General features: G+C 38.7%; 33 protein-coding genes and 3 pseudogenes (1 of these 36 running past the window's edge). 9 read left to right on the plus strand and 27 right to left on the minus strand.

Translation table 11 applies throughout. From position 1 onward, the window contains the following. The 11 genes from nagA to A8805_RS17710 all read right to left on the minus strand — a co-directional run. Positions 1-1,087: the 5' portion of an N-acetylglucosamine-6-phosphate deacetylase gene (gene nagA / locus A8805_RS17655; protein WP_207657724.1), read on the minus strand. Its footprint begins 41 nt before the window's first position; only the first 1,087 of its 1,128 coding nucleotides appear in the window; it begins with the start codon at positions 1,085-1,087; the stop codon falls past the left edge of the window. Between the two features lie 179 nt (positions 1,088-1,266). Next, complete coding sequence (locus tag A8805_RS17660; protein WP_109713617.1) at positions 1,267-3,720, minus strand: transglutaminase domain-containing protein; 2,454 nt, start codon at positions 3,718-3,720, stop codon at positions 1,267-1,269. Continuing rightward, positions 3,717-4,466: a copper homeostasis protein CutC gene (locus tag A8805_RS17665; protein ID WP_109713619.1), complete on the minus strand. Its 750-nt coding sequence runs from the start codon at positions 4,464-4,466 to the stop codon at positions 3,717-3,719. The genes A8805_RS17660 and A8805_RS17665 overlap by 4 nt, the downstream gene beginning before the upstream one ends. Further along, positions 4,466-5,890 carry a leucyl aminopeptidase family protein gene (locus A8805_RS17670; RefSeq protein WP_109713621.1) on the minus strand — a complete coding sequence of 475 codons (1,425 nt, stop codon included), beginning with the start codon at positions 5,888-5,890 and terminating at the stop codon, positions 4,466-4,468. The genes A8805_RS17665 and A8805_RS17670 overlap by 1 nt, the downstream gene beginning before the upstream one ends. A gap of 13 nt (positions 5,891-5,903) precedes the next feature. After that, positions 5,904-6,665, minus strand: a complete 762-nt coding sequence (locus tag A8805_RS17675; RefSeq protein WP_109713623.1) for a DeoR/GlpR family DNA-binding transcription regulator — start codon at positions 6,663-6,665, stop codon at positions 5,904-5,906. 12 nt (positions 6,666-6,677) lie between these two features. Continuing rightward, positions 6,678-7,982 carry an alpha-L-fucosidase gene (locus A8805_RS17680; protein ID WP_109713625.1) on the minus strand — a complete coding sequence of 435 codons (1,305 nt, stop codon included), beginning with the start codon at positions 7,980-7,982 and terminating at the stop codon, positions 6,678-6,680. 226 nt (positions 7,983-8,208) lie between these two features. Next, the gene (locus tag A8805_RS17685) at positions 8,209-9,189 is read right to left on the minus strand and encodes an ABC transporter ATP-binding protein (protein ID WP_109713627.1); all 981 of its coding nucleotides are present in this window, start codon (positions 9,187-9,189) and stop codon (positions 8,209-8,211) included. Next, positions 9,186-10,187 carry an ABC transporter ATP-binding protein gene (locus A8805_RS17690; protein WP_109713629.1) on the minus strand — a complete coding sequence of 334 codons (1,002 nt, stop codon included), beginning with the start codon at positions 10,185-10,187 and terminating at the stop codon, positions 9,186-9,188. The genes A8805_RS17685 and A8805_RS17690 overlap by 4 nt, the downstream gene beginning before the upstream one ends. Positions 10,188-10,198: 11 nt before the next feature. Next, positions 10,199-11,101 (minus strand): ABC transporter permease, encoded by a 903-nt coding sequence (locus A8805_RS17695; protein WP_109713631.1) that lies wholly within the window; start codon positions 11,099-11,101, stop codon positions 10,199-10,201. A 16-nt stretch (positions 11,102-11,117) separates the two neighbouring features. Further along, positions 11,118-12,038: an ABC transporter permease gene (locus A8805_RS17700; protein ID WP_109713632.1), complete on the minus strand. Its 921-nt coding sequence runs from the start codon at positions 12,036-12,038 to the stop codon at positions 11,118-11,120. Between the two features lie 368 nt (positions 12,039-12,406). Further along, positions 12,407-14,089 (minus strand): glutathione ABC transporter substrate-binding protein, encoded by a 1,683-nt coding sequence (locus tag A8805_RS17710; protein WP_109713636.1) that lies wholly within the window; start codon positions 14,087-14,089, stop codon positions 12,407-12,409. A 370-nt stretch (positions 14,090-14,459) separates the two neighbouring features. Here A8805_RS17710 and A8805_RS17715 point away from each other — a divergent pair. Next, positions 14,460-15,074 (plus strand): annotated as a pseudogene (locus tag A8805_RS17715) (ABC transporter substrate-binding protein); the annotation flags it as partial. A 103-nt stretch (positions 15,075-15,177) separates the two neighbouring features. On the opposite strand, the gene A8805_RS17720 reads toward A8805_RS17715, so the two are convergent. The 10 genes from A8805_RS17720 to A8805_RS17765 form a co-directional block, all read right to left on the minus strand. Beyond that, on the minus strand, positions 15,178-16,884 hold the full coding sequence (locus A8805_RS17720; RefSeq protein WP_109713640.1) for a DUF2326 domain-containing protein: 1,707 nt from the start codon (positions 16,882-16,884) through the stop codon (positions 15,178-15,180). Beyond that, complete coding sequence (locus A8805_RS17725; protein ID WP_109713642.1) at positions 16,874-17,104, minus strand: ABC-three component system middle component 6; 231 nt, start codon at positions 17,102-17,104, stop codon at positions 16,874-16,876. Before A8805_RS17725 ends, A8805_RS17720 begins: the two co-directional genes overlap by 11 nt. After that, positions 17,101-17,694 (minus strand): hypothetical protein, encoded by a 594-nt coding sequence (locus A8805_RS17730; RefSeq protein ID WP_109713644.1) that lies wholly within the window; start codon positions 17,692-17,694, stop codon positions 17,101-17,103. The genes A8805_RS17725 and A8805_RS17730 overlap by 4 nt, the downstream gene beginning before the upstream one ends. Continuing rightward, entirely contained in the window at positions 17,681-17,911 is a 231-nt protein-coding gene (locus A8805_RS17735) for a hypothetical protein (RefSeq protein ID WP_109713646.1), read from the minus strand. Before A8805_RS17735 ends, A8805_RS17730 begins: the two co-directional genes overlap by 14 nt. Before the next feature lie 227 nt (positions 17,912-18,138). After that, positions 18,139-19,671 (minus strand): recombinase family protein, encoded by a 1,533-nt coding sequence (locus A8805_RS17740; protein ID WP_109713648.1) that lies wholly within the window; start codon positions 19,669-19,671, stop codon positions 18,139-18,141. Continuing rightward, positions 19,665-21,362 carry a recombinase family protein gene (locus A8805_RS17745; protein ID WP_109713649.1) on the minus strand — a complete coding sequence of 566 codons (1,698 nt, stop codon included), beginning with the start codon at positions 21,360-21,362 and terminating at the stop codon, positions 19,665-19,667. The genes A8805_RS17740 and A8805_RS17745 overlap by 7 nt, the downstream gene beginning before the upstream one ends. Continuing rightward, positions 21,355-22,995 carry a recombinase family protein gene (locus A8805_RS17750; RefSeq protein ID WP_109713651.1) on the minus strand — a complete coding sequence of 547 codons (1,641 nt, stop codon included), beginning with the start codon at positions 22,993-22,995 and terminating at the stop codon, positions 21,355-21,357. Before A8805_RS17750 ends, A8805_RS17745 begins: the two co-directional genes overlap by 8 nt. Before the next feature lie 125 nt (positions 22,996-23,120). After that, on the minus strand, positions 23,121-23,384 hold the full coding sequence (locus A8805_RS17755) for a DUF6870 family protein (protein WP_109713653.1): 264 nt from the start codon (positions 23,382-23,384) through the stop codon (positions 23,121-23,123). 115 nt (positions 23,385-23,499) lie between these two features. Beyond that, positions 23,500-23,856 carry a type II toxin-antitoxin system PemK/MazF family toxin gene (locus A8805_RS17760; protein ID WP_109713655.1) on the minus strand — a complete coding sequence of 119 codons (357 nt, stop codon included), beginning with the start codon at positions 23,854-23,856 and terminating at the stop codon, positions 23,500-23,502. Between the two features lie 523 nt (positions 23,857-24,379). Beyond that, positions 24,380-24,850, minus strand: a complete 471-nt coding sequence (locus A8805_RS17765; RefSeq protein WP_109713657.1) for an RNA polymerase sigma factor — start codon at positions 24,848-24,850, stop codon at positions 24,380-24,382. Between the two features lie 471 nt (positions 24,851-25,321). Here A8805_RS17765 and A8805_RS22640 point away from each other — a divergent pair, with 471 nt between their 5' ends. The 3 genes from A8805_RS22640 to A8805_RS22650 are packed head-to-tail and all read left to right on the plus strand — an operon-like array spanning position 25,322 to position 27,085. After that, the gene (locus A8805_RS22640; RefSeq protein ID WP_242992463.1) at positions 25,322-25,768 is read left to right on the plus strand and encodes a transposase family protein; all 447 of its coding nucleotides are present in this window, start codon (positions 25,322-25,324) and stop codon (positions 25,766-25,768) included. Further along, entirely contained in the window at positions 25,755-26,516 is a 762-nt protein-coding gene (locus tag A8805_RS22645; RefSeq protein WP_242992464.1) for a transposase, read from the plus strand. Before A8805_RS22640 ends, A8805_RS22645 begins: the two co-directional genes overlap by 14 nt. 5 nt (positions 26,517-26,521) lie before the next feature. Beyond that, positions 26,522-27,085: a transposase gene (locus A8805_RS22650; RefSeq protein WP_242992466.1), complete on the plus strand. Its 564-nt coding sequence runs from the start codon at positions 26,522-26,524 to the stop codon at positions 27,083-27,085. A gap of 60 nt (positions 27,086-27,145) precedes the next feature. Here the strand turns inward: A8805_RS22650 and A8805_RS17775 are convergent. Further along, positions 27,146-28,538: pseudogene (locus A8805_RS17775) on the minus strand (IS66 family transposase). Between the two features lie 12 nt (positions 28,539-28,550). On the opposite strand from A8805_RS17775, the gene tnpB reads away from it, so the two are divergent. Together tnpB and A8805_RS22655 are read left to right on the plus strand one after the other, a co-directional pair. Further along, positions 28,551-28,658, plus strand: coding sequence for an IS66 family insertion sequence element accessory protein TnpB (tnpB, locus tag A8805_RS23165; protein WP_109713678.1), 108 nt, complete (start codon positions 28,551-28,553; stop codon positions 28,656-28,658). A gap of 380 nt (positions 28,659-29,038) precedes the next feature. Next, a pseudogene (locus A8805_RS22655) lies at positions 29,039-29,295 on the plus strand (IS3 family transposase); the annotation flags it as partial. Positions 29,296-29,552: 257 nt separating this feature from the next. Here the strand turns inward: A8805_RS22655 and A8805_RS17790 are convergent. Further along, positions 29,553-31,325, minus strand: a complete 1,773-nt coding sequence (locus tag A8805_RS17790) for an ABC transporter ATP-binding protein (protein ID WP_109713660.1) — start codon at positions 31,323-31,325, stop codon at positions 29,553-29,555. A 1,641-nt stretch (positions 31,326-32,966) separates the two neighbouring features. Between A8805_RS17790 and A8805_RS17800 the strand changes: the two genes are divergently transcribed. After that, complete coding sequence (locus tag A8805_RS17800) at positions 32,967-34,172, plus strand: IS110 family transposase (RefSeq protein WP_181392900.1); 1,206 nt, start codon at positions 32,967-32,969, stop codon at positions 34,170-34,172. A 365-nt stretch (positions 34,173-34,537) separates the two neighbouring features. Here A8805_RS17800 and A8805_RS17805 read toward each other — a convergent pair whose 3' ends face one another. From A8805_RS17805 to ccpM, 3 genes are read right to left on the minus strand one after another with little or no spacing between them, the layout of a single operon-like run. Beyond that, the gene (locus tag A8805_RS17805; RefSeq protein ID WP_207657725.1) at positions 34,538-34,765 is read right to left on the minus strand and encodes a hypothetical protein; all 228 of its coding nucleotides are present in this window, start codon (positions 34,763-34,765) and stop codon (positions 34,538-34,540) included. A 34-nt stretch (positions 34,766-34,799) separates the two neighbouring features. Continuing rightward, entirely contained in the window at positions 34,800-35,852 is a 1,053-nt protein-coding gene (locus A8805_RS17810) for a hypothetical protein (RefSeq protein WP_109713666.1), read from the minus strand. Beyond that, positions 35,853-37,265, minus strand: a complete 1,413-nt coding sequence (gene ccpM, locus A8805_RS17815) for a Cys-rich peptide radical SAM maturase CcpM (protein WP_181392897.1) — start codon at positions 37,263-37,265, stop codon at positions 35,853-35,855. It abuts the gene before it with no gap. 1,973 nt (positions 37,266-39,238) lie between these two features. Between ccpM and A8805_RS17820 the strand changes: the two genes are divergently transcribed. Both A8805_RS17820 and A8805_RS17825 read left to right on the plus strand, forming a co-directional pair. Continuing rightward, the gene (locus A8805_RS17820; protein ID WP_109713670.1) at positions 39,239-41,848 is read left to right on the plus strand and encodes an FtsX-like permease family protein; all 2,610 of its coding nucleotides are present in this window, start codon (positions 39,239-39,241) and stop codon (positions 41,846-41,848) included. After that, entirely contained in the window at positions 41,836-42,597 is a 762-nt protein-coding gene (locus A8805_RS17825; protein ID WP_109713672.1) for an ABC transporter ATP-binding protein, read from the plus strand. Before A8805_RS17820 ends, A8805_RS17825 begins: the two co-directional genes overlap by 13 nt. 348 nt (positions 42,598-42,945) lie before the next feature. Here the strand turns inward: A8805_RS17825 and A8805_RS17830 are convergent. Then, positions 42,946-43,207, minus strand: a 262-nt coding sequence (locus A8805_RS17830) for a transposase (RefSeq protein ID WP_181392898.1), incomplete at its 5' end; no start/stop codon positions are given.

The following is a 43,207-nucleotide window of genomic DNA, read 5'->3' on the forward strand; positions in this document are numbered from 1 at the left end:
CACATTCTTCGCTCAGAACTAAAATATCTGCATCCTTTCCTGCTGCCAGCATCCCCTTTCTCTCCAGCCCAAATTCTTTAGCCTGATTCACAGAACTCATTTTTACAGCTTCCTCTATAGATGCCCCTGTAAATTTCATTACATTCTTGAATCCCTGGATAAAGGACAGCACACTTCCTGCTAAAGTACCGTCCTCCAGCCGGGCAGTGTTATCTTTCACGTAAACTTTCTGACCGCCAAGCTCACTCATTCCCTCCGGCATCCCTTTTGCTCTCATGGAGTCTGTAATCAGCTCAATCCCATCACATCCTTTGACCTGATAAGCCATCTTTACCATCTCTGGTACGATATGGATTCCGTCACAAATCAGTTCCACTTTCACTCCCGGGGTCAGCAATCCAAATCCGGTCACCCCCGGCTCCCGGTGCTTGAGCCCCCGCTGTGCATTATACAAATGTGTAACATGCCTGGCTTCACTTTTGATCAGCTGTTCATAGACCGCATTGGAATGTCCCACACTCAGCACAATCCTCTTCCCTTTACACCACTCTTCAAACTGCCTGTCTGCTTCCTCCGGCGCATATGTTACAATACGGATTAATCCCCCTGTAATTTCATTCCACTTTTCCAGTATCGCTTCATCCGGCTTTTTTATATAAGATGCATCCTGCGCCCCCTTAAACTCCTGGGAAACAAACGGCCCTTCTACATGAATCCCCTGGATAACCGGATTTTTTGCTGCGGCATCCGTGATATTTTTCAGAGCTGCCTCAATTTTGTCATATGTCTGGGACATGGTCGTGCAGAAATATGAAGTAATTCCCTCATATTTTGACATTTTACAAACCATCTCACTGATTTCACCTGGAGATGCATCCATATTATCCATTCCGTACCCGCCATGGCTGTGTACGTCGATAAAACCTGGAATCAGAATATCTCCTTTAACGACTGTCTCTATATCCTCCTTCTGTTCCGTGAAATCGGTCATGGTTCCTACTTCTGCTATTTGTCTGTCATACCGGATATATCCCTCGGAAATCACTTTTTGCCCGGTATAAATCCTTTTATTTTTTAATAGCTTCATCATCTTCTCCCATCTTTTATAATTTCCACATATTTCAGGCTTTCTCTCTGTCTATTATATTAACAGAAAAAGAGCCGTACGGACGACCCTTTTTCCTTTTGATGAACAACATTTATTGGAGCAAAAGCCCTTTTCTTTTCAATTTGGAATTTTCTTTTTATTATAATTCCATTCCTTCTTTACATCAGCCGCAGCAGCATGTTTCCCGTTCCCACATTATAACCGCTGGCAGCATAAATTCCGTTTTGCTCCTCATCCGTTACAATAATCATCGGGAGCTGTTCAAAATTAACGTACATCCGGCGTCCCAGTAATTCCAGGTTTTCCTCAAAACTGTCATAGCAGACCTGAATATTGCCAAACGTTTTTAATACCTTTGAAATAGTTGGATCCGCCAGTGCTTCAGAAGACCGTACCACAAAAACAATCCGGTGGCTGTATTCGGCAAATGCTTCTTTTAATTCCAACATTTCATTTAGGATATGTTCTGTCGGTTCCTCACTTTCTTCCAGAAACACCAGGATATGCTTTTGTTTTCCCATTAGCACTGCCTTGCTTACTTCACTGCCGTTTTCCCTGCTTAACGTAAACTCCGGCAGAGGAATATTCAGCAGCATATCCTTCAGACCTGCACTGCGCAGCCTAAGCTTCACTTCTGTCTTCCGGCCTGCTGTTATTTCAAATTTATATTGATTGGCAAAGATATTTCCGCTGGGCAAGCGGTTAGACGTCAAAATCCGGTAGCTGCCTGCTTCCAGTTCCTGTGTCAGTATACCGTTTTCCCACAATTCATCAGAAAGTCTTAATGATTCATATGTTCCTCCAACCAGACGGGCAATACTCCAGTTCTGAAAATAGTTCCAGGTAACTCCATTCCCGGCTTTCAATACCAGCGTACAACTGGGTCTGGTTTCCGGCAAAACCGGAACAAATTTATCCTCTTCAAAATATTCCATGGCCCGGTATGTCTGATTCAAACGCGCTGGAATTCCCAAGGTTCTGGCAATTGCAACAAAAAGAATTTCCCGCGACTTCCGGCTGGCAATGCCAAGCCGCATACAGGCTCCCGGCACTGTAACCAGCGCATCCTTCTCTCCTGACGGATAGGATTTAATCCGATGTTCGATTACGTCCCATATTTTCCGGGGATTCCGCCGCAGTTTTTCCTTTTCTGCCTCTGAAAATGCCTCATCGATTATCGTCCTGTATTCCTGAAGAACTTCATCCTCGATCCTGGGATTCAATATATACGGTACAAAAATCTCCTCCGGAAAGTGTTTCTCATAAAGAACCGCATATTTAAGATGTTCTTCCAGAACCTCGCTTTTTAAATCAGTCTGATCTTTTTCGGTAAGTACTTCCAACATTTTTTGACGGTATTCTGTATGGTCTTTTCCGGTCAGGAATTTTTGACGCTCGGGATTGTACCACCCTTCCGTCTTGACCTTACGCAGCGCTGCGGCCTCCAGAAGCCGTTCCCGGGCTATTGATTTTTGTTCCTTCGTTGGAGCCGTCGTGTTGACCGGGGCATCTGCCGGAGCAATCATATCATAAGATGCCCATTCTTCTTTAACAGCTGGTTCTTTCAATACCAATTCACATTTATCCAATCTTCGTGTATCGATCCAGCTATCAGCAAATCTTCCATCCCGGGCTGCATGAATATGCAGGCTGCCCAGACCAGTAGTCAAATACAGCCGGCCTTCCTCATTGGTTGTACACTTTGCGATAGAAGCATATTCGGAATAATTAATTACTTCAAAACATACCACTGCCCCTTGTACCGGCTGTCCGCTCTCATCCTGGACCACCACTGTAATCTCTTTGACTCTGGCATACCGGCCCAATTCATTGAGCATAGTTACCATTCCCTCGTTCCCGATTACTTCCTGCTGCTCTCCCGGCTCATCAAATAAACGGGAGTGTACCATCATTGCACGGGATGCTGCACGGGTAAACCACCCGGTGTTCAATATCTCCGCCGGCTCACAGGCGCCGAAAAAGTACCATTTCTCACCGTTTAAGATTTCCACCCAGGCATGGTTATCATCGCAGTGAGACCATTTGGGGGCATAAACCTGACGTGCCGGAATCCCGGCACTTCTCAGGACATTCACAGCAAAGGTGGATTCTTCCCCGCATCTTCCATTTCCACGTTTATAAACTGCCATTGCCGACAAGGTCCGGTCATCCGTAGACTGATAGGTCACTTCCTGGGCACACCAATAATTTATTTCCACAGCCTGTTTTTCCCTGTCCATTCCTGCAATCCGGCCCTTTATCTGCTCATAGAAAAAACTGCGGCATGGCGTAATCTCTTCTTCATTCACACGATGATACAGCACGTAGTTTAAAAATATTTCCTCAGGAAGTTTTCTCACCGCCTCGCAGGTATGCCACAGAAAGACTCCGTGGACCGCATAATCCAGGAATGTTTCAAAAGGATAATTTCCCATGTCACTGTATGGCATCACCGCATACAAATACCTGACCGCCAGTGCCGCATCTGCCTGGCATGCTGCAAGCTTTTGCTCTGTTTCACACCTGATGTCCGGTACATGTTTCATGTGTTTTTCATACATTTTTACAATCCGGAGCCGGTTTTTAACCAAAAATTCTCCTCTTTCTATCATTGTAATTCCTCCAGGACCTGCCTTGCTTCCCGTATCTTCATTTCATCAGTCTGCCAGATTTCATATTCACTGATGGACGGCAATCCCATGCTCACGCCGCCTTTCCGATATTCCATTGAACTATCAAGGGTCACTTTACCTGACATATGATATGCACTGGCACCGGTAACCTGATAGACTTCCCGGATTACTTCTGCATCCACACCACTCCCGACCTGAATCTCAATTCTTCCGGCACTTTGTTCAACCAGTTCTTTTAAAAGTCCGGTTCCCTGGATACAGGCATTTTTCTGCCCTGATGTAAGGATGGTTCTGATTCCCAGATCAACCGCCTGTTCCAGTGTTTTATACGGATCTATGCATACATCAAAGGCCCGGTGCAGAGTCACTGACATCTCTCCTGCCAGATCCATTAATTCTTTCAGTTGTTCCACATTCAGCGTCCCGTCCGGTTTGAGGATTCCCAATACCACCCCTTCAGCTCCCAGTTCACGGAACGCACGAATTTCACCTTTGATAATATTAAACTCAAAATCAGTATAACAGAAATCTCCATAACGCGGGCGGATCAAGACATTTATATGGATATCCGTATGTTTACGGATTTCATCAAACAATATTGTGCTGGGCGTTGTCCCACCAATCACCAGGTTACTGCACAGCTCCAGGCGGTCAGCCCCTCCCCGTGCCGCTGCCAGGGCAGATTCTACCGAATCCACACACGCTTCTAATACAAATCCCCGCATTATTGCTCCTCCTTGCTGCAAAGCTGATAAATCGAAGTCACCCCCGCTCCGGTAGCACCTTTGCTCTGAAACGCAAAGACCGGCGTATCTACCCAGGCAGTCCCGGCAATATCCAGATGCAGCCAGGGCTTTTCTTCTGCGAATGCCCGGATAAATAATCCCGCCGTAATCGTTCCGCAGAATTTCTCTCCCAGATTCCGGATATCGGCAACCGGGCTCTCAATCATTTTCTCATGCTCTTTGTAAAACGGCAGCCTTAGATAACGTTCCCCGCTGATTCTGCAGGCCACTTCAAATCTTTTATAAAATTCATTATCATCACATATTGCCCCTCCGATGCTGAACCCCAGCATGTTTACCACAGCACCGGTCAGCGTAGCAATATCCAGTACTTCCGTTACCCCTTCATCACGAACTGCATATGACACCGCATCTGCCAGAATCAGACGCCCTTCCGCATCGGTATTGGCAATCTCAATTGTCTTGCCGGAATAGGAATCAATTACATCACCAGGTAAAAGGCTGCCCGGTGATATCCGGTTTTCACACATGGGTATGACTGCAGTTACATTCGTCTTAATATGGTTTCTGGCCAGTGCGTAAACCACTCCGGCGACCGCCGCTCCACCGGCCATATCACCTTTGATGCCCAGCATGGAATCTCCGGGTTTCAGACAATAGCCTCCCGTATCACAAGTTACTCCCTTTCCAATCAAACCGCTGATCTTGCTGTCCTCCGGATTCCCGCAATAGCGGAGAATCATCATACAGGGCGGATATGCACTGCTTTCTCCAACCCCCAGGAGCGCGTTAAGACCCAATTTCCGCAGTTCTTCTGCACCGAGCACTGTTGTTTCCACACCGGTTCCCTCTACAAATTGTATCACTTTACCGGCAAAATCCTCGGGCCGCAATTTATTCCCGGGCAGATTTACCATATCCCGGGCAAAACAGATTCCTTCAGCAACTGCTTCCATTTCCCGGACAGCAGCAGTTATATCATCCATAACCTGCTTTGGCACTCCAGAAATTTCAAGTTGAACACGCTGTCTGCCGCTGTCCTTAAACTGCCCCGGCTCATATGTGCCTAAAATTGCTCCTTCTACAATATCATAAACAGATTCAGAGGCTCCTTCTGCCAGAAACGGCCCGATATCCATGGAAAACTCTGATATTTTTTTCTCTATGCATTGCTTCACCGCAGACGCGGCAAGTTCCTTTCGCTGTATTCTGTCATCTGTTACCTTCCCCATTCCGACCAGTAATTTGAGTCTGTCCTGGTCCTCCGGCATCCAGACTGACTGCAAATATGTCCCGTCAAACAGCAGCCGGATACTTTTGGGTAACGATAAAAGATTATCGTCGCCTTCCCGAAAGAAAGATATACTTACCTTTCTTGTACATTCAGATACAATCTGAATCATTCTATTGCCTCCTTTAAAACAGCCTGACACCGGCCCCTTCTAATACACTGACCGTCATACTGTCAGGGTATTCATCCGTAATAATTCCATTAATATCATCAAAATGTGCAAATTTATATGAATCGTTAAAATAAAACTTCTCCCGCTCCATAACGACATATTTATGCCGGCCGCTTTGAATTGCCGCTTTTTTGGTCAATCCGTCCTCGGCTCCCAGCGTCGTAATGGTACAGTCCACCATATCAACTCCACAGCTTCCCAGAAATGCCCGGTCGAAACTATACTGTTTGATGAATTCGATTGTTGCTGCCCCCATAAATCCATTTACGGTGCGGTACATCGTTCCACCTGTTCCAATGGCAGTAATATGAGCGCTTTTTGCCAGTATCTGCAGGATATCAATCATATTGCTTACCACAACTACCCGTTTCCTGGATTCTGTCAATAATTTTGCCAACTCAATATTGGTCGTTGAGATATCCAGAAAAATAGTCTCATTATCTTTAATCAAATCCATTGCCTTTCTGGCAATCTCTTTTTTCTTTTTTACATGATAATTCCTGCGGTCAACAACATCCCGCTCCAGTGGATAATCCTGTGACAAAATTGCGCCTCCGTAAGTCCTTTTAAGTCTGCCTGCATTTTCCAGTGCTTTCAAGTCTTTGCGGATGCAGTCCTCCGTTACCCCGAACATCTCACTGAGCTCTTTTACTTTCACTTTACCCTTTTCATGAAGGCCTTTTATAATTGCTTCCTGTCTTTCTTCCGTAAACATCGTCTACCCCTTTCATTTCAGTATTACTTCTAATACCGTATCATTTTCATCGGGCAGTATCGGATCAGGTCCCAGGTCCGCAAATACAATATCCGGATAATCACTATGTACCCAGCTGGTCGAAACAGGCACTTCCGCTCCTGTCGCCAGATAACGTATTCCCTTTAGCTCCTCTTTCCGGATTCCAATCAGCGGAACCGGGCCGATGGTATTCTCAAACAAATGAAAATAGACATGCCGTCCGCTTTTCGTCACCCGTCCGTAATCCGGCTTTGGTATATCCCCCTTGCCGCATCCGTAAATACTTTTTCCATTCTGCTTCATCCATGCTCCCATGACGGAAAGTGCCGTTAAGGATTCCTGTGGAATGTTCCCATTTGCATCCGGTCCTACGTTGAGCAGCAGATTTCCACCCTTTGATACACATTCTACCAGTTTTCTAATCAACATGGAAGCAGGTTTAAAATAATGGTCAGTGGCGTGGTACCCCCAGTTGCCGTTCATTGTCACGCATGCCTCCCATACCAAATCATTGCCATTCACATCCTGCAGCCCATTTGGCGGAATTATCTGTTCCGGGCTGACAAAGTCTCCGTGATACGGAGTCGGGTCCCCAGCCGCCAGAGATCCAAAACCTTCTCCACTGGCCTCCAGGCGATTGTCAATAATCACATCCGGCTGCAGCTTTCTTACCATATCCATCAATTCCGCAGCTTTCCACTTTTCCCCGCGCATATCGTCATAGGAAAAGTCAAACCAAAGCACATCCAACTTGCCGTAATTCGTACAGATTTCTCTAACCTGATTATGCATATAAGTAAGATAATTATCAAAATCACGGTGTTCATTCGGATATTGACGATTGTTACGCATGGGATGATTCTTATCCCCGAAATGAGGATAGTCATCATGGTACCAGTCTAACAGTGTAAAATAGAGTCCTACTTTTAATCCTTCAGCTCTCACCGCTTCAACAAACTCTGCAACCAGGTCCCTGCCACAGGGCGTATTTGTGGACTTGAAATCAGTATACTGGCTGTCATATAAGCAAAAACCGTCATGATGTTTTGCCGTTAAAACGACATATTTCATCCCGGCCTCTCTGGCTGTTTTAGCCCAGGCCCCAGGGTCATAACTGGCGGGGTCGAATTCTTCAAAATATTTCATATACTCTTCTTTGGGCATTTCTTCCGTACTTCGTATCCATTCTCCACGGGCTGGAATGGCATACAGTCCCCAGTGGATAAACATCCCGAACCGGGCTTCTTTATACCACTCCATACGCTTCTCATATTCTGCCTTGTCAAACTTATACATATTTGCTCCTCCATCCATATCTTGTTATTTATGATGAAATTCTTTTCGCTAAGCTCGTGGAATACACACCACAAGGGTGAACTTTCTCACTAGGCTCGTAAAAGACCTCGCCAAGTGTTCAATGTTTCGCTAATCACTATCTATAATGAAGTTCTTTTCGCTAAGCTCGTGAAATACCTCGCTAATCTCTAAGAACGACCTACGTGCTAAGCTCGAAACTACCTCGCTAATCACTATCGGTCATTTCCGGATAGTGGCATTTTACGATGTGTCCTTCCCCGATTGTCCGAGCCATTGGGCGTTCTTTCCTGCATTTGTCGGTACAGTAGGGACACCTTGTGTGAAACAGACAGCCATCTGGAAGATTTGTTGTACTTGGAAGATCCCCTTCCAGGATAATCCGCTTCTTTTTTCTCCCCGGATCCGGAACCGGCACTGCTGAAAGCAGGGCCCGCGTATACGGATGCCGCGGATTGCTGTAAAGCTCCCGTTTGGGCGCCGTCTCCACAATCGTACCCAGATACATTACGGCAATCCGGTCTGATATCATCTCTACAACGCTCAAATCATGTGAAATAAATAAATAGGTCAGGTCATAATCCTTCTGTAGTTTCTGCAGAAGATTCAGCACCTGTGCCTGAATTGATACATCCAGCGCCGAAACCGGTTCATCGGCAATTATCAGCTTGGGATTTACAGTCAGGGCTCTGGCAATTCCGATACGCTGCCGCTGGCCGCCGGAAAACTCGTGAGGATACCTTTCACCATGAGCGGGACTTAAGCCCACTACCTCCAGAAGGCCGTGCACTTTTTTCAGCCGTTCACCGCCGGACATGTTGGTATGAATCAGCAATGGTTCCCCAATCAGATCCTGGATCTTCATCCGCGGATTCAGAGAACCGTACGGGTCCTGGAAGATCATCTGGATATCTGATCTAAGGGGCCTCATTTCGTTCTGTGATATCCGGGAGATTTCTTTCCCCTCAAACCATATTTCACCTGCATCGGGCGTCAGCAAATGATCGATCAACCGGCCGGTTGTAGACTTGCCGCAGCCGGATTCTCCTACTAACGAGAAAGTCTCTCCCGGCATAATTTCAAATGAAACATCATTTACTGCATGAACAAATTTCTTTTTGGCAAACAACCCTTTATTTACAGGAAACGTTTTTACTACGTTTTTTACCGATACTAATGCTTCACTCATACGGATGTCACCTCCTGTCTGTCGGTATGCAGCAGATGGCATCTGCATCTGCGTGTTCCCGTCTCATCAGTTGCCTCCAGATCGGGTTCCTGCTCCCGGCAGATATCCATAGCAAACTTGCACCGTGGCGCAAACTTACACCCCTTTGGCATCACCGCCAAATCTGGTACACTTCCCGGTATAGACGGCAGGGAAGTCATATTGCTCCCCAGTTTCGGTACTGATTCAATCAGTCCCTGAGTATACGGATGCTGCGGACATTCGAATAATTCTTGAACCGGCTTTTCTTCAACGATTCGTCCGGCATACATGACTACCACCCGGCTGCACATCTCTGCAACCACACCCAGATCATGGGTAATTAACAGAATTCCAGTATTTCTCTTTTCCCGGATTTCTTCCATCAGCTCCAGTATCTGAGCCTGAATCGTTACATCCAGTGCAGTTGTCGGCTCATCTGCAATCAACAGTTCAGGCTCACACGACATTGCCATTGCAATCATAACACGCTGACACATCCCGCCTGATAATTGATGGGGATAACTCTTCAGCGTCATGTTCGGCTCCGGAATCCCTACCGCTTTCAGAACATCATAAGCCCGGCTGGCCGCAGCTTCCTTGCTGATTTCATTATGCAGAAGAATGGCCTCGGTTAACTGCCGTCCAATCCGCATACAGGGATTGAGAGAATTCATTGGTTCCTGAAAAATCATCGCAATCTCATGGCCCCGGACTTTGCACATCTCCTTTTTATTTATCTGCAGTAAATCCCGGCCGTTTATGAGCACCTCTCCTTCAGATATTTTACTGTTTCTGGCCGCCAGAAGCCGCATAATCGATAAGGATGTTACCGATTTCCCGCATCCGGACTCTCCAACCAGTCCCAGTATCTCTCCGCGGTTAATGGAAAAAGAAACATGATTCACCGCTGTCACCCAACTTTTATCCCGTTTGAACTCCGTCCGGAGGTTTTTTACTTCTAATAGCTTCTCTGACATGATTTTCCCTCCTAGTTCATTTTAGGATCCAGAGTATCCCGCAGTCCGTCACCGAGCAGATTGAACGCCAGTACCGTCAGCAGAATTAAAATCCCCGGAAATAATACGATATGGGGTGCCGTATTTAAATAGTTACGCCCCTGTGACAACATTGCTCCCCAGTCCGGTTCAGTCACATTTGCACCAAAACCGAGGAAACTTAAGGATGATGCCGCCAAGATTGCAGTACCGATACGCATCGTGAAATTCACAATCATCGATGGGATGGTTCCCGGTAATACATGTACAAATAGCAATCTGCTGTTAGTACACCCTAAGGACCGGGCTACTTCAATATATAACTCCTGTTTTACCGACAGCGTAGCGCTTCGGGTAATCCGCGCAAATGACGGTACTGTAAATACTGCCACCGCTATCATTACATTAATCATTCCGGGACCAATAATTGCCACAACCGCAATTGCCAGCAGAATATCCGGAAATGCAAACATAACATCACAGAACCGCATAATCAGAGAATCAAGAATCCCTCCGAAGAATCCGGCAAGCAGCCCCAGAAGCACTCCGCCGGCTGTTCCAATCACCGTTGCCGTCAGCGCACTAAAAAGTGAGGTCCTGGTTCCAACCATCAAACGGCTGAAGATATCCCGCCCGTACTCATCGGTTCCCCAGATATGTCCTTTGCCGGGTCCGGAAAGCAGATTGCTGTAATCTGCCTGTCCGGCATTGTATGGAACGATATACGGAGCAATGATTGCCATAATAATCATAAGAATGATAAAAACAAAGGCCACCACAGCGGTCCGGCGTTTCAAAAACTTTTTAATAAATTCTTTTGCCCTGCTCTTCGCTTTCGAGAGTTCTTCAGCAGCGGCAAATTGATCTGAATAACCATTTATTTTTGTCTGTGCCATTACTCTTCCCTCCTTCTTAATCGTATCGTACTTTCGGATTAATTACACCATACAGCAGGTCGACGATCAGATTGATTACGATATATTCCAAAGCAAAAAACAACAATAATGCCTGCACTACTTTATAATCTCTTAAATTAATGGAATCTACCAGCAGGCGGCCCAGTCCCGGGATGGAAAACACCGTTTCCGCCATGACCGATCCTGAAAGCAAACCACCAATCTGTAGTCCGGCTACAGTGACAATCTCAATCAGCGAATTTTTGAATCCATGCCGCACCACCACCAGTGATTCTATCAGTCCTTTGGCTCTGGCCGTCCGGACATAGTCAGCTCTCATTGTTTCCAGCATTGATGATCTGGTAAACCGTGCCATGATTGCCATAACTCCGGAACCCATGGTCAGAGACGGAAGCACATAACTCTGCCAGCTGTCCAGCCCACCGGTGGGCAGCCACCCCAGGGAAACCGAAAACATCTGAATCAGCTGCAGACCCAGCCAAAAACCGGGCACCGAGATTCCTACAATGGCAATCAGCATTCCCAGATAATCAGCCATCTTTCCGTGAAAAACTGCCGCCAGTACCCCGATAGCAATCCCAATCATAATTGCCCACATAGCCGACGAAAGGGTCAGCAAAATGGTCGGCTTCAAGCGCGGCAGGATTGTATCCTCCACGGTCTTTCCATTTCGGATCGACAGCCCCATGTCTCCGGTCACAAGTCCTTTCATATACTCCCCGTATTGCGTTAACAAGGGCTTATCAAGGCCCAGTTGTTCCCGCACCACTTTTACATCTGCTTTGGTTGCATCCTGGCCGGCAATCAGCCTGGCCGGGTCACCCGGTATCATGTGAATAAACATAAATATCAGAAATGAAATAACCAGCAGCAAGGGGATGGTACTTAGTAAACGTTTTACACAATAACGTCCCATTCAATTACCTCCTTAAAATAAAGAGTCTGGCAAGCCAGACTCGCGCGCCGAAGTGCGGTCGCTTTAGCGGCCATTTTCCTTATGCGCGTAGTGTGATCCCCCGGAGGGTTTTTATATAATAGGAAACTGCGTTTCCTATTATATAAATAAAGAGTTTGCTTGCAAACGCTTGCGCCTGCGGCGGGTTGCATAGCGGCATCTACCACTTACGCCACAGTGCGATCCCCCGGAGGTTTTTGTATGATAGGAAACTTCATTTCTTATCATACAAGAAAGGAACTGGCATTTTTCGCATCTGTGAAAAAATGACAGACATCGACAACGTCAGTTCCTTTCACGGACATTATTGTCCGCTTAAAAATCAATTATTACTGAGCTAAAACCGCATTTGCAAAATTGAATGCTCCGTCCGGTGATACATATACACCTGAAAGATAAGATTTTGTGGAGTAGATGATCTGGTCATTTCCAAGGAATAGCCATACAGCATCATCCCATGCCATCTTCTGTGCTTCGCTGTAATAAGATTTCTGTTCTGCTTCATCTGCCGTCTTCAGGCCTTTGTCCAGAAGCTCATCGAATTCCGGATTGTTGTAATATACTGTATTGGCACTGTTCGGTGGTGCCATTGTACTGTACAGTAAGGACCGGAGTGACCCATCCATGGTGAAGTCAGATGCTGACCAGTTTACATACCACATATTAATTTCAGCATCTTCTTTATCCACATAAATCTTTTCACTGACAGTTGCCGGTTCCATCGGTACTACTTCTACTTCAATGCCAATCTGCTCTAACTGCTGCTGGATAAAGGTCATACCTTTGATTTCCTGGGTGGTGTTGTCCCCCCACAGGGTAAGCTTAAATCCGTCTTCATAGCCGGCTTCTTTCATCAGCTCTTTAGCCTTTTCAACATCATATGTATATTCCTTCTGCTCCTCATATCCGCTAATAATGGACGGTACAACCGAAGTTGCCTTTTTGGCATATCCTGAATACATCAGCTGGACATAAGCGTCCTGATCAATTGCATAGTTCATTGCCTGACGTACTTTTATATCACTTAATTCTTTCAATCCAGTATTTAGAGTTACGTATCTCATAATGTTTGAATCTGCTGTCATAACGTTAATATCATCGGTTCCCTTAATTGCATTAATCTGGTCGGAAGGAGTCGGATAAATAAAATCTGCTTCCCCCGTCTGCAGCATCGCCGTACGGGAACCAGCTTCGGGCACTTCTTTAATCGTTATGGTATCAACGCCTGGTTTCTCACCCCAGTAATCATCATTGCGTTTCATCGCGGTGTGGTCGCCTTCCTCCCACTCCACAATTGTATACGGACCAGTGCCGCATGCATTGTACATAATATCATTTCCGTATTTTTCCAGTGCAGCCGGACTGATTATGCAGAACTGAGTCATTCGGTTGATAAACGGTGACCACTGCTCTGTTAAAGTAAATACCACAGTTTTTTCATCGGTTGCTTTTACACTTTCAATACGCATGGTTTCAGAACCGTCATCTTTAGCAACAACAAATCTTCTTCTCTGTGATAAATTGTTATCTGGATTCATTACCCTTTCATAGTTTGCTTCAACTGCAGCCGCATTAAAGTCGGTGCCGTCATGAAATTTTATTCCCTCCCGAAGATGGAATGTATAGACAAGGGAATCATCTGAAACTTCCCAGCTTTCCGCCAGTCCGCCAGTCAATTCATTCTTTTCATCAAATTTAACCAGAGTTTCATAAACACCGCGGGTTGCAGAGATTGCATTTGTATCCGGAATATTCATGGGATCCATCGAACTGACACTTCCTTCAATCGCAATTACTAAATCATTATCCGCTGACTTGGAGTCGGTATTCGTTGCTTTTACTATGTAACCATCGGCATCAGCACCGCCGGTTGCCTCGGAGCCCTCATTTGCACTGTTCTTTGCTGTCTCGTCTGATGCGTCCTTGTTGTCTGAACTGCTGCCGCAGGCTGCCATAGAAAATACCATCGCTCCTGCCAGAAGGACTCCAAGGATTTTTTGATACTTTTTCATAAATTTCCTCCTTTTTTTCAAAAAACATCATTAATAATAAACAACTCTGTACCTAAAATTAAGTACAAAAAAAGTATTTTCTATTTTTTGCTCCATCGCAATGTTCAAAATTTAAATATCACAAGGACTACTTACGTCCGCGGAAATGAATAATGAATGCCCCTTCGCATACTCATAAAAAATACTTTATTTCTATTGTTTCAGATTATATCAAGCAATTATCGACTTGTCAATTGTTTTTTATTATTTCGTATTGTTTGTTATCAATTTTTGTAAATATCAATTGTCCACCCTTTTTATTTCAAATATGAACCAATTTACAGATTCCTCATATATTATAAGAGATAAAATATCTTACGGGAGGAATTTTATGAAAAAACGGTTACTTGCTGTGCTGCTTACTGTTGTTATGGTTGTGGCACTGCTGTCTGCCTGTACTTCACCAAAAGACAAGAAAGAAGTTTCTGGGAACGCTGTGTCCGAAACACAGAAGGAAATGACAGATATCACATTAAATGAAGTTGCTCATTCGATTTTTTATGCGCCTATGTACGTTGCAATTGAAGAAGGATACTTTGCTGAAGAAGGAATCGAACTCACTCTGATTACTGGATTTGGTGCAGATAAGACAATGACCGCTGTTCTCTCCGGTGAAGCGGACATTGGATTTATGGGCTCTGAAGCGTCTATTTATACTTATAATGAAGGCGCAAATGACTACGTGGTTAACTTCGCCCAATTAACTCAGCGGGCAGGCAATTTCCTTGTTGCACGTGAGGAAATGCCGGACTTCTCATGGGATAATCTCAAGGGCAGTACTGTGCTTGGCGGAAGAAAAGGCGGAATGCCGGAGATGGTGTTTGAGTATATTCTAAAGCAAAACGGAATTGATCCTGCTGCAGATTTGGAAATTAATCAGAGTATTGATTTCGGTTCTACTGCTGCAGCATTTTCAGAAGGGCAGGGGGACTTTACAATAGAATTCCCTTGTGTCAAGTAAAGACTAACAATTTTCTAATTTTATTTATTTGTCTTCCCCACTGCAAAAGCAGGAACCACGCTCCTACGGTAGTTCCTGCTCTCTCTTTTTATAACTTGAAAAACTTATCGTCTTCTCTTAATTCTAATACTTTAGCCTTATCAATATAAACTTGATCTACTTTATCAATTCGCTCTCGCAAAATAGGAATAATATATTGTCCATCAATTCCCTGAGCTATTTCAAAAATAGTTTTCAATTGGTTTATGTGCGTATTTTCCATCTTGTCATGAATCACAAAATGAGGAGCTTTAATATTCATTAATATAGCGTACTGCATATAAGCCAAATCAAAAGCCACAATCACCGCTTTCTTTTTACCTGTCCCGATTTTTCCGCCTATAGAAGCTATGCTGATTGGAAATTTCTTTTCTTCCGCCCAATTCTGATTATAGGCTAATAGATACTTCTCACCATACAATTTTTCGCAATAGTCAGAAAATATTTGATTGAATTTTTTGATCTTCTCTTCTAGGTCTGAGCCGTCCATCTTTGCTTCAACATCTTTTAATTCCTTAAACAGACTGTCTTTATTAGCTTCTTGTTCCTCTAACAATGCTATAGATTGACTAACTTCTCCCTTTTGCTGTGATAATTCCTCGATTTTTTTATTAATAATGTTCAGTTCATCTAGTAACCCTTCGTCAAGTACCTCTAAAGTCACTTTTTCTTTTTCAGAAATCAAGCCATCTAACTGGTCTTTAAAAGTATTCAGTATTAGCTCTTTAGTGCCATACTGTTCTTTTATAAAATCAATCTTATTCTGAATCATTGTGTTGTGAAAATTTAGTAAATCTTCAAATTTTTTTTGTAATTCGGGAATATAAGATTGAGCTTCTAAATAGATATCTTTTAGTATACTTGTATCAATATTGCTCTTTTCTTCATTTAACTGATTAATACTATCTTCTATTGTCGACATTTCAAACTCTATTATCTGCATTTTCTCTTGCAAATCATTAATACGTAAAGTTATCTGCCGCTTAGTATCCAATTCTTCTCTATATTCGTCAATATAAGATAATTTCTTTCGCTTATTTCTATACTCTGTTAAGTCAGTATCTATCAATTCTAAACTCTGTTTTAAAACACTAAGCGAACCAATACTCTTACTTTTTTCCAATGTTGCTATCGCCTTTTGACAATCGCTTATTTTAGAACTTATTTCACTCTTTTGGCTTATAAGTTCTTTCCTATAAAGCTGGAATAGAACACAATATATACTATCATATGTCTCATGCGATGTATTTGGAAGATACTTTATCATACTTTCTTCAGATGATCCTGATAGTCTAATAAATTTAGTGAGTAGTTGGCGAAAAGTCGGATAGGGCTCTGCGATATTAAAAAGTACTTCTTTCAGCTTATCCCAAAATTCTTGTTCTGTCATTGATATTTCATTAATATACTTTTTACCTCTAAGAAACAAATCACGCTTTATAGAGTAACGAATTTCTGTCTTTTCATCCAATAGCAAAAGTTCTGCTTGAACCTTATTTGATGACAGAAATTCTTTCACTTCTTGGTTTTCGCTTCTTGTATCAGAGTCATAATAAAGCTCTCTGACAGATTTCGCTCCCAAACATAAATCGATTATTTTAATTGCCGTAGTTTTTCCGACACTATTGCCACTATCGTTTGCATCATCCGATGTGTTATCTACGATTAAACTTAGCCCTTTTAAATTGAATCGGATGTCTCTGACCACATCTTCTTGTGGCTTCGTTTTTCTTATTATCAATCTTTCAATCAGCATAAATGACCTTCCCTTCCTTCACTTCAATTAGTGACTGTATGTAAAGCCAATCTAATGCATAATAAAGAAAATCAATATGAATATTCTGGTTAGATTTTTCTTGTACTGCTATGTATAATTCATCTAATAGAATATTATTTTTTTTAGATAATATTGCAATAATGACACTTCCTAAATAATACAAAGATAATCCAGGTTCACGTTCAATATTAATAATCATACTGGCTTCTCCAAAATTTTACACTCCATGAAACTATAGCACACAAAACATGCTATTCCTAGTTCCAAATCTTCTACACTAATTTCTTGAACATCTGAGTTCATAACTGCTTCTTTGATTCTTTCTTTTACAGAGTCTATCAACTTGTCCGCATTTGCTCTAACCTTTTCAATATCTGTAGCTTTTTCGGATTTTAATTTAAGTAAAACTTCTCCTTTTTCTGTTAAATACCACGTCTTTATGCATCTCAATATCTTTTTTTTACTTCTTGAATTTGAGTTGTCATATACATTCAACCTATTATCACAAAGCGTATAGTATACTGAATATTCTTTGATAATCTCCTTATACTTTATTACACAATTATACTCTAGCTTTTCATCTGGCTTAAACGGATCAAAATCAAGCTCCGTTTCTGGAATATCAAAATCCGCACATTCCGTACCAAGGTTTTTTATAATAGTTGAAATTAGAGATGGTATTTTTTTTGTTTCATTTAACGTTAAATTAATTATTCCTTCATTCGTACCTACAACAACGCCTTTATTAGTTCCGCTATTATCAACTTCAATTTTATCATGCCTTGTCATTACTAATTTCTCCTGAGTTTAGACCACTGATAATTCCACTATTTGTTCCCGAATTTTGAATATCAATGTCTCCTTTATTGCTTATGTTTCGATTTTTTTCTTTTTTCACTTCCTTGAGAATCTCATTCGCTTCATTCTTTGCTCTAACAGCAATTATCGTTGAAATAACTGTAGCTATCGTTCCTATAATTGTCAACCCCAACATTATATACTCCATCTATATTCACCTCACATATCCTGATATGAAAATAATACCACACTATTATTCAACAGTCTATTATTTCCGACACCTTTCCCGCAAAAACAAAACATATGTTCCCGTTAAAATCAGGCTTTTTGAAAATATATCTTAATTCCTTTTTCATTGTTTAATTATATCAGATATCAAACTTAAAAGACAGTCATAGTATTAAACTCGCCAAAGTCTAGCCGCTTTATTTTGCACTATATGTCTTCAAAAGGATTCTTTAGCTTCCACGCAATCTTTATTTCATTTTTGCCATAGATAAGGAGCTTTTTGATGTACTTATTTACCACCTCTTCTGATAGTTCTGCAATCATTTCATATCGGAACTGTTTTCTTTGCACTTCTAATCCAATCACCTTATCCCCCTGCTCATGCAAAATAGCCAGTTCTTCTTCAACTTCCTGCTTCCGACTATTCATAGCATTCCGTTCCTCGATGAACTCTTCTTTACTCAATTCACCAACTTTGTATTGTTCGTATAAAGTCAAAAACTGTTCTTCTAACTTCTGGCTCTCCTTCTCTAACCTAGCCTTATTCTGTCCTGATGTTTTTTTGCCTTTCCAGTTATACTCTTTCACTTTATCTTCCCCTGTTTTCTTTAGTATTGAAAGATAATCTTGTATCGCCTTTAACACACAGTCCTTCAATTCCTGTTCAGAAAAATGCTCTTCCTGGCATCCCTTTGATAAATCAAATTTAGAATTTTTACAGTAATAATATCTATCTTGCTTCCCTCTGCTTAATGCCAAAGCATGATTGCAATGCCCGCATTTGATAATACCTTTAAATAGATTGTCAGAAGCTCCTGATTTATTTGGATACTTACGATTAATCATAACTTTTTGTGCATCATGAAATGTATCATAACTAACAATCTCTGGATACTTTCCCGGAATCCTGATACATTCCTTCCCATTTTCTCCCTCAACATATTCAATATATGTACCTGTATATCGTTCATCTCTTAGAATCTTTGCCACGCCGGATTGTGTCCAACTATTCTCCTCTTTCTTTGCCATATTCCATTTACATTTTCGATTATATTTATAACTGTACATGGCAGGCGTCATAATTCCTTCTTTGTTTAACCGAACTGCAATTTCTTTTGTCTTTATTCCATTCTCCGCCAATGTGAAAACATATCTAATAATCTGTGCGGCCTTCTCATCAATTTCTAATTCAACCTTACTACCCGCTTTTTTCACAAACCCAAAACGTACCGGCCCACAGGTAAAGCAACCTTCTCTCTTTCTTTGTTCAATTGACTTCCGAGCTTTTTTAGATAAATCTTTACTGTAATAAGTATAGAGCAAGTTCTTGAAGCCAACATCTACCGGATTAGGCTCTGTCTGTAACTTTGTGTCATAATGATCATTTACAGATATAAAGCGGATACCATACATTGGAAATATCTGTTCTAAATAATCTCCCAACTCAATGTAATCCCTACCAAACCGGGAAAAGTCCTTTACAATTATGCAATCAACCTTTTTCTCCAAAATCATCTTATGCAACTTAATAAAATCCGGTCTTTTAAAATTCCTGCCAGTGTACCCATCATCAACAAATACCAATATTTCCATATACTCATGTTCCGGCATTTCTGTAGTGTACTTTAAAAGCTGATCTATTTGATTCTTGATACTTTCGCTCTCATTCACGACTTGTCCAAACTCCGCATCCGCCCTTGAAAGTCTGCAATAAAGGGCTACTAAATATTTCTTTAGCATACGTTCTCTCCCCTTTCCTGCCCTGCAATTTCATACACCTCATCTAAGATGTTTGTAAATGAAAGCGTAATATACACTGTATTCTTCTCTCCAATTTCGATTTTCCCGATAAATAATTGAAGAATATCTCTTGTGAGATGCGGGTTCAGTGAAAACTTTTCCATATCTTGAATCAAATTTCTGGCTCTTTTTTCTATATTTTTATATGTCTCTAATTCTTCCTTCTTACATTGTAATTTAAAATCTATACTTTGCTCTTTTTTTATATATTGGTCCTTGATATATAAATATTCCTCTTTTTCAAGTATCCCCGATGCATAATCCTCATACAAATTATCTTGTTTCTGAATATTTCTAGTTCTATCCAGATCCAGGTTCCTTATATCCCTTTGAAACTCACTAATTGCACGATTATACTCTAAATTATTTGCTAGATTGATAAATAGTTCTTTGTCAGTCAATATGCAGGATATTTGTTTAACTAATATCTTTAAAACCGCTTCGCTCAAGGTTTTCATTCCAAAAGTGATATCCCGACAATAGTCCTTGCTTTCCAATTCCCTCCTTTTACAAACATAATGAATTCCACTACCGTTATACTTTGAAATCATCCTCTGTTTACAATTATGACAATAAAGCAGACCTGTAAAAACGTCCTCTACTTGTATCCTATCTGACCGCCTTTTCTTTGGTTCATCAGGAAAAGTTTTTTGGACCATTTCATAATCGCTCAGTGAGATAATTGCCGCATGAGTATTTTCTTTAACATACCATTGGGCTTCATCTACTCTTTTTATATTTTTCCCCCTACCTTTTATCTTACCCTGAATGAGAAACCCGCAATATACCTTATTAGAAAGTATCCTTCGGATTGTAACCGCAGACCATTTCATATCACTAGCAGCATCCTTTGTTTTTTTTAGTCCTTTTATATGTTGATACTGTTTCGGCGGCATAATCTCCATTTGATTCAGCCGGGTGGCAATCGCTAAGGTAGACAACTGCTCTTCTTTCCTCCATTGAAAAATAAGTTTAATAATCCATGCTACTTCATTGTCTATTAATAATGTATTGCTTTTATCCTTCGCCTTCAAATACCCGTATGGTGCAACTGCCCTCGTATATTCTCCGTCTTTCATCTTTCGTTCCCTTACCACTTTCCCCTTAGCACGAAGATCTTTAATATACATATCATTCATAAGATTTTTAAGTGGAATTAAAATACCATTTTCATCCCGAACAGGTGAATTGCTGTCGTAATTGTCCAGTATTGAAATAACTCTGACTCCCATTTCAGGAAATATCTGTTCCAGATATTCTGATGTTTCCAAAAAATTTCTCCCTAGCCTTGAAAAATCCTTAAAAACAATGCAATCAATCTTCTTAGCCCCCACTGCTTCCATAAGCTCTTTCCACTGTGGTCTCTGAAAATCACTACCTGTGAAGCCATTATCTGAATAGTTTCCCGCAAATTTCATATCACTCTGGGACTTTATATACTCTTCTATCGACTTCCACTGATTTTCAATCGTATCTTCACTGTCATTACCGCTATTCAGGCGAGAAAGACGTGAGTATCCAGCAGTTATATACACTTTATCGACTTTTCTTTCCAGGCTGATATTAACTTGATTCTCCTGCTTTATTAAAAAAGAGTTCTGTATTTTGTCACGCTTGCTTATTCTAGGCATAAACAACTTCCTCCTGCTCTTTACTCAACTTTGCAAAATTTCTCAGCTCTTGCAATTCATCTTTATATTTGAACACTACTTTTATACTCTTATCTTTATAGATATAAATCCAGTCTATTAAATACAACAATACCTTTCTGTCAAGTTCGGTAATATTCTGATATTCTGCAAGATGTTTAAGCCATTCATAAACCTCTTCCATATGTTCTGCATATCCTTTAATCAATTCCTGCATTTTTACTATTTCCATCTGATAACTTGTAATCTTAGATTCATAAACTCCACGTAAGCGGTTATATTCTTGCTGCGACAGTATTTCATCATCATAATCATCCCATAAGCTTTTTTTCCGATCCTTATAATGCTCAATTTCTTTTTCCAAATGTCGGATTTCTTTTTCAAGCCTACAAATAGAATACTCTGCCTTTGCCTCTTTTTCATAGTGTTTCAAAAATATGTTTTTTTCTACCAGTGCAATTACCGTTTTATTAATAATTTCTAATAGTGCTTCACGTAAAATATCTTCACTGATATTGTGAGTGCTACATACAGTTTTATCTGCCTTGTGTGCAGAACAAACATAATATGAATACTTTTTCCCCTGCTTCGGTACTAATTTCCGCACCATGCTCTGACCGCAATCCCCACAACGCAATATTCCGGAGAACAAATATGGTTCCGCCAGACCATTCCCATTCTTCAAATCTATCTCTTCAAACCGTTTAGCATCTCTATATTCCTGGCTGCTGATAATCGCTTCATGTGCTTTTTCAACTCGTGTTCTTTCTTCCTTCTTCTTGTTTAGCCTAATTTGCAGTTTATAGTTGGGAGAGTAGGTTTTCCCCTGTTCTAACACTCCTAAGTATGTTTCATCATCTAATATCCGTCTGACCGTTTTCGACCACCATTTTGGCAATCCAGTGGTCGAAAAGCCACTTTTATATTTAGAACCTTTCTTTTTCTTATAAGACATTGGGGATGGAATTGCCCTTTGATTTAAGATGTTTGCTATTGCATTATCAGAAAGGCCATCCCCTTTTAGTGAATATATCAAACGCACCACCGCCTTTGCCTCTTCATCTATTTCTAGCTTATGCCTATCCTCTTCTGATTTTGTATATCCGTAAGCGGTAAATGCACCAACAAATTCTCCATTTTCCTTTTTTACTCTTAAACTGCTCTTTACTTTCTTTGAAATGTCACCACTATAAGCGTCATTCATCAAATTTTTAAAGGGTACTATTAGTTCATCAGCAGCATCTTTATATTTGCTGTCAAAATCATCATTGATGGCAATGAAGCGTATTCCCATCAGGGGAAATACTCTTTCTATATACCGCCCTACTTCCACGTAATTCCTGCCAAACCTTGACAAGTCTTTTACGATTACACAATTAATTCTCTTAGTTTCAATATCCTTTAATAGACGCAAAAAATCCGGACGCTCAAAATTAGTACCTGTGCAGCCATCATCTACATAGGTATCAATAATTTCAAACTCCGGCTTATCCTTTAGATATTCCTGAATTAACTTTTTCTGATTAGCAATGCTATCGCTTTCTCCTTTGACACCATCATCATCGGATAGACGAGTATACAATGCTGTATAATAGATTTTATAATTATTGTCCATAATACCTGTCACTCCTAATTAAGATTATTAACCTTAACCAGTATGACGAGTTATATGGGGATTTAGTCTATATGCATTGTACCATACTCCACCTTGTTACGTCCACAGATAAGCCTAATAATCCACTAATTTTCATGATTTTTTATTGTTAAAAATTGCTCCATTTTCTCATTTAATGACTGCCCATCATCACTGAATTGCATCTGGATTTTTATGTTTTTATACCTCACACAATATGGATTTTTTACCTGTTGCAGATACATTTCAATTTTCTCCTTTTTATCAAGTTTAGTATCAATTTTAACATCCCTTATATCAACTAACGTATCTATATCAACTGATTGGATATTCATTTGTCTCATTTTTCCCAACTCAGCCCTATTTGCCATCACATCATCCGCCTTTCTCTATTTAATATATTAGCGGTAAATTGTCCACTATTCCAAACAAGGCGGCTGTATGCTCCAAATTATAAGAGATACAACCGCGCTTGAATGCAATGTCTTATATAATTCTCAATTCAAGGCTTATGGCAAGGCAACGATCTACCTGCAACATATCCACTTCATTGAGATGACCGATAAATTCTTTTAACCGTGTCTTATCAATCGTTCGTATCTGCTCTAGTAGAATAAGGGAGTCTTCTTCCAACCCGGCATATGCTTTTACCCTATAATGCGTAGGAAGTTTTGCTTTTAGATTTATCCTACAAGAAATTGCTGCCACAATTACTGTGGGACTATGAATGTTTCCGATGTTATTCTGAATAATGAGAACAGGGCGGATACCGCCTTGTTCTGACCCAATTACTGGATTTAAGTCTACATAATACATCTCGCCTCTGTATACTCTTCTTGCCATGTTTCTACGTCCTCCTTAATGGTTATTAAGTAAACGCCTATTCGTCCTCGACACCCCGGCTTTCATACCTGCCATCTAGCAAATAAAGGGAAATCACCAGACGGCTGACAGCGAATCAGCTCCACGGGAATCACACCCATCCGGGGATCTCCCGGAACTGCCCTCACTTGTTGCGACGCTCTTAACGCTCGACTTTATGACCGGACAGGAGTATCATTATGCCTGTTGTCTGTTATCGCCTTATCGGGTGCAATCCGATATTTATGGCCAGATAATCTCGCTCCTCAAATGAAGTGCTTCAGCCGCAAACCAATCTTCTCTTTTTAGTATTTCGCTGCCTGCATTTCATTCATCTCATGACGTATCTGCTAACGTGGCTTACGCTCATCACGATAACAACAGGAATGTGCCTGGTGAATTTGTATGAAATTTTCAAGGTGCACCCATTCCCCGCACAATGGAAAACAGGTGAGAGTTTGTTCCTCTCACCTGTTTCCTCACTCACAAGCAGTTTTTCAACCACCTATTTTAAAAATTGTTTTAATTTTTTCTCCGCTGCTGATACAGACTTTGCAATTGCCTGAAGAGAACAATGTTCCTTCTTAGCAATCTGTTCATATGTCATTTCTTCAAAGTAATACAAATACAATCTTCGCTGCTGTATTTCTGGCAATTTTTTAATTGCCTTATGTAATCTTGCTATTTGAAGCTTTTTTAGTACAATTTCCTCCACACTATCTGCCTCTTGAATTGCCCTTATATTTAATGTAGATTCCCATATTTCGGACTGCTCAATATGCCTATCTACTACATTGAGAAAGACTAAATCATCCAATTCAAAAGAATTGAAAGCCTTGTATAAATTACTGGTAATTTCCAACTGATGTTTAATACCTTGAGCATCTTCGAATGAAATATAGTAGTGCTCGTCCTTTTCATATATATTATAAGGATTATATTTGTCCTTTCTTCTTTTTGGGTGATTACCCTCCATTTTCTTTCCTCCAATCTGATTTTTTCTAAAAATCCAAATTGGTTGGTGGAGAACGCTCGCCCCTATATGACAAATATTTTATTTTAGTTACAGGAAGAATTTGTATCCGTATGTTTGATGATTTTACAAGGCCTATATATATTACAGGTGGAAATATGTAAAAGTTTGTCGAATAAAAAAATGCCGCAGTTCTCGTTAAAACTGCGGCAAATATATATGGACTCTTTTTCATTTTTATCTGATATGTACTTATTTTGTTTCCTATGTAAAACTACTCCTCCCGGCCAGAAGATTACATCTGCATAAAACTACAATATTCCTCTCTTAACGGTAGGGGAGATATACTATATTAATATTGGGATTTACCTAATATCTCATTTATTATTGGTAACCGTCAAATAGGTTCTTTCCGAACTTGGTTGATTTCATCAAGAGAAAGCGTTATAATTTAATTCAGGTGGTGATATTATTATGGAAAATGCGATGGTTAAATTATTAGACTCTGATCTTGAATGTATGGATTGTAAAATTAAAAAAGACCGAATAATTCTAGCGGTATCTTCTTCAAAAACAACTGTTCCCTGCCCATATTGTGGACAAGCTTCGTCCAAAATCCATTCCGTATATCAGCGTGAAATTCAAGATATACCTATGCATGATAAGCAAACTATTTTGCTGCTAAACACAAGAAAGATGTTCTGCACTAACTCTGATTGTGCTTATAAAACTTTCACAGAAAGATTTCGTTTTGTAGAATCCCATGGAAAGAAGACAAAACGGCTCATAGAAAAAGTGCTCATGACGTCCACAAAGTTAAGTTCTGTCACAGCATCCATTTTATTGAAAGCTGATTCTATAAAGGCATCTAAAAGCAGCATTTGTGATCTGCTTAAAAAAAATGCCGATGATTGTGGATAAAGCACTTATAACAAAGGTTTGTGTGGATGATTTTGCTTTTCGAAAACGATATTCCTATGGCTCTGTTATGGTTGATATTGAAACACATAGAATTCTTGATATTATTGATTCAAGAGAGACAAAGCAGGTAGAAAAATGGCTGGGTTCTTACCCTAATCTTCAAGTAGTATCACGGGATGGGGCCAGGACCTATTCTTCAGCAACTTCACACTCCCATCCGGACGCACTACAGGTAAGTGACCGCTTTCATCTGCTGAAAAATCTTTCCGAAGCTGCCGAGAAATACATGCGCCGGCTGTTCCCTTCGCGGTTAGTAATACCCGCAACCAGTAAATCACAAAGTGCAGAAATGCAGGCACTATATAATACCCGGAATCGCTCTGAAAGGATTCTATTTGCACAGCAAAAGCGCAAGGAAGGATATACCATAAATGACATTGCTTTGTTGTTACATTCGTCAGTTACCACAATCTCAAAATATCTTTCCATTCCAGAAGCTGAAATTCCCAAAGCAAAAGGAAATGCACGAGAAATCCAGCATATTCAGCAAATGGAGAAGAAGAAAATGGCAATTCAAGAGGTACGGACATGGTACCATCTTGGACATTCCGTTGATGAAATTACACGTTTAACTGGTCATACCTTGCTAACGGTAAACAATTATCTAAAAGATAACTGTTCCCTCAGTAATGGACATTATGATGACAAGTCCACCTTGGAAAGCTTGCTCCTTATGAGCAGGAAGTAGTTGAGATGCGATCCAATGGAATCACCTATGCAAAAATTCATGAGCATATCTGCCGGAAAGGATATACTGGTACCGTTGCTTCTCTTCGCGTATTTATGCAAAAGGAGCGGACACATAAACGCACAATTGCGAGTCAGGAGTCGGAACCGGTAGAGTACATACCACGTAAATTCATGTGTCAATTAATCTACCGAGAGTTGGAAAATATAAAAGGCCTGACCAAGGAACAGTACGATGCAGCGGTAAAAAAGTATCCAGAACTTGGTCAATTGTATACTGTTCTAAAAGAATTCCATCGAATCGTTTTTTCTGGTAAAAGCGAAGAGTTGGAACAATGGATGGAAACAGCATCTGCTCTAAAACTGGATGAATTGGACAGCTACATATCGGGGCTAAAAAATGATTTACAAGCAGTTAAAAACGGAATTGTATATGAATATAATAACGGTTTGGCTGAAGGTAGTGTTAACAAAATAAAATTGATAAAACGGATTATGTATGGCCGGAACAGTTTTAAGTTATTAAAAGCCAAGATTTTATTGAATGAATATTATTATCAAATCACCTAAGTTTGGAAAGAACCGTCAAATAAAATAGTGAATGTGAAAACAGCCTTTTCCCTGATACTATCAGAAAAATGACTCTTGGCAGATTTTCTGTATGAATTGATTCCAGAGCATGTAATCTTCCAGATATCTTGGAAACTCCATAAAGGCGCTGCCAGGGATGTCAATTAAGATGAACTGGATATACCGATTCAGATTTATGCCATTTACCTTGTCCATTTCAATCAGGGTATAGATTCCAGCACTCGCAGTAACACCCCTTGGACTCCCAGAGAACAACAAATTCTTTCGCCCTATAGTAAACGGGCAAATACTGTTTTGGGCGAGATTATTCGAAATCGCACAGTTGCCATCTAAAAGATAATTCATCAGTCCTTCTCTCTGGTTAAAAGCATAGGTAAATACAGCTCCCAGCTTTGACTTGGGGAGGATTCCCGCAGAAGCCTTTTCTGCCCATGACCAAAAGGCTTCTAATACAGGTTTTTCTCCAGCTCAAACAGTTTATTCAACAGAAGCATCTGGTAATCAGCAACCTTTTCGTATCCTCTATAGGTATCAGTATGTATAAATACTTGATAGGAGGCCAAGAACTCCTGAGGATATTTTCCGTCTCTGCCAGATTGGTATTCAAAAAGGTGGATTGGATGGGGGCTTCCTTGATGGAACTATAAACCCACATATAAGAGTCTGTTGTATTTTTTCGTCCCGGTTCTTTCAGCACATGGAGAAGTGTTTCATCAACGTGCAAGTAGTGCTGTAAAAGGAGTTTCTGCTTTAAAAGCGCTACAACTGGGGATAACCAATCACGGTGACTACTTATAATCCAGTTAGCCGTGGTACCCCAAGGTTCTCCCATTCCTTTTTCTGGCGATATAATTAAACTGCCAATTCATATTTTTGATGAATGCCCCATCCAACGGATGACGGGACGCATAGGAATGCTGTATCACCGGATAAGACATGGGAAATTTCTTCATATATGGTCCACCATTCTTGCGGCAAGTCCGGCATTCAAAGGTTTCACGGTAATAATCAACTACTCTAATCCTGGCTGGAATAAACTCAATCTCTGTACCAACGAATTCTTTACCAACAGATTGCAAAGAGTTATTACAGCTTTCTCAGAAACGATCCTCCTCCGCGAGGGTACACAGTTTCTTATCATGGGGAATATCTTTCAATAATTCCTTCCGTTGTTCCTTGAACTGCCGGCGTCGGTATGAATCCACATCTTTCATATCTAAATCAGCCGCTTTTGGGGGGAAGAAACTTCGGCTTCATCAAAAATAGACATCTGTCCCTCGATACCAAGAGATGATGTCTGTTCGGAAGAACGTCCAAAAAGTTTATGGGTCAGATAATCAACCTTTTCCTGGAGGAGCCAGTTCTGATCTTCTAAATCTTTCACCTTGTTTTGAAGCTGTCCTTTTCCTCTTCTGCCGCTGTAGGGCCACAATAGGAACAAGGGATCGCTTGGGAGGGCACGGGATTTCTTCTTTTATACAAGCTGTTGGAGGATGATTCCTTCAGCTGGCCACGCACTCCCCAAGATGCAGAAGAATTATCACGGGAGTAGTACCTGATGCTGATGCAGGGACCAAATTCTATAGAGCCAAAAATCAAGGAAGTTACACCTACAAGGGTTCTTTGAAACTTTGTTTTGTACAAAACAGGGAAATTTAATTGTCTCCATTTTCTATATGTATTCGATAACATACCAAAAGCAAATATGCCGTAAAACTGCCGTTTTTTCAATATGACTACCTGCCGCAACGGCACATTTGAACATTGAAAACTCTACATAATGACGGATTCCAAAAAGTACTGAAAGTGGCATGCTAGGATTTTGCGGTATAATGAAGCCATACAAAGGATAGTCGACTATGGCGAATAAATATACCGTTAAAGAATTGAATCAATGATGTTTTCAATGCTTCTCTTAACGGTCATAAATGCCTGGAAGCATTTGAAATCACCAGACCTTTAAGCTATAAAGGATGTCCATACGACAATGCGGTAGCAGAAGCAACTTTTAAAAGCATCAATACAGAATTCGTAAAAATCAAACTTTTGCAAATCTAAAGACATTAAAACTGCAACTTACTAATTATGTGAATTGGTTCAACAATCACAGAATTCATTCCTCACATGGTTACTTAACTCCAGATGAGTACGGGATGAATAACCTAAAAAATTGTTTAGTTTACTGTTGACAATTCAATTTGTAAATGATTAGGTGCTGTACTTTGACCATTTTAAGTACTGTATATACATTTGTACGAGTCTCGGATTCATTATACACCGCCAAATATCCAAGTTCTTTCTCCTATTTATATAAAACATGAATTAAGAATTGGTACAAAGAGTTTGAATTGTCAAAAATTATTCAGACAACTTTTTTAGGGTATTATTCTGTATGCGGATGGTTTGACATTTACTTAGCATAACCGGGGATTAAGACTTTTATTTACTATTTGATTTTTTTTAATACACCCTGCTTCAACAAGTATACTGAATCCATGTTATCAAAGTTTGTTTTTCTGTGGGTGATTAATATAACGGCTTTATGATCCAATTTGTTTATTATTTCTTCCAGCTTATAGGCGGAATTTTGGTCTAAATTTGAATCAGACTCATCAAAAATAAAAACCTCCGAATTTTTACATAAAGCTCTGGATAAAGCAATTCTTTGGCGTTCCCCACCAGATAAATTCTTTGCATTATTATTAAGTTGTTTATTTAACAACTCTTTTGTAACGCCCCAAAATCCCTCATCATATTTAATAATTTGATCATCGCTTAATTCTTCTTTTAAATCTAGATTATACCTTAAACTATTTTTAAATAAAAAAATGGATTGACTGCACACACTGAAAACATTTCGATATTCAATCATATTATAATCTAACACATTCTGTTCATTTAAACATAATTCCCCCGAATCTGGAACAATAAAACGAAGTATTATATTAGCTAAAGTAGTTTTTCCACTTCCATTTTCACCTATAATAGCAATTTTTTCACCCGCATGAAGGACAAGATTAATATTTTTAAGCAAATCTTTATCTCTATAAGAAAAAGAAACATTTTTAAATTCTAATTTTTTAAATTTATCTACCTTTAAAACACCGCTGTCAACCTCTTCTGGACTATCTAAAAAAAGGGAGAAATGCTTTAAAGATGGTTTTATTCTTGCTATAATAAATTTTACATATAGCACTGTTGATATCGGTCTAATAATATATTCTGTGTACGTAATAAAAGCCAATAATACACCAACTGTCATTTTTCTCTGGCATACTAAGTACCCTGCAATACCATATATTAATGTTCTTATTATCCATTCTAATATATTATCAAAAGTTGTATTATAACAATCAATCATAGATGCTTTATACCGCAGCTCTAATATATCATGTTGTTTACCTTTCAAAAATATATTTTTTTTGTTGAATAGATTCCATAATTTAATTTCCTTAAGTCCATCTATGGTTTCTCCCCACCATTCATAAAATTTTTGAGATTCATGTATTAAATTGTTGTTTATTTTTTCTATTTTTTTGGAAAATAAAATTGTAAAAGCTAATTTAATCGGTAAAAATAAAAGGACTAAGAAAGTAAGATATAAATTAATATGTGCGAGTCCGATAATAGCTCCTATTGTTATTATGCCGTAGTTTATAACAACCAAAGTTCCACTATCAAAAAGCATACTTATATTATTTATATCTAAAGTCAATACATTGCTTAAAGACGTACTATTGGTTTGGTCAAAATAGTTTACATTTAATATCACAATTTTTTCAAAAGCTTTTCCATAGAGATATTCTACAAAGTCATTTTTTAATCTTGCATAGTTCCTAGTTTGAATAATCTCTGAAATTTGTTGAAATATTATTGTCCCTAAAATAAGAATGGTATAATATATTACATTAGAATATATACCTTTAACTAGTCCATTATCAATTAATTTTTGAGAAAACACTGGTTGTAGATATGAAAAAACAACACCAATTACAGATAGAAAAATTGTTAATATAAATAATATTTTCTTTTTTTTGACAAAGCAAAAGATTTGCTTCTTTATTTTAATCATTCCAATTTCATCCTTTCCTTTTTTGCCAACTATTTTCCATATAAATATTACGATACGGTGAAGCCGTTTGTCCGATGTGACCAATACCACCATTCCGAAAGTGCAAATCCTCCTAATAATACTCAGTTTGGATCGAATCCAATCCATAGGCTTCTCGCGTAATGCCAGTAGTTTCCTTCTCCTGATTTATTTTAGGTCCGTTTGATGACAGTGTTTCCTCCATCGTGACCAGAAAATTTTTGATACGTTTATAATTTGATAAATTCGTGTATGATAGAGTCTTTTTACATGCGGCTTCCAACATAGCTTCTCAGTTCTTCTTTTTATAATTAACTTAAAGTTCATATCCCTTAATTCCTCTGTCATTAAAAATCAGTAAATACAGCTGACAAACACTTCATAATGTACCTCCTTGATTAGAATATGAACTGTCCTCTATCCACCTAATCAAGGAGGTACATTATGAAATATTCATTCAGTAAAGACAATACTACTTGGTACAATTAATGAACTTGCAGTAAATCCAGACCAAGAAAATAAACTGTTAATTCTGGCAGGAATTTTACCCGTAACAGGAAGCTCCGCTTCAAAGACTTCCTGCTGATGTTCCTGACCATGGAAGGGATATTCACTAGGGAAGAAATTTATGGTTACTTAGAGCACACGACCAAGGATATTATAAAAGCTGCTTTTTACAAATAGAGAGATAAACTTAGGGCGTAGACCCTTGGAAACCTCCTCATTGCATTTAACATAAAGCTAAAATCTTTCCAATGGGGAGCACCAGCTTATTGCCTATGATGACACTGCACTTGATCTTTTAACCCATATACATTGTTTGAGCCCAAAAGGATATCAACAGGGAATTTTAACTAAATCCATGTAAATGCCTTTTATTCCGGGAATAAAGATACTTGATGTGAAGAGTCTGATCGTTCAAAATATTAAGGTAATCAAAATCTGGCAGAACCTTTGCCCGTCAACAGCGGTACAAACTCCCAATCGGTTATTGTTATCATAATTAGTAGAAAACAAAAATCTACCCTTTTATATAATAATACTTATTCAGGCAAATTTATTTTTTAAAAAATAGACTATATTGTCTTAAGTTACTGACTTCGATTGTAACCTTACCCACTTAATCGCCTTATCAAGTTTCTGCTCGTATGCCCAAGAATTTTGCTACACCACTGCCCTCATCAATACCATAACTGATACCAACTCGTAGTTCGCTACACTTGCTGATAAATACCCGCGACTGAACTTGCACCAGCTAGATTAGTGCCATACTTAGCACATAGTTAAAATTAACCGGGAGATACGTATGTCCCCCGGTTAATTTCCGACTACGGTTTTGTTAATAAATTTATAAATCTTCTCATATCCCGGCTCTCGCGCTCACATGCTGTTATACACGAACACCAACGAAGGACTTCCGTAATAGGTAATGAATTATGTACTCGTTTACCTAAATTTTTCTTCATATAATTTCACCTCCTTCCTACTACAATATATTTATGGTTAATATCCCTTACAACCAGTAAGGAATTATCCATCTTGTTGCTTAAGCTGTTAGAATGTAGGTAGCAATAGGTATATCGTCTCCCTTTCTTGGACTTCGCGTCCGTATTTTAGACTGATAACCAGCTCCTCATTCGCAGCGTTCGTTTTATGCAGGTTGAACTGCCCCAGGTACGTTCGTGTCACACCACAGTAGATAGAATAGGCAATGAGTAAAACTGGTACTGATCCATTGCAATAATCTTAAGGAGTGACAAATTTATGAACATGAACGCAATAGGTATTGATGTATCCAAGGGCAAGAGCATGGTTGCTATCCTACGCCCTTATGGTGAGATTGTTTCATCACCATTTGAAATCAGGCACACTTCCGGTAACATCCAATTTTTGATTGACCAGATCAAGTCTATCGAAGGTGAATCCCGCATAGTTATGGAGCACACTGGCCGTTATTACGAACCTCTGGCCCGTGAGCTTTCTCTAGCAGGCCTTTTTGTTACTGCCGTGAATCCTAAGCTCATTAAAGATTTCGGAGATAACTCCCTCCGAAAAGTAAAATCGGATAAAGCTGATGCTGTAAAAATTGCCCGTTACACTCTTGACAGTTGGACTGAATTGAAACAATATAGTCTTATGGATGAAATACGCAATCAGTTAAAGACTATGAACCGTCAGTTTGGGTTTTATATGAAACACAAAACTGCTATGAAGAACAACTTCATCGGTATCCTTGATCAGACTTATCCTGGTGTTAATACTTACTTTGACAGCCCTGCCCGTGATGATGGCAGCCAGAAATGGGTTGATTTCGCCACTACATACTGGCATGTGGACTGTGTTCGTAAACTGTCATTAAACGCATTTGTCGACCATTATCAGAAATGGTGTAAACGCAAGAAGTACAACTTCAGCAAAGACAAGGCTGAAGAAATCTATGGAGCAGCAAAGGAACTTGTTCCGGTACTTCCAAAAGATGATTTAACCAAGCTGATATTTAAACAGGCAGTAGAACAATTAAATACTGCTTGTAAGACCGTGGAGGAACTCCGTACCCTGATGAATGAAACAGCAGCCAAACTGCCTGAATATCCTGTCGTTATGGAAATGAAAGGGGTTGGTCCATCTCTTGGCCCTCAACTTATAGCTGAAATTGGGGATGTTACCCAATTTACCCATAAAGGGGCTATGACCGCATTTGCCGGTGTCGATCCAGGTGTAAATGAATCTGGAACCTATGAACAGAAAAGCGTTCCAACCTCCAAGCGTGGCTCCGCAGCCCTTAGGAAGACCCTATTTCAGGTTATGGACTGTCTCATCAAAACAAAGCCTCAGGATGACCCTGTATATGCGTTTATTGATAAAAAACGTGCCCAGGGAAAGCCTTACTATGTCTACATGACCGCAGGTGCTAATAAGTTCCTACGTATTTATTACGGAAGAGTAAAAGAATACCTCATGTCTCTCCCAGAATAAGGAATGTCCATATCCTTCCAGACCATCGGATAACGGTGGTCTATTTCTTGTGCCCCAAAATACATCAAAATAAAATTTCAAAAAATTTCAATTCCCTATTGACTTTTTATTTGCAGGCTATAATAAATTATCGGAATTTATAAGCCTTATTTCTCAAGACTTTCCATCCCTTTTTAATCACCTCTTTTCTGTAAATTTTGTTACCTTGTGCCACTGGTGTTGACTTTTTTCAGTGCCTATAGGATTCACCCTTGATGCAAATTTTATTACCTGTATACAGGCACAATTATATCGTTTCGTTTAGCGAATTAAAAAAAATTTGGTATCAATTCAATATATCTAAGTTCTATGCTTATACCATTATTCTAATATTCTAAAGTAACATATTTTTTAATCATTTTCAAAATCGAATCATAAGTTTTAAAACATCCCTCTATAATTTCATCTTCAGGAACTTTAAACTTAAAAACACTTTCAATATCAAAATAAATTAATATTAACTCTCTTACAGGGATATTTAATTCATTCCCCAATAGCGGAGTATTCCACAACTGTGTATTTTGACTAAAATCTATACCACTTCTTTTTACCATAATTTTATTAAATTCATTTATTGTGCACATTTTTTCACATCCTAACTGCTTCCCCATATTCACTTAGTTTTTTAACAATGTCATCTCTTAGTCTTTTTATATCACTTTTCAAAACAGTAGAATATATAGATTTGTCTTTTAAACTACTCATTTTTTCTTGCAGTGTTTTCTGGTCAATGGACCAAGTGCAAACATAATGTTTTTTTTCTGATTCACCAACATCAATTATTTGATCTGAAATATTATAAAAATCTATTTTGGAGCCAATTGATGTTTCTACACTTTGTCCTATCTTTTTTAGAATATCAATCGTATAATCACCATAAAATGTATTTAAAATTATGCAATCGGGTGGTACAGCTTTGGCCCATGAATAAACTTGAGTTCCCCAATTTTCTATAATTTTTCTTCCAAAAATACCAACGCCTTTAATTAATCCTACAATTAATAAATCATAGCAATATTTATTTTCTAATTTTTTGACAAAATGATTTATATCCATTATTATTTCAATTTGATTCACATATGGGGAAGAGAGATAATAACAATCACTACAATATTCAGCTTCTTTTGTATCGCATATTACCCCCACATTATATCCTACTTCCTGAAAGCTATTTTTTAATTGAATAAGCTCTCCAAAACTATTTATTTTGTATGAAAGACCAACTACATAAAGAATTGGAACATCTATATCATATAGCTCTACTACGTTCTCTTCCGGCATACATAAAGAAAATATATCTTTTTTATCTATAAATTCTTTTAACATTTTTTTTTCTTCAGAAGTAACTGTTCGTAAATAAGCAACTTCCTTGTTCATAGCAATTGCCTTTTTTACCTTCTCAAGTATTTTTGACTCAAATTCTAACTTTTCTATTCCATTTACAATCCATAGGCAATCACAATTATTTAACTCTTCATGGAATTTTTTTTCACTTGTAATATAATTTTTTCCCATTTGTTTAACATAATCTTCTTCAGCAAACGGAAAAACACCAATAATAGAATCAAAATTTATTCCACTATAGTTTTCAAAAACCCAACTGTAAGATTCTGTGTAAGGATAAACAACAAGTTTTTTCATTTACATAACTCCTTTGTTATAATTTGTTTCAAAATCATATCCCAACTCCTTTAAAACACAATAGTCCTTAAAAAGATTTTCCGTATTTTTTCTCATATAATTACACGTACTTATCACATTATCTTTCAAACTATTTTTCTCCTGACCGGCCATACGTATACAAAAATCACAATACTGATATGCCCAACAATTATGACACATATCACTTGTCTGTCTCTCGACATTTAACATACTAATTGCACGATCAATATCAATTCCTCTTTCTACATCTCCAATAGACGCGACCTCTGGATTTTCACATACTCTTTCACAAGGATAAAATACACCATCTGCATTAAGAAAAATAGTTCGTTCTCCAGGGATACATGGTCCACCATGATGCCATTTTGGGGGTAGAATATTAGTTCCATTTTGTTGCTTTCCACCTCTAACCTGGCATAGTGTGTTAAATTCTGTCTTCATAATAGGTGAAACAAACCTAGGATTTAAACGACCCAAAGCCGACATTAACAACTTAAAATATTCATAATAATATTCTTCCTTAAACAAACTACTAATTTCATATTTCTCCTTTTTCCCAGTGTCACTTATTAATGTTGCAACTACATGTATTTCTTGAAATACTTCTTCCTGCATAAAAAAATCACTTATAAACTTATACGCATTCGAAGGATTTAAAACAATATTCACACTTGCTTGCTTAACGAGATAATCATGATAGTTTTTTCTTAAATAATTCAATCTTTTAATTACTATGTCGAAACTGCCATCATTACTATTAACAAACTTTCTTTGACTATCATGTATCTCTTTTGGACCATCAAAGCTAATAGTAAGTGAAAAATTATGTTTAACTAAAAATTGAGTTATATTTTCATTTAATAATGTTGCATTTGTAGTTACATAATAATGAATCTTTTTTCCATTTGCATGTTGATTCATATAATTTACACACTGCTCTATAAGTGGGAACTCCAATAATGGCTCACCACCATAAAACCCAATTCTGAGTTCTTGTGTCTCCTGGGAATGAGCCAATAAATAGTCTATTCCCTTTTTTGCCAACTCAAAATTCATTTTTTTATTACTATGTACTCTTGTGTCATATTGCCCCGAATATACACAATATGAGCATCGCAAATTACAGTTCTGTGTTACTTGCAAAGTTAAACCACGCAAACCATTTTTATAAAATTCTGGCAGAAGTACTCCTGCTGGATGTTCGGAAATCTGAACTTTATTTTTCTTTAAAAAGCCCATTTTTTTCAATTGTTCTAGTTGACTATTAAATGTTCCATTATTTTTCAATATCTCATTGGATTCATCACTGATTTTCAATATAGTATCACTGTTTACATCATACAAATACTTACCTGTTGAACATGAAAACAAGTGAATAAATGGTTCTTGCATGTATTTTCCCCCATTCATTATAGTAATCTCGCTAAATCTTCAGTTTAGTAAAATCAAGACTCTTGGCAACTTCATTGACAAATGCGGTGCTTCCCGTCCTTAATCAAAAGTACATTTTTCGATTGGAGACGATTTTTATGTTATCTGTTAACTCTGTCGGTCATTCCGCCTATCAAGACTTTGTTGTTACTAATCTTCGTAAATACTATAGATAGATTTAAATATTATCATAATTATATCACTTTTTTTTAGTAATAGATGAAGAATTATTCGACATTTTTCGACATGATTTGATAATTTTCAGAAAATATTATATTTAGATTAAGCGGACAATAGCATTTACTCTTGATTTTGTGCATTTCTATCCTGGAAACTTTTAGAGATATCCTACAATATCCATGTTCCACAGATTGAATATATTCGTATGGAAATAAAAGTTTTCTAAATCTGCATCTGGAGTTTAAGATTTTAAAGGTCCTGCGATGTCCTGTTTTTTCCGGGTTCAAAACATTCCGAACTTGAACTCCAATACTTTTAAGAGCTGGGATTCTGTTTCTTTTTTTCTACAGTATCTACATGAGTACAATCATATTTTCTTAGCTTATGCTATTAATTTAATCTTCGAAAAAAAGTGAATCCATCTTTTGCTTTTTGTCCCTATTTTTTCATTGACAAGGTCTGGGGAATATTTTCACACAACAATCTTTATACGGATTGATAATTCTAAAATGTAAAAATACTCCACCTTTATAGTATTTTGAAGATCTTAAAATAATTTTATTGCTGAAGAATGTATTCACAACTTACTGATTACAAAATGAAGCTGTTGCAATAAGTATAAAAACCATACTTATTGCAACAGTTTTTGAAAAATATTAGGAATAATAAAATTGTTTTTATAGGTTAGTACGAGAAGTGCAATATAGTTCAAGGCAGTTTAGATATTCAAAGATAGAGACTATGAATTTGCGAAATATAACGAATTGTTATGTATACAGGCAGTTGAAAAATTATGGAATCCGCAAAAGTTTTCTTCCTTTTTATCATCTGATTTATAAGGAGGTGAAAAAGCCTTATTTAGAAAACCGAACAATTAAATACCTTTAATTTGGGAAATAAAGTGGTAGGGATTAGATTTCCCTTAATTCGTATATGGAACGCCAGATGAAATTTGGGAAAGAGGAAAAGAGAGATATTTTGTCAGATTACAGGGGAGAAATCTGATGCACTGTCCTGTAGAAGAAGTTCTGTGAAAAATATATTAAGAAAATATTCAGTATGCGAATAAAAGTATCTGCATACACTGTAAGGGCTGAAACAAGTACTGACAAAAGAAAAAACACGAAATAGAAAGTATATTGAAATGGGCATTATGAAAAATAAATATTGTAGAACTTATTTTAAAGTCGAATTCAGAGAAAAACATCTCAGAGAATGTGTTCGTCAGAGCATCCGTTTGGAACAATAAAGAGTACAGCGGTTTCCCATTTTCTCACTAAAAGGCGATAGGGGAGTTTGTTTTTTTTGTCTGGGATACAACATAGAAAGAGCTAATAACCACCAGGGGTTTTTATAAAATGATGAAGTTAATGGCAAATAATATGCTCTTCTTCTTTCAAAATGTATGTTCTATTCAGTTTTCAACGAAACAAAGGACGTCATTAGAAGAAAAGGGCTATTTCTATGCTCAATAATAGAGTTTCTTGACAGCTTAGGGAGATGGATGTATTGCACTAAGAAGTTAGCAAATGAGCCATTTCTATTCTAAGATAAGCTAGAAATGTTTTTGCGACCAAATAAATATGGCACAAAATCCTAAAGATGAGGAAATACAATCGTCTGGTAAACATTTATTCAAGAATACATTCTTTCTCTTAAAAAATGAATTGCGGAATAAGAAAAATAGGGATAAACTATAAATAATAGTATTTAGGCTAACGTATTTCAAAGGAATATTGAGGAAGGGGAGTAATATGCAAGTACAGCGAAAGGTTGAACGATTCAGGATTGTATGTGGTTTTCTAATATTTTTATCACTGCTGTTTCAAAAGATGCAGTTAGGAGAAAGCCAGTTTTATTCTCTATGGGATATTATTTTTTTAATCAGTGGTCCTGGTGATTTGGATTTCAGCACTAAAATTCATTTATATTCGCTGATTCCCTTTGTAATAATGTGTGGACTTTTCCTCTTCCGTTCTTTTTGGTTGTTGGGACATAAGAATCCAAAGTATTTTGACCTTTTACCTGCGGTTGGATTGGTTGTCTGCTTCGGATATATAGTTTTTCCCGGATTTGTACAGATTTACATCTGTGTAAATCTAGGAATTGTATGTGTTGATTATATGGGGACAAGATGGCTGGAGGAACGGGACGCAATCAATGCTGCCTATGAAAAGCAGAAAGAAGAGGACCGGGCAGAAAAGGCTAATCGTAAGCGTATCAGATATTTTCCTGGGAAGTATCCAGAGGAGTTCTTTCGGGTAGTACAGAAGAATTTTACGTATGGTTTTAAAGGGCAGGGAATTCTTTCGATAGTCTGTATTCTTGCTGCGGCATGTGTTTATATCCTGCTTGCCATATATTATCTGATTACACAGGTGCATAGTACAGAAGATTTTCTTGCGATGAACGGTCTTATAGATATATTTAAACAAACAGGAGTTTTGATGGTGGGTGTTGGAATTCTGATGCTGACACTGGTTATTTCCTATTATATCAAGGATCAGAAAAAGGCTATACGGCTGATGGTTATCTTGGGGATGCGGAGTCGGACTGTTTATTTGGTATTTGGTATTACATTTGCGGTTAACGTTCTTTTGTCAGGGATAATAGGTGTTATAATTGGATGTGTTATCTCACATTTAATGAGGGAAGTGCTGCAGAGCGGCTTGGCATATGGAGGTTCTGCTATCTCACTTGCATCCGCGATAAGCTGGAAAACTTTTGGGATGGGGATGCTCGGTTATGCAATTATAGCCTTATTATCACTGGGGTTTAACCAAACAAGCGTTCTGAACCTAGCCTGTTCTATGGACATGAATGTAGAAGTGGAAAAAGATAGGTATAGTAAAAGACAAGCTTCCCTCATCTTTGCGATTGGTACTGTTCTCCTGGCTTTAGCAGTCCGATGGTATTACGCCAGGAGTTGGGCGGAAAGCATGTATATCCATAGTCTAAGCGCGCTGGGAATCCTTTTGCTTCTTTTGGGTGGTATTAGATTTTATATTACAAGAATGGAAAAGAATAAAGACAGGTATCATAAGAAAATCATCGCAGCCCGACCTCTATATTATAGATATTGGAAAAGTACATGGAATTTATTTTATATTTCTATCATTCATCTTTTTGTGCTTTCTGTTTTTGCTGTACAGTTTGCAGGTGCGGCTGTGAAGCAGGATACAAAAGCATTATATCCATATGATTTTGTATGCATGGTGTTTGAAGATGATGCTGAGAACGTGATGGATATCGTCCGGAAGCATAAGGGTGTAGCAGAGGATTACCCAATGGTCCGCATTACATCTGTGTACGGCTCTGACCGGCTGGCTCAATGGAGTGGGAGTCGCCCGGTTCAATATCCTCAGGGGCAGCATAGTGCAATATCAGTTTCTACTTATAATTCTTTAAAAAGAGCTTTAGAGGAGGAACCCAAGCAGCTCGATTTGTCAGGAAATGAGATGCATGTTGTTTATCAGCAGGATTTGTCGGTAAAAGCGCATACGATAGACTGGGATACATCAAGGGTAGAAAAAAGACTCCGTATCGGGCAGCCGCTGACATATTATAATCCTGCGGATATTGATAATGTTTTTCCTGTGTGGACAATAAAAAGTGAGGAAAGAGCTATACTTACAGGAGCATTTCAACAGGGAATGCAGGAAAATCTAGTTGTATTCTCAGATGAATATTTCAAGAAAGAATTCCGAAAGATTTCAGCATACAATGAAAAGCAGATGCCCGTCAGAGAAAAGGGTTCTTTTCAAGATTGGAGATATTATACTGCTGACCATACTGAAAATATGACGGAAGGAGCAACCAGGATGATTTGTATCAATGTACCACAACAGGAATATAGTGGTATGCTATCAGATTTGGGTTATTTGGATGCAAAATATCAGTTTGAGAAAGCCTGGGATGATTCCATCCATCCATTTTATGCGAAGAAGCAGATGGTGGTAGATACTAGCGTTGAGATATTTTTTAAAAAGCTTGTTTATTTGTTTATTGTAATTCTTCTGTCAGTAATGGGATTTTTTCAATATTTCGTGAAGTTCGAAAGTGAAGCAAAAGAAATAAGATGGCAAAATATATTCCTTGAGAGGTTGGGAATGAGGGAAAAAGAGAGAAAGAAAGCTTTGACGTGGCAGATGAAGCTGTTTGCGGTTCTTCCGATGGTGATTGGACTTTCAAGCGGCATCATTTTTACGGCATTAACGATACGGGCAAGGCTGTACGAAATGGCAGAGATTGTTAGTTATGTGCGAATAGGATGTGTGATTTATCTGGTATACTGTTGTACTTGGATAGCATGGTATTTTTGGGTGAAGAGAGTGATATGGAGGCAGGCAGAATGGGAAAAATGAAAATACTAGAAGTAAAAGATTTGGTTAGAAATTACAAAAATGTTCTTAAAAAAGGGGAAGAAAATGAAATAAAAGTATTAAAAAAACTTAATTTTTCTGTTGAAAGAGGGGATTTTGTTGGTATTATGGGAAAATCCGGCTGCGGGAAAACAACGTTGTTAAAAGTACTTGGCCTGATAGATCGCCCTACATCAGGAACGCTTATGTTTATGGAAAAGGATACAAATGGGCTTCATTCCGATGAACTGGCAGATATCAGAAGAAAACAGATTGGTTTTGTATTTCAGGATTTCTATCTGATGGATAGTTTGTCTGTGAAAGAAAATATCATATTACCTATGATTCTGAGCAAGGAAAAGTCTAAAACAATGTCTGAGAGGTCTTCACGGCTTACCGTTCAGTTTAAGATAGACCATTTGACAGCAAAGGATCCCTATGAACTTTCCGGCGGAGAGAAGCAGAGAGTAGCAATCTGCAGGGCTCTAGTCAATAATCCAGAACTCATTTTGGCTGATGAACCTACCGGAAATCTGGACTCCAAGTCAGGACAGATTGTAATTGATGAATTAGTACGAATTAATAAGGAATACGGTAAAACAATTGTCATGGTTACGCACGATCCAAAGATGGCAGGGTATTGTAAAAAAATTATTTTACTGAAGGATGGCGTAATCATGGAAACATTGGAGAAGAAAGGTTCTGATGAGAGATTCAATCATCTGATTCTTGACAAAATGCAGTATTTGTAATGAATGGCAAACTATCTACAACAGATAAAACAAAAGACGTTTTAGACTAAAAGAGTAGTGCATGATTATACTCTTATCGGAGAACGTTTTAAAGTATTGAGCTCACAGGGGCACTGCATTAATAAACTGGATAATCCAAATCTTATTTATCCGGGACAAAAATTAACATTCTTTTATCCGAGAGTATGAATAATTTGTATCTGAATGACTTCAAATGACTGGAATTGAATTAGACATATAAATTTAAGAGAATTCCAGTTTCATTCCCAGCTTGTGATTGCATAGATGTCTTAGAGAGTGTCAATAGTCTTTCGCAAATTTAATTTTCTACCGTTTGGCAATCGTTAGTTAACCAGCTATGTCATCAGACAGCAGATCATTACCAGGATTGATAAAATGATCCATATTCATATAGCGGCGAATTCCCCATTGAGTTCCAGCTACATGACGCAGTCTGGCACATACAAGCATGAGTGCGCTCTGACCATCAGGAAATGCCCCGATAGCTTTCGTACGACGTTTGATTTCACGGTTGAGCCGTTCGATTGTATTGTTGGTACGAATCCGGGTCCAATGCTGCGTTGGAAACTCCATATAAGTCAAGGTTTCC

The sequence above is a fragment of the Faecalicatena contorta genome, from assembly GCF_003149105.1.
GTDB classification, from domain to species: domain Bacteria; phylum Bacillota; class Clostridia; order Lachnospirales; family Lachnospiraceae; genus Muricomes; species Muricomes contortus_C.

Excerpts from the sequence above, each read along its gene's own strand:
- A8805_RS17660 (WP_109713617.1), bottom strand. The coding sequence starts at position 3,720 with ATGATAGAAAGAGGAGAATTTTTGGTTAAAAACCGGCTCCGGATTGTA.
- A8805_RS17665 (WP_109713619.1), bottom strand. The coding sequence starts at position 4,466 with ATGCGGGGATTTGTATTAGAAGCGTGTGTGGATTCGGTAGAATCTGCC.
- A8805_RS17670 (WP_109713621.1), bottom strand. The coding sequence starts at position 5,890 with ATGATTCAGATTGTATCTGAATGTACAAGAAAGGTAAGTATATCTTTC.
- A8805_RS17675 (WP_109713623.1), bottom strand. The coding sequence starts at position 6,665 with ATGTTTACGGAAGAAAGACAGGAAGCAATTATAAAAGGCCTTCATGAA.
- A8805_RS17680 (WP_109713625.1), bottom strand. The coding sequence starts at position 7,982 with ATGTATAAGTTTGACAAGGCAGAATATGAGAAGCGTATGGAGTGGTAT.
- A8805_RS17685 (WP_109713627.1), bottom strand. The coding sequence starts at position 9,189 with ATGAGTGAAGCATTAGTATCGGTAAAAAACGTAGTAAAAACGTTTCCT.
- A8805_RS17690 (WP_109713629.1), bottom strand. The coding sequence starts at position 10,187 with ATGTCAGAGAAGCTATTAGAAGTAAAAAACCTCCGGACGGAGTTCAAA.
- A8805_RS17695 (WP_109713631.1), bottom strand. The coding sequence starts at position 11,101 with ATGGCACAGACAAAAATAAATGGTTATTCAGATCAATTTGCCGCTGCT.
- A8805_RS17700 (WP_109713632.1), bottom strand. The coding sequence starts at position 12,038 with ATGGGACGTTATTGTGTAAAACGTTTACTAAGTACCATCCCCTTGCTG.
- A8805_RS17710 (WP_109713636.1), bottom strand. The coding sequence starts at position 14,089 with ATGAAAAAGTATCAAAAAATCCTTGGAGTCCTTCTGGCAGGAGCGATG.
- A8805_RS17720 (WP_109713640.1), bottom strand. The coding sequence starts at position 16,884 with ATGCTGATTGAAAGATTGATAATAAGAAAAACGAAGCCACAAGAAGAT.
- A8805_RS17725 (WP_109713642.1), bottom strand. The coding sequence starts at position 17,104 with ATGATTATTAATATTGAACGTGAACCTGGATTATCTTTGTATTATTTA.
- A8805_RS17730 (WP_109713644.1), bottom strand. The coding sequence starts at position 17,694 with ATGACAAGGCATGATAAAATTGAAGTTGATAATAGCGGAACTAATAAA.
- A8805_RS17735 (WP_109713646.1), bottom strand. The coding sequence starts at position 17,911 with ATGGAGTATATAATGTTGGGGTTGACAATTATAGGAACGATAGCTACA.
- A8805_RS17740 (WP_109713648.1), bottom strand. The coding sequence starts at position 19,671 with ATGCTAAAGAAATATTTAGTAGCCCTTTATTGCAGACTTTCAAGGGCG.
- A8805_RS17745 (WP_109713649.1), bottom strand. The coding sequence starts at position 21,362 with ATGCCTAGAATAAGCAAGCGTGACAAAATACAGAACTCTTTTTTAATA.
- A8805_RS17750 (WP_109713651.1), bottom strand. The coding sequence starts at position 22,995 with ATGGACAATAATTATAAAATCTATTATACAGCATTGTATACTCGTCTA.
- A8805_RS17755 (WP_109713653.1), bottom strand. The coding sequence starts at position 23,384 with ATGGCAAATAGGGCTGAGTTGGGAAAAATGAGACAAATGAATATCCAA.
- A8805_RS17760 (WP_109713655.1), bottom strand. The coding sequence starts at position 23,856 with ATGGCAAGAAGAGTATACAGAGGCGAGATGTATTATGTAGACTTAAAT.
- A8805_RS17765 (WP_109713657.1), bottom strand. The coding sequence starts at position 24,850 with ATGGAGGGTAATCACCCAAAAAGAAGAAAGGACAAATATAATCCTTAT.
- A8805_RS22640 (WP_242992463.1), top strand. The coding sequence starts at position 25,322 with ATGGAAAATGCGATGGTTAAATTATTAGACTCTGATCTTGAATGTATG.
- A8805_RS22645 (WP_242992464.1), top strand. The coding sequence starts at position 25,755 with ATGATTGTGGATAAAGCACTTATAACAAAGGTTTGTGTGGATGATTTT.
- A8805_RS22650 (WP_242992466.1), top strand. The coding sequence starts at position 26,522 with ATGCGATCCAATGGAATCACCTATGCAAAAATTCATGAGCATATCTGC.
- A8805_RS17790 (WP_109713660.1), bottom strand. The coding sequence starts at position 31,325 with ATGGATTGGATTCGATCCAAACTGAGTATTATTAGGAGGATTTGCACT.
- A8805_RS17800 (WP_181392900.1), top strand. The coding sequence starts at position 32,967 with ATGAACGCAATAGGTATTGATGTATCCAAGGGCAAGAGCATGGTTGCT.
- A8805_RS17805 (WP_207657725.1), bottom strand. The coding sequence starts at position 34,765 with ATGGTAAAAAGAAGTGGTATAGATTTTAGTCAAAATACACAGTTGTGG.
- A8805_RS17810 (WP_109713666.1), bottom strand. The coding sequence starts at position 35,852 with ATGAAAAAACTTGTTGTTTATCCTTACACAGAATCTTACAGTTGGGTT.
- ccpM (WP_181392897.1), bottom strand. The coding sequence starts at position 37,265 with ATGCAAGAACCATTTATTCACTTGTTTTCATGTTCAACAGGTAAGTAT.
- A8805_RS17820 (WP_109713670.1), top strand. The coding sequence starts at position 39,239 with ATGCAAGTACAGCGAAAGGTTGAACGATTCAGGATTGTATGTGGTTTT.
- A8805_RS17825 (WP_109713672.1), top strand. The coding sequence starts at position 41,836 with ATGGGAAAAATGAAAATACTAGAAGTAAAAGATTTGGTTAGAAATTAC.